Genomic DNA, 57,671 nt, shown 5'->3' with positions numbered 1-57,671 from the left:
GACGGCACGCTCGTCTACACCTGCTACCTGTACCAGAAGGCGTTCAAGGAGACGCAGATGGGCTTCGCGTCCGCGATGGCCTGGATGCTGCTGCTCGCGGTCGCACTGGTCACCGCGGTGCTGTTCTGGTCGCAGAAGAAGTGGGTGCACTACGAGGAGGGCGCCAAGTGAGCACCGCCAACGCCACCGTTCCTACGGCGGGTTCGCGCCGCAGGACCGGCTCCGTCATCTGGCACGTCTCCGCCATCGCGGTCCTGGCCGTCGTCCTCTACCCGGTGCTGTGGGTGATCGGGGCCTCGTTCAAGCCCGGCGAAGACATCATCGGATCGCTGGACCTGTTCCCGGCCGATCCGATCCTGTCCAACTTCTCCGGGCTCGCGGACGGGATGGCCAACATCCCCACCTCCACCTTCTTCCTCAACTCGCTGATGTATGCGGGCCTCGCGGTGGCCGGCGTGGTCGTCTCGAGCTCGCTCACCGCGTACGCGTTCGCGAAGATCCAGTTCAGGGGACGGAACGTGCTGTTCTCCCTGATGATCGGGACCCTGCTGCTCCCGTATCACGTGCTGCTGATCCCGCAGTACGTGATGTTCCAGAAGCTCCAGCTCACGGACACGTATGTGCCGCTGCTGGCCGGCAAGTTCCTCGCCACGGAGGCCTTCTTCGTCTTCCTGATGGTGCAGTTCATGCGCGGCCTGCCGCGCGAGCTGGACGAGGCGGCCCGCCTGGACGGGTGCGGCCACCTGCGGATCTACTGGTCCGTCGTGCTGCCGCTGACCCGGCCCGCGATCATCACCACGGCGATCTTCACCTTCATCAACGCCTGGAACGACTTCATGGGTCCGCTGATCTACCTCAACAACCCGGACCGGGCCACGGTGTCGCTCGCCCTCATGATGTTCCGCGACCAGCAGGGCATCTCCGACTACGGCGGCATGATCGCCATGGCGATGGCCGCGCTCGTGCCGGTGCTCGCCTTCTTCCTCGCCTTCCAGCGCTACCTGATCGACGGCATGGCGACCTCCGGACTGAAGGGCTGAGACGGCCATGGCGTTCCGTACGGATGCGGCCCGGACCACCGCTCGTCAGGCCCGCAAGGCCCACAAGGCCCGGCAGAAGGCCCGTAAGGCGTCCCAGGAGTCCGTCCTCGCCGAGAGGTTCGGTCTGTTCGCCGAGTGCCTGCTCACCGGGGTGTGGATCACGGTGGCCGCGCTGCCGCTGGTGACCTACCCGGCCGCGTTCGCCGCCGGGGCGCGGCACCTGCGGCGGCGGATCGCCCACGAAGGCGGTGGCCTGCGGGAGTTCGCGGGCGACTTCCGGCACGCGGTGCGCCGCGGCTGGCTCGCCGGCCTCGCCGGGTGGGCCGCGGCGGCCGTGGTCTGGGTGGACGTCCAGGCCGTACGCGCGGGGCTGCCCGGCGGCCGCCTGGTGGCCGCCGTCGGGATCTTCGCCCTGATCGGTCTGGTCGTCGCGGGGCTGCGCGCCGCGGCCGTCTGGGAGGCCGGAGCGTCCTGGCGGACCCTCCTCGCGGCCGCCGGGCGCCGCACCGTACTGGACCCTGCCGGATCCTTCCTGCTCGTCGGCGGACTGGTCGTGGTGGCCGTGTCCGCCTGGGTCACGCCGCCGCTGGCGGTCCCCGTGCTGGGGGCCGTCGCGGCGGCGGCCGTCGCCGTCGAGAAGCGGTACATGCGCGACTGACCCGCCCACCCCGTGTCCCACTGACCCGCCCACCCGGTGGCCGCGTCGCCGCGGCCGGCCACCGGAGCCTTCGCAGGCCGGCGCCCCAGGCGCCGCGCCGCTCTCTGTCATGCCCCTGACCTCCGCTTCCTGACCTACCCGCACGTCGAACGGAAAGGAAAGGCCATGTCTCCCATCCCCCGCAGGTCCGTCCTCAAGGCGGCCGCCGTCGCCGGTGCCGCCGCCCAGTTCAGCTGGGCGTTGGGCACGCAGGACGCGTCCGCCGCGACGAGAGCCGAGGCCGCGGCTGCGGCCGCGGAACCGGATCCGGTGACGCTCAACTGGCTCGAGGACGGCGGCCTCGGCGCCGCCCCCGGCTCCACCGTCGGCGTGCCCTGGCCGAAGGGCGCGTACGACAAGGACCAGACCTTCGCGCTGGCGACCGAGGACGGCAAGGAGGTGCCCGTCCAGAGCTGGCCGCTCGCGTACTGGCCCGACGGCTCGCTGAAATGGACCGCACACGCCATCGGCCCCCAGACGGTCGCCGACACGTTCACGCTCACCGCCGGGGCGCCCGCCGAGCCCGAGAAGAAGATCACGGTCGACAAGAGCGGCGGCACCATCGACATATCGACCGGTGTCATCACCGCCAAGATCGGCAAGAGCGGCTCCACCCTGGTCAAATCCGTCACCCGCGGCTCGACCGAGATCGCCAAGAACGGGCGCCTCGTCCTGCTCCGCCAGGGCGAGCTCGAGGACGGCGACCAGGGCACGCAGAAGTACGAGCGGTTCGACAGCGCCATCTCCGAGGTCAAGGTCGAACAGGACGGACCGGTCCGTGCCGTCGTCCGCATCGATGGCAAGCACCGCCGCGGCGACCGCGCCTGGCTGCCCTTCTCCATCCGGCTTTACTTCTACGCGGGCGCCGAGTCGTTCCGCATGGTGCACACCATCACCTTCGACGGCTCCCAGGAGCCCGGAAAGGCCAGCGGCGACTTCATCCGCGGCCTCGGCGTGCGCTTCACGGTGCCGATGCGCGACGAGGCGTACGACCGGCACATCCGTATCGGCGGCGACGAAACCGGACTGCTGCGCGAGGCCGTCAAGGGCATCACCGGCCTGCGCCGCGACCCGGGTGCTGCCGTGCAGGCAGCACAGTTCGAGGGCAAGAAGCTCCCGGACCCCGCCACCTGGGACCAGCGGGTCACCAGCCGCCTGCACCTCATCCCCACCTGGGGTGACTACACCCTCTCGCAGCTCTCCGCCGACGGCTTCACGCTGCGCAAGCGCACCAAGAAGGGCCACGGCTGGATCGCCGCGGGCGGCGGCCGCAGGGCCAGCGGCTTCGGATACGTCGGCGGAGCGAGCGGCGGACTCTCCTTCGGCCTGCGGGAGTTCTGGGAGAAGTTCCCCGCCCAGCTCGACATCCGGGACGCGCACACCGACGAGGCCGAGGTCACGCTCTGGCTCTGGTCGCCCGAGGCGCAGCCCATGGACCTGCGCTTCTACCACGACGGCCTCGGCCAGGACACCTACGCCGAGCAGCTCGAGGGCCTCAACATCACGTACGAGGACTACGAGCCGGGCTTCGGCACCCCCTACGGCATCGCCCGCACCAGCGAACTCCTCTTCTGGGCCAACGACTCCACACCCAGCCCCGAGACCCTCGCCCAGCAGGTCGACGCCGTCCGCACCCCGCCGCAGCTGACCGCGCCGCCCAAGCAGCTCATCAAGGCCAAGGTCTTCGGCGGCCTCTTCTCCGAGCCCGACCGCTCCACGCCCGCCAAGGCGAAGATCGAGGACCACCTGGACTTCCTGTTCACCTACTACAAGGACCAGGTGGACATGCGCCGGTGGTACGGCTTCTGGGACTACGGCGACATCATGCACTCGTACGACCCGGCCCGGCACCAGTGGCGTTACGACGTCGGCGGCTACGCCTGGGACAACTCCGAGCTCTCGCCCGACCTGTGGCTCTGGTTCGCGTACCTGCGCAGCGGCCGCGCCGACATCTTCCGCTTCGCGGAGGCCATGACCCGGCACACCGGCGAGGTCGACGTCTACCACCTGGGGGAGTGGGCAGGCCTCGGCACCCGCCACGGCGTGCAGCACTACGCCGACAGCGCCAAGCAGCAGCGCATCGCCAACACCACCTACCGGCGCTACTACTACTTCCTCACGGGCGACGAGCGGGTCGGTGACCTCATGCACGCCAACGTCGACTCCGACGAGACGTTCCTCGTCCTCGACCCGATCCGCAAGATCCGCACCGAGCCGTACACGCCCGACCGGCACGCGCTGTCGATCGGCTTCGGCACCGACTGGAGCGGTCTGGTGTCGGCCTGGCTCACCGAGTGGGAGCGCATGGGCCCCAAGTGGGAGAAGGCCAAGGCGCGTGTGCTCTCCACGATGGAGACCATCGCGGCCCAGCCCAACGGCTTCGTGCAGGGCAGCGGTCTTTACGACCTCGATACCGGCAAGTTCGCGATCGCTGACAAGCCCGTCGTCGGCGTCTCGCACCTGTCGGCCGTCTTCGGCCTGAACGAGTTGTGCGCCGAGCTGATCGACCTGGTCGACATGCCCAAGTTCAACGAGGCGTATTTCGACTACTGCCGCTACTTCAACGCCACCAAGGCCGAACAGGCGGCCCGCTACGGCTCCAACTTCGGCTCGCTGCTGCTCTTCCAGGGCCACTCGCGCCTGGACGCCTACGCGGCCGTCCAGACCGGCGACGAGAAGCTCGCCAAGCGGGCATGGGACAAGTTCTACAACTCCGACGGGTACAAGGAATCGGCCCCGTGGAAGACGGAGAAGGTGAGCGGACCGGTCACCCTGGTGCCCGGCAGCGAGGCCAACTGGGTCTACACCAACGACACGGCGCTGTACGGCCTCGCCGCCATCGAGAACCTGGCTCTCCTCGGCGACAGGATGCCGTAGCCGGCGGCTAGTTCATCTTGTCCAGCACCTCCCGCACCCGCCGGGCGTCCCGGATCCGCTGCTCGTACGTCGCACCGACGGCGAGCAGCAGGAGCCCGGCGAGTGCGGGAGGCACCCAGCGGGGCAGCGCGCCCGCTATCTGGACGAGGTACGGGGCGAGTTCGTGCAGCGCGTCCAGGGTGAGCACGACTCCGCCGATGAGGAGCGGCGCCTGGAGGTGGTGCCGGGCGCCCAGCAGGGTGACCAGGAGCGCCGCCGCGCCGAGCAGCAGCGGACGCAGCCAGTGCGGATCGCCCCAGGCCGCGACGAGGCTCGGCACGAGCGTGGCGGCGAGCCCTGGGCCGTACGCCGTCCATGACGAGGCGCCCGGGTCACGGCGCCTGCGCAGGGCGCCGACGAGCAGCGCCGGGACGGTCACCGGCAGCGTGTACGCCTCCGGCGTTTCCACGTCCCAGGAGGCCAGCCGCACCCAGGTCGCCAGGACGAACAGGGCGGCTGCCGCATAGCCGACGGGGCGGCGATCGGACCGGACGGCGGTGCCCGCGGCGATCACGCCGCACAGGGCGAGCACCAGGGCGAGCATCGGCGGGTCGGCGACGGTCAGAGCGACGGCGAGAAGTCCGGCGACGGCTCCGGTCACCTCCACCGGCACGGTCGCCGGCGAGCCGGAGGAGCCGCCGAACCGCACGGCGAGCAGGGCCGCGGCCACGGGCACCGCCAGGACGAGCAGCGCCGTGTGCTCAGGCCGCCAGCCCGCTGAGGCGCCGATCGCGCAGGTCAGCGCAGAGGCGTACGCAAGCGCGGCCGGGGCCGTGACAGGAGCCAGACGCGCGAACCACGAGGCCGCCGCGAACAGCACGGTCAGGGCGACGAGCACCACCAGCGTCGCGGTCTCGGAGGCGAGGGACAGGAAGGCGAGGGAGAGCGAGGTCGCCAGCGAGAGGACGACGGCGGTCACGCGCGCGTGCGGGGACAGGCGGGCAGTCGCCGCTGCCACAAGGGCGGCCACCGTCGTGATGCCCTGGGCCGACAAGCCGATCTCATAGGAGAGTTCGAAGACCGCAGGGAGGACGAGCGCGGTCGCCCAGGTCAGAACCAGCACACCGGTCAGGGCCCGCGGACGCCAGATCGCGTTCCGGACGACCGCCGCCAGCACACCGGCGATGACGGCCAGGACGACAGCGGCCGCCGCCGCGTACGGCGGCCACGGGACGTCGGCCGTCACCGCGGCGCGGGCGTCCGACGGCACGCCGGTCCAGGGCCGCACCGCCCAGCCGACAGGACCGAGCAGCGCGACCCCGACGACCGGCAGGGCCCAGAGCAGCGCCAGCCCCTGGACCGCGCCGGAGGCCCACGCGAGGCCGCGGCCCACCGGCTCGGGAAGCCGCCCGCGTACCGCCGCCAACAGCGCGACACCACCCGCCAGATAACCGATGACCGTCCAGTCGCCGGGCAGGACCGCACGCAGGACCCCGCCGAGCGCCGCGACCAGCAGGAGACCGCCGGTCAGTGCCGTACCCGTGGCCGTGCCTGGTTTCGGCAAACGCCACGCGGCACCCAGCGCGATCACCGCCCCGAGGGTCAGCAGGACCCCTGCACGGGCGGCGGCGCCAGGGCCGACCGCGTCCCAGGAGAGCCAGCCGGCCGCCAGTACGCCCCCGCCGCCCATGCCGTACGCGCCGACGGCGGCGACCACCCGCACGGACCTGGCGGCGCTCCGGAGGGCCACCATCGTGTCGAACCCGGCCGTCACCAGGAGCGCGGCCGTGATCCAGTACGGACCCGCGGCGACCGCGATCGCCCAGAGAAGCAGCGGGAGCTGGGCAGCGGCCAGAGCGGCGGGCAGGGGCAGGCGGAGCGGGAGGCGCCGGACCTGCTCCGGCGCAGGGTGGTCCAAGGCGGGGGAGGCGACGCCGGGCAGCAGACCGAGCCCCCGGCCGTACGCCGCCCACACCCCGGCCAGCACGCCCGACGCGGCCGCCGCGTACCCCGTGCCGTCCACGTCCGTGAGCGCGGCCGCGTGCAGGGCGTAGGCGTCGAGCACCGTCAGCGCGAGTCCGAGCCCGGCCACCGACTCGGCCGTCGAGCGCAGCCCGCGCCGCAGCAGCGGCACCGGCGCGGCGAGTGCGGCCAGCGTGACCGAGCCGAGCACCAGGGCCCGCCCGGCGATCCCGAGGTGTCCCCAGCTGACCAGCGTGAAGGCCGTCGCGGCGACGGTGAGCAGGACGCCGCCGAGCAGGAGGAGCACGTTCTGGACGCGCGGCGCGGAGGCCTCGGGACGGGGTGCGACAGGTACCGGCGGGACCGGCTGCGCCTGCAGCGCGGCGACCAGCCAGGCGCGCCGCGCCAGCAACTGGGCCCGGCGGGCATCGAGTTGCCGCAGCTCGGCGTCGAGGAGCCGCAGCTCGTCGGCCGGGGGCGGGATGTGTGTCATGCCCCGGAGTGTGGTCCCCGTCACGTCGTACGGCATGAGTGCGCGTACTCAGAACGTACTCAGCTCGCACACAGGGAGGCTCCGCACGGGCACACTCGGTACATGGACTGGTGCCACTACCGCTTTCGCAGCGTCTGGAACCTTCCGGCACAGCCGCACCGGGTGTACGCGGTGCTGGAGCGGGCCGAGGAGTATCCGCGCTGGTGGCCGCAGGTACGGGAGGTGACTCCCCTCGGCAGCCGGCTTGGTGTGGCCCGCTTCCGTTCCCTCCTGCCGTACGACCTCGTCGTCACCGCCCATGAGCGGCGGCGGGATCCGGCAGCCGGGGTGCTGGAGGTCGGCATGACCGGCGATCTGGAGGGCTGGGCTCGCTGGACGGTCGCCTCGGCGCCCGGCGGCAGCGGCACGCGCGCGTGGTACGACCAGGAGGTCGAGGTCCGCAAGCCGGTCATGCGGCGGCTCGCCGTGCCCGCGCGTGGTCTGTTCCGTGCCAACCACGCCCTGATGATGCGCGGCGGGCGCCGCGGACTGACCGCCCTGCTGAGTTCGGTCTGACGGGGCGCCCTGCTGAACGCGGTTTGAACGACACCCACCGGGCCCTGTATGGTTCAGTGCGTTCCCGGGCGATTAGCTCAGTGGGAGAGCGCTTCGTTCACACCGAAGAGGTCACTGGTTCGAACCCAGTATCGCCCACCCGGAGAGGCCGGTCCGCCAGCAGGCGGGCCGGTTTTCTGTTGTGCCCAGCGTCCTGTCGTGCTCAGGCCGCCGCCGGCAACTCCGGCCGCAGCGGCCACGCCGGGTCCACCGCCTCCTGTGTGCCGCTCCGGGCGAACCAGGCCTGCAGCCCACGCGCCTGTGCCGCATGCCATACCGCCTGCAGCGTGTGGAGCTCGGCCGCCGACAGCCGCTCGAGGCGGGCCGCGAACCGCCGGCCTATCGCCCGTACGACGTCCAGGGCGGCCTGCGCGTCGGCCGCCGCGTCATGGGCGCCGTCCAGCACCACGCCGTAGTGCTCGCACAGATCGGTCAGCGTGCGACGGCCCTTGCGGTAGCGGTCCAGGTGCTTGTCCAGAACCCGCGGATCGAGCACGCACAGCGGGGAGCTCTCCAGGTAGTGGGAGAGAGAGGAGGCCCGATGCCGCCTCAACTCCCTGTCCAGCAGCGTCAGATCGAACGGCGCGTTCATCACCACGAGCGGGCGGCCCGCCGCCACATGCTCCGCGAGCGTCCTGGCCACCTCCTCCATCACCGGGGCCGGCCAGCGGCCGTTGCGGTGCAGGTGATCCTCCGTCAGTCCGTGCACCGCCGTGGCTGCTTCGGGCACCGGAACGCCCGGATTCACCAGCCAGCGGGTCACACGCGCGCGAAGCCCCGCGGCGTCCTGCACGACGACGGCGGCGGACACGATCCGGTCGGTCTCCACGTCCACGCCGGTGGTCTCGGTGTCGAAGGCAACCAGGGGCCCCTCGTACCAGCACGTCATACGCACACAACTCCTCGTTCACCCTTCGGCAGTTGACGTGCGTCCCCTGCCCCGACCTGGTGATACCCGGCCGTTTGCGGCGTACGCAGGGGGGAGACAACACAGATACGGGTCAGGGAACTTCAGTGGCTCGAACAGGGATTCAACGGGGATTCACCACAGCGGAAGGCTTGTTGGAGATGGCGCTCGCGCAGCCCGAAAGGGGCGGGCTGCTGCCCGAGCGGATTGCTCCGCCGCGCGGCTCGCTCGCCACCACCGCCTGTATGGAGACGCTGCAGGTGGGCTATCTGCATGCCGTCGCGGCCGCCGCGGGCTGCTCGCTGTCCCAGCCCTTTCCGGACAACGGCATCGACTGGCACGTCAGTCACAGCGCCCCCGGGCACACGGTCGACGACGAGGTCACCATCAAGGTGCAGCTCAAGGCCACGTACCAGATCCCGCCGAACCCGCCAGGGCCTGCCTTCTCGTTCACGCTCGACAACGCGCACCTGGCGAAGCTCGCCCGCACCCCGGTCTCGGTGCACAAGATCCTCGTCGTGATGATCGTGCCCAGGTCCCAGGACGACTGGCTGCGCGCCGGACACGACCGGCTCGACCTGCGCCACTGCTGCTACTGGATCAACCTCGCCGGGCACCCCGTCACCGGCCGCCGCAGGACCACCGTGCGCATACCGACCTCGCGCATCTTCGACGACCGGGCGCTCTGCGAGATCATGACGCGGGTCGGGACGGGAGGAAAACCGTGACGCACCGTCCGATCGACGAGCCACTTCGCCCCGTAGGCGCCATGCGGGCGCACCCCGCCGACGCCGCGGCGCTCGGCGCGCAGCCGCCCGAGCCCGACCAGGTCGACCCCGCCGTGCTCAGCGCGCTGCTCCACCGCCACGGCTGGCAGCGCCGCGGCGGCGCCGCGGGGCGGTACGCGCGCTGGACCCCGCCGGGCCCGGGCAGCAGCCGTACGAGCCTGCTCGTGCCGGAGAGCCGCGCCTTCCCGGACAGCGAGGACCTGCTCGGCGAGGCTCTTGTCGCGCTGAGCCGCAGCGGCACGCCCGCCGCCCGCGAGGTGCTCGTCGGGCTCGCTGTGCCCAGCGACGAGATCCGCTGGTGGCGCGATGTGCCCACCGGGCCGGCGGGCGCCGCGGCCTGGCCGGCGGAGGAGCAGCTGAGGACCGCCGCACGGCAGGTGCTCCTCGCCGCGGCACTCGCGGTGCGCGGGCGCGCCGGGTACCACGGGGCCCGCCACCGGCGGCCAGCTGCGGCGTCGCTCGAGAGCGTCCTGGTGGGGGCCGCGCCGGGCGGGCGCCAGCTCACCGCGTTCGTTCCCCTCACACCGGGGCGCCCCCTGGCCGTACGGCTCCATCAGGCGCTCTACGCGGCCCGCGAGGCCATCGACTACCGGCGGGCCACCGGCGGCATGGACGCCTTCGACGGAGCCGTCGAGGCGGGCGTCAGCCATGAGCTGACGGAGGCGCTGGTCGCCCTGGTCCGCGGCTCGCAGGGCGCCCGCATCGCCGTGGAGTGGGCCCCGGCCGCCGGGGTCCCCGAAGGGTGCGCGACGCCCGCAGAGCCGGTCGAGTTCTCGCCCGGCGACCTGTCCGTACTGCGTGAGGCGAGCGCGCGCTACATGCGCGTGGAGCCGTCGGTTCCGGTGCGTCTCACCGGCACCGTGGTGCGTATGCGCAGGTCAGGGCCGCGCGGCGAGGGCACGGTGCGGCTGCGTGTCATTGCGGGCGCGGAGGTGCCGCACGTACGCCTGACGCTGGACGAGGAGGCGTACCGGATAGCCGGACACGCGCATCTCGTCGGGCTGCCGATCCGGGTGCACGGGAGGCTGGAGAGCCGTGGCGGCTTCCGCAGGCTGACCGGGGCGTCCGGGGTGGCACCCGTGCAGGTGGACGACGCCGAGCGGGACCGGCTGATGAAGTCCCTCCAGGAGAACCTCGACTTCCTCGAGGAGGCGTGTGGCGCCGACGACTGACCTCTGCCGGGCGGTGCTCAGGCTGTCGGACGGTGGGCGTAGAGGTCCCGCAGGAGGGCGATCTCCGCGCCGTGGTGCAGCATCTCGCGGTTGATGTGCAGGACGAGTGTGGCCATGGGCTCCTCCGCGTACGGGCCCTCGGCCGGGCCGCACGGGCGGGCGAGGCCGCTCTCGCCCAGGCCGCGCACCCCGGCCGTCCACTCCGCGTACGCGGCGTCCAGCCGGTCGAGGGCCTCCGAGGCCGTGCCGGGATAGTCGTACGTCGTGTAGTCCACGGGCGCCGCCCCGAAATGCGAGGCGTTACGGGCTCCCAGGACGCCCACCAGAATGTGTCCCAGGCGCCAGGCGATCGTCGTCACTGGCGCGGGCTGCGGCTCGGGGTACGCGTAGTCGATGGCGAAGTCACCGGAGCCGGCCGCCATCGGAGCGGTGCTCGTGCCGCGCCTGCGCACGCTCCAGCAGTCGGGCACCGGCTCCCAGAAGTACTCGTCGTCGGTCAGCCCCACCAGGCGAAGGCGCAGCTGGTGGCCCCAGTGCCAGTCGAGCTGGTCGAAGAGGAGCTTGTTCCAGTCGAGTGCCATGCGGCTCACACTAGGACGCCGGGCGCGTGGCGGCCCGCTGACCGCCCGTGTCCGGGAAACCGTTTCGCGACCGGGCCCGGCGAGTCGGTACGATCCGTTAGTGCGTCGCTTATCTGGTGGCGTGCGCAATCCACCTTCAGGCAGGAGAGACCGGTGTCAGACGTCCGTGTGATCATCCATCGCGATTCCGAGCGGGAAGAGCGCGTGGTGACGACGGGCACTACGGCCGCCGACCTCTTCGCCGGTGAGCGCACCATCGTCGCGGCCCGCGTGGACGGGCAGCTGAAGGACCTCGCGTACGAGATCAAGGACGGCGAGAAGGTCGAGCCCGTCGAGATCTCCTCCGAGGACGGGCTGAACATCCTGCGGCACTCGACCGCGCACGTCATGGCGCAGGCCGTGCAGGAGCTCTTCCCCGAGGCCAAGCTGGGCATCGGCCCGCCGGTCAGGGACGGCTTCTACTACGACTTCGACGTCGAGCGGCCGTTCACCCCCGAGGATCTCAAGGCCATCGAGAAGAAGATGCAGGAGATCCAGAAGCGCGGCCAGCGCTTCTCGCGGCGCGTCGTCACCGACGAGGCCGCACGCGAGGAGCTCGCCGACGAGCCGTACAAGCTGGAGCTCATCGGCCTCAAGGGCTCCGCGTCCTCGGACGACGGCGCGAACGTCGAGGTCGGCGCGGGCGAGCTGACCATCTACGACAACCTCGACGCCAAGACCGGCGAGCTGTGCTGGAAGGACCTCTGCCGGGGTCCGCACCTGCCCACCACCCGGAACATCCCGGCGTTCAAGCTGATGCGGAACGCGGCGGCGTACTGGCGCGGCAGCGAGAAGAACCCCATGCTGCAGCGCATCTACGGCACCGCCTGGCCGTCCAAGGACGAGCTCAAGGCGCACCTGGAGTTCCTCGCCGAGGCGGAGAAGCGCGACCACCGCAAGCTCGGCGCCGAGCTGGACCTGTTCTCCATCCCGGACCAGATCGGCTCCGGTCTCGCGGTCTTCCACCCCAAGGGCGGCATCATCCGCCGGGTCATGGAGGACTACTCGCGGCGACGCCACGAGGAAGAGGGCTACGAGTTCGTCTACACCCCGCACGCCACCAAGGGGAAGCTCTTCGAGACCTCGGGCCACCTGGACTGGTACGCCGACGGCATGTACCCGCCCATGCAGCTCGACGAGGGCGTGGACTACTACCTCAAGCCCATGAACTGCCCGATGCACAACCTGATCTTCGACGCGCGCGGCCGCTCGTACCGTGAACTGCCGCTGCGCCTGTTCGAGTTCGGGACCGTGTACCGGTACGAGAAGTCGGGCGTGGTACACGGCCTCACCCGCGCCCGCGGCTTCACCCAGGACGACGCGCACATCTACTGCACCAAGGAGCAGATGGCGGACGAGCTCGACTCGACGCTGACCTTCGTACTGAACCTGCTGCGCGACTACGGTCTGACCGACTTCTACCTCGAGCTGTCCACCAAGGACCCGGAGAAGTTCGTCGGCTCCGACGAGGTCTGGGAGGAGGCCACCGAGACGCTGCGCAAGGTGGCCGAGAAGCAGGGCCTCCCGCTGGTCCCGGACCCGGGCGGCGCGGCCTTCTACGGCCCGAAGATCTCCGTCCAGGCCAAGGACGCCATCGGCCGCACCTGGCAGATGTCCACCGTGCAGCTGGACTTCAACCTGCCGGAGCGCTTCAACCTCGAGTACACCGGCCCGGACGGTTCCAAGCAGCGGCCGGTGATGATCCACCGCGCGCTGTTCGGCTCGATCGAGCGTTTCTTCGCGGTACTCCTCGAGCACTACGCGGGTGCGTTCCCGGCGTGGCTGGCTCCAGTGCAGGCCGTCGGCATCCCCGTCGGTGACACCCACGTGCCGTACCTGCAGGAGTTCGCGGCCGAGGCCAAGAAGCGCGGCCTGCGGATGGAGGTCGACGCCTCGTCCGACCGGATGCAGAAGAAGATCAGGAACCAGCAGAAGCAGAAGGTCCCCTTCATGATCATCGTCGGTGACGACGACATGCAGGCCGGGACGGTCTCCTTCCGCTACCGCGACGGTTCGCAGGAGAACGGCATTCCGCGCGAGGAGGCGCTCGACAAGATCGTTGACGTGGTGGAGCGCCGGATCCAGGTCTGAGGCACCGACCGTTCACGTGGGTTCAGGGCCCCGGGGACTTCCCCGGGGCCCTTTCTCCGTGCACGCGGTCTCCCTGCGCGTGCGCCCGAGTGCCTCTCGCCTGGCCCGCGCGTGCCTCGTCCTCTCGCTTGAACACCTGGATGAGCCAGGACGAGAACGAGCCGGTTGCGGCGGCGAGCAGGGCCAGGCCGCAACACATCAGTCCGACGGCGACCAGGCGCCCCATCGGTGTCACCGGCACCACGTCGCCGTAACCGACGGTCGCGAGCGTGGAGCACGTCCACCAGACGGCCTCCCCGAACGTCCGGATGCTGGCGCCTTCCGCCGTGTGTTCGGCGTGGTAGACGGCGAGGGCCCCGGAGAAGCCGAGCAGGACCACCGACATGCTCGCGTAGGCCATCACGCGCGCGTACACGGCCAGCCGCGGTTCATGTCGCCGGCGCTGCATCGCCTCGTAGAGCCGTACGAAGCGCAGGGGCCGGAGCAGAGGCAGCAGGAGCACGATCGTGTCCAGCCAGTGTTTCCGTACGAACCGGATTCCTTGGCCGCTCGTGCGCCACAGCACCGCGTAGTCCACGACGAACAGGCCCCAGGAGGCGATGGCCACCGTGAGACAGGCGTCGCGCCAGTGGTCGGGCAGGGAGTCGCCGAGCACCCACACCGCGTACGCGGCGAGATACACGAGCGATGCCACACCGAGCGGGATCTCCGTCCGGCTCTCCCAGCGTGCCTGCCTGCTGCCGGGGTGTGACGAGCGGCTGTGGTGGTCCATCCGGCCAGCTTGGCCGGGTGCCGTACGGGGCCGCCCCGGCGACACGTTCCGAACGGGCGAAGCCATATGCTGCACAGCATGACGAGTGAGCCGGAGCAGCAGATCGGAGTGGGGACGCAGGACGCGTTCCAGCGTTTGTGGACCCCCCACCGGATGGCGTACATCCAGGGCGAGAACAAGCCGACCGGTCCGGGGGCGGACGACGGCTGCCCCTTCTGCTCGATCCCGGGCAAGTCCGACGAGGACGGGCTCGTCGTCGCACGCGGCGAGCATGTGTACGCGGTGCTCAATCTGTACCCGTACAACGGCGGCCACCTCATGGTCGTGCCCTACCGCCACGTGGCCGACTACACGGATCTGACCCGGCCGGAGACCGCCGAGCTCGCCGAGCTCACCAAGCAGGCCATGACGGCGCTGCGCAACGCCTCCGGTGCGCACGGCTTCAACATCGGCATGAACCAGGGCACGGTGGCGGGCGCTGGCATCGCGGCCCACCTGCATCAGCACATCGTGCCGCGGTGGGGCGGGGACACGAACTTCATGCCGGTCGTCGGCCACACCAAGGTGCTGCCGCAGCTGCTGGCCGACACCCGCAAGATGATCGCGGACGCCTGGCCCACGGCGTAGCCGCGGCCGGACGCATCGGCCGAGAACCCTCTACGCCTCGTACAGGTCCGCAGTCGTCGGCTTCGCGTCCTGGACCAGGTTGCTCAGGAACAGCGAGCGGGTGCCGAACTGCTCCGTGTCGACGCCGTTCTCGGCAAGCACCTTGATCGCCGCGGCGTGCACCACGCGCAGTACAGGCGTGGCGGTGCGCAGTGCGTCGTCGGCCATGAAGCGGTGCCGCCAGGGCTTGGCCGCCCAGGCGTGCCGCAGGCCGAACGGCTCGGGGAGCTTGATCTTGCCGCCCAGGAAGTCGAGCAGCGGCGGATACCAGGTGAAGGGGGCGCGCACCGCGAGGCGCACCACCTCATGGGGCTCGACCAGGGGCAGCTTCTTCTCGTAGGTCTCCCAGAACCTGACCGGCTTGTGGACCTCCTCCACCTTGGCCTTGGGCTTCGTGGTGAAGAGGGAGTGCACAGGCCCCAGCGCATGCCCGGTGACCTCGATGCGCAACGTCTCGTGCAGCACCGTCACGGTGATCAGCATGGTGATCACCAACTGGCCGTCCCAGAGCGTGAACTGCACACCCAGATAGTGGCGGTCACCGCTGCCGAACTGCTGCTCGTTGCAGATGCGCTGGACCTCGTGCTGCCTGATCTGGAAGGCCTCCACGTCCGTGCCGGTCGGCCGGGACACCTCGTCGGCGTTCTCACCGATGGGCGAGACGATCCAGTGCCGTATGGAGGGGGTGGGGAAGCCGCCGGTGTGCAGCGGGCCGCGTTCCAGCATCCGCAGCTGGTCGTGGATGGACCGGATGACGTCCCAGCTGCGGAAGGGGTGGATCTCCGTGCCCTTCTCGCGCGGCACAAGCTCCTCGGCGAGCTGCCAGCTGCCCCAGCGGGTGCCCATGCCCAGGATGCCCTTGGGCCCGGCGTAGAAGACGGTGTTGGACTGCTGCTCGGCGGTCAGCCGGGCCAGGCCCTGGCGGAGCCGCTCGGCCGCGGTCTCACCGGGGCTGCCCGGCACCGCCTCGGGGATCTTCGCGCCGACGCCCCCGCCGGCCAGCAGGCTGCCCCAGCGCTCGCGCATGTCCTTGGCGGTCCGCTCGCAGATCTGCCTCGCCCAGAACCAGCCGGCCACGGGTGCGACCATCGCCGCGCGCGTGTACCAGGCCCAGAAGCCGTCGAACGGCAGCCGGAGTAGGAAGACCACGGCCAGCACGCCCACGGCAGCCAGGACGGCGGTCGCCAGTACGGAGGCGCGCTTGTCCTCGGTCTTGGCGACCATGCTTCTGATCTGGAAGACCAGCAGCCACACCGCGAGGCCCGGCAGGAAGAGCAGCCCGCACAGCACCATCACGGCCGTGAGCCAGCTGTCGCGCTCGCGGCGGAGGCGGTTCGCGGCCAGGCAGTGCTCCACGACCGCCTGAGGTTCGGTTCCGAAGGACTGGATGAGCGGCTTGCGGGCGCCGCCCAGCATCCGGACCTGGACGGCACGCGCGAAGGCCTCGCCGAGGTTCGGCTTGAAGAGGTTCCACCAAAGGCCCTTCTTCAGCTCGCACTTGTGCCATTCGCTGTTGGCCTTGAGGATCTCCTCGACGTCGTTGTCCCGGTACGCGGCCGAGGCGAGGGCCATCGTCGCCGCCGTCTGGCCCGCGGAGCCCGACAGCGGAACCTGGGCCCCGGGCCTGAAATCGAATACGTCGTCCGCCACTGCCGCCCCCATCGCCGCCGCGCCTTCGATGCTGCGGCCCTTCCCGACTTCCTTGCCCCGCACACCTGTTGATCGGCTCATCGGCTTGATCGCCCATCAGCTTGATCAGGTCATCAGCGTATCGGGGAGCACCGACATCCGTCAGTGGGCCTACGGGGGCGCACACGCAGCACGTCAGGTGCGGTCGCACACCCAGCACGTCACCAGCGGCATGTGCAGGCGGGCAGGCCGAAGGCCGCCCGCCCAGAAGGGGATTGGGCGGATGGCCCCGGCGACCGGGCCGCCCGGCCGGGCCTCGGCGTGAGACCCGGACGGGACGTTTCAGCGATCGACTGCTGGAACTAGGCGGCCTCGCGGGCCTGTTCGCGGACCTTGTCGGCGATCCCCGGCGGCATCGGCTCGTGCCGTGCGTAGCGGCGGCTGAACCGCGCGGTGCCGTGCGAGATCGACCGCAAGTCCACCGCATAGCGGTCGATCTCGATCTCGGGAACCTCGGCCCGTACGAGCGTGCGCCCGCCGGGCGCCTGCTCGGTGCCGACCACCCGGCCGCGCCGCCCCGACAGATCGCTCATCACCGGGCCGACGTAGTCGTCGCCGACGAGTACCTGGACCTCGGCGACCGGCTCCAGCAGATGGATCCTGACGTCCGATGCGGCCTCCCGCAGCGCGAGGGCGCCCGCCGTCTGGAACGCGGCGTCGGAGGAGTCCACCGAGTGCGCCTTGCCGTCGAGCAGCGTGACCCGTACGTCGATGAGCGGATAGCCGGCGGCGACGCCCTTCGCGGCCTGGGCGCGCACGCCCTTCTCGACGGACGGGATGAACTGCCGCGGCACCGCGCCGCCGACGACCTTGTCCACGAACTCGATGCCCGAGCCGCCTGGCAGCGGCTCCACCTCGATCTCGCAGATCGCGTACTGACCGTGACCGCCCGACTGCTTCACATGGCGGCCGCGCCCGGCGGACTTGCCCGCGAACGTCTCCCGTAGGGAGACCTTGTGCGGTACGACGTCGACCTGCACGCCGTAGCGCCCGCGCAGCCGCTCCAGGACGACGTCCGCATGCGCCTCGCCCAGGCACCACAGCACCACCTGGTGGGTGTCCTGGTTCTGCTCCAGGCGCAGCGTCGGATCCTCCGCGACCAGCCGGGCGAGGCCCTGGGAGAGCTTGTCCTCGTCCGCCTTGCTGTGTGCCTGGATGGCCACCGGCAGCAGCGGATCGGGCATGTCCCACGGCTCCATCAGCAGCGGTTTGTCCTTGGCCGACAGGGTGTCGCCGGTCTCGGCGCGGCTGAGCTTCGCCACGCAAGCGAGATCGCCCGCGATGGCCTGCGAGAGGGTCCGCTGTTGCTTGCCGAAGGGGGCCGACAGAGCGCCGACGCGCTCGTCGACGTCGTGGTCCTCGTGCCCCCGGTCGGCCAGGCCATGCCCCGAGACGTGCACGGTCTCGTCGGGGCGCAGGGTGCCCGAGAAGACGCGTACCAGCGACACCCGGCCGACGTAGGGATCGGACGCGGTCTTGACGACCTCCGCCACCAGCGGTCCCTCCGGATCACAGGTCACCTGCGGCCCGGGTTTGCCCTCCGGCGTCGTGACAGTCGGGCACTCGTGCTCCAGGGGCGTGGGGAAACCGCGGGTGATCAGATCCAGGAGCTCCACCGTGCCCAGACCCTGCCGGGCGCCCCCCGCAGCGGGTGCGGCGGCCAGTACGGGATGGAAGCTGCCGCGGGCGACAGCGCGCTCCAGATCCTCGATCAGCGTCTTGACGTCGATCTCCTCGCCGCCGAGATAGCGGTCCATGAGGGTCTCGTCCTCGCTCTCGGCGATGATCCCCTCGATCAGCCGGTTGCGTGCCTCCTCGATCAGCGGGAGTTGGTCAGGGACCGGTTCCGACTCCTTCCGCTCCCCGGACGCGTAGTCGAACAGCCGCTGGGTCAGCAGCCCGATCAGGCCCGTCACGGGCGCGTGCCCGTCCGGTCCCGGCTCGCCTCGCAGCGGCAGGTAGAGCGGCAGTACGGCGTCGGGGTCGTCCCCGCCGAACGTCTCCGCACAGATCCGCGTCATCTCCTCGAAGTCGGCCCGCGCCGCCTCCAGGTGCGTGATCACGATCGCTCGCGGCATGCCGACCGCCGCGCACTCCTCCCACACCATGCGGGTCGAGCCGTCGACGCCGTCTGCCGCCGAGACGACGAAGAGGGCCGCGTCCGCTGCTCGCAGACCGGCCCGCAACTCCCCGACGAAATCGGCGTAGCCGGGGGTGTCCAAAATGTTGATCTTGTAGCCGTCCCATTCGACGGGAACCAGCGAGAGCTGCACCGAGCGCTGCTGGCGGTGCTCGATCTCGTCGTAGTCCGAGACGGTGCCGCCGTCCTCCACGCGGCCCGCCCGGTTCACCGCCCCCGCGGTCAGCGCGAGGGCCTCCACCAGAGTCGTCTTGCCCGATCCGCTGTGGCCGACCAGAACCACATTCCGTACGGACGAGGGGTGGTCGGCCGTCGCTGCCCTGCCGGCGGCTCCGGGGTGTGCATTCGCCTTGTCGCCCATTCTCCTGCCTCCCGGTTTCGTGCACGGTGAGGTCTGTCAGGGCGTGGACCTGCGGCTTTCCTTCCTCCAGCCATGGGCCGGGGGCACCCCAGCGGTGGCGGCTCCGGCGACGCCCCGATGTTTTCGAGCTTTGCACTCCCGTAACGGTGCGTCCATACGTCGTACGAGATCACCCGGCCCTAGGCCTTGTCGTCAGACTCCCGGGCCCGCCCTTCGGGCGGACGGCGGGAGTCTGACGACAGGGCCTAGACGCCCGCCACTCGCGGCCACGCGCGCGTGGCTACGATGGGCCAGCCGGTGGCCAGCAGGGGCCACGCGGCTCACCGACCGTCGGGAAGGCCATGCTGAACAAGTACGCGCGTGCATTCTTCACGCGTGTCCTCACACCGTTCGCCGCGTTTCTCATCCGCCGAGGGGTGAGCCCCGACACGGTCACACTCATCGGGACGGCCGGTGTGGTGGCGGGTGCGCTGGTCTTCTACCCCCGGGGTGAGTTCTTCTGGGGCACCGTCGTCATCACGCTGTTCGTGTTCTCGGACCTGGTCGACGGCAACATGGCGCGCCAGCTGGGCCGCTCCAGCCGCTGGGGGGCCTTCCTCGACTCGACGCTCGACCGTGTCGCCGACGGTGCGATCTTCGGTGGCTTCGCGCTCTGGTACGCGGGCACCGGCAACGACAACGTCCTCTGCGCGGTCGCCATCTTCTGCCTGGCCAGCGGCCAGGTCGTGTCGTACACGAAGGCGCGTGGAGAATCGATCGGCCTGCCGGTCGCGGTCAACGGTCTCGTCGAGCGTGCCGAGCGACTGGTGATCTCGCTGGTCGCGGCGGGCCTGGCCGGTCTGCACGCCTTCGGCGTGCCCGGCATCCAGGTGCTGCTGCCGATCGCCCTGTGGATCGTGGCCGTGGGCAGCCTCGTCACGCTCATCCAGCGCGTGGTCACCGTCCGCAGGGAGTCCGCGGAGGCCGAGGCCGCCGCGTCGTCCCAGGACTCACAGGAGAGCGGGGCCGCCTCATGAGCCCTGTCCAGGAGCGGCTGACGGACGCCCTGTACGGACTGGGCTGGGCCACCGTCAAGCAACTCCCCGAGCCCGTCGCCGTGCGGCTCGGCCGGACCATCGCCGACATCGCGTGGAAGCGCCGCGGCAAGGGCGTGCAGCGCCTCGAGGCCAACCTCGCGCGCGTGGTGCCCGACGCGGGCCCCGAGCGCCTCGCCGAGCTCTCCAAGGCGGGCATGCGCTCGTACCTGCGCTACTGGATGGAGTCCTTCCGGCTCCCGGCGTGGAGCAAGGAGCGCGTGAACGCCGCCGTCGAGGTGAAGGACATCCACTACGTGACGGACGGCCTTGCCGAGGGCCGGGGCGTCATCGTCGCCCTGCCGCACCTGGCCAACTGGGATCTCGCCGGGGCCTGGGTGACGACGCACCTCGGTGTGCCCTTCACGACGGTCGCGGAGCGGCTGAAGCCGGAGACGCTGTACGACCGGTTCGTCGCCTACCGCGAGAGCCTCGGCATGGAGGTGCTGCCGCACACCGGCGGCTCGGCCTTCGGGACGCTGGCGCGGCGGCTGCGCGCCGGCGGCATGGTGTGCCTCGTCGCGGACCGGGACCTGTCGGAGTCGGGCGTCGAGGTGCGGTTCTTCGGCGACACGGCCCGGATGCCCGCGGGACCGGCCATGCTCGCCCAGCAGACCGGCGCCCTTCTGCTGCCGGTCACCCTCTGGTACGACGACTCGCCCGTCATGAAGGGATGCGTCCATCCGCCCATTCCGGTGCCGGAATCAGGTACCCGGGCCGAGAAGACGTCTGTCATGACACAGGCGCTGGCAGACGCCTTCGCCACGGGGATCGCCGAGCATCCGGAGGACTGGCACATGCTGCAGCGCTTGTGGCTGGCGGACCTGGAGCCCAGGAACGGGCCGGGGGCTTCCGAGCAGCCGGGGCAGCCGTCCGGCTCCGCGGACGCGGGGGAGCGGGCGTGAGGATCGGCATCGTCTGCCCGTACTCCTGGGACGTGCCGGGCGGCGTCCAGTTCCACATCCGCGACCTGGCCGAGCACCTCATCCGCCTCGGGCACGAGGTGTCCGTCCTCGCCCCCGCGGACGATGACACCCCGCTCCCGGGGTACGTCGTGTCGGCGGGCCGGGCGGTCCCTGTGCCGTACAACGGCTCGGTCGCGCGGCTCAACTTCGGCTTCCTGTCCGCGGCGCGGGTGCGGCGCTGGCTGCACGACGGCACCTTCGACGTCATCCACATCCACGAGCCGACGTCGCCCTCGCTGGGGCTGCTCACCTGCTGGGCCGCGCAAGGCCCCATCGTCGCCACCTTCCACACGTCCAACCCCCGGTCCCGGGCGATGATCGCCGCGTATCCGATCCTGCAGCCCGCGCTGGAGAAGATCAGCGCGCGGATCGCGGTGAGCGAGTACGCACGCCGGACCCTCGTCGAACACCTCGGCGGCGACGCGGTGGTCATCCCCAACGGCGTGGACGTCGACTTCTTCGCCGACGCCGCGCCCAAGGCCGAGTGGCAGGGGCAGACCATCGGCTTCATCGGCCGCATCGACGAGCCCCGGAAGGGGCTTCCGGTGCTGATGAAGGCCCTGCCCAAGATCCTGGCGGAGCGGCCGGAGGCCCGGCTGCTGGTCGCCGGGCGCGGCGACGAGGAGGAGGCCGTCGAGACACTGCCCGCGCAGATGCGCGACCGCGTCGAGTTCCTCGGCATGGTGAGCGACGAGGACAAGGCCAGGCTGCTGCGCAGCGTCGACGTGTACGTGGCGCCCAACACCGGCGGCGAGAGCTTCGGGATCATCCTGGTCGAGGCGATGTCCGCGGGCGCGCCCGTCCTCGCCTCCGACCTCGACGCGTTCGCCCAGGTGCTGGACCGGGGCAAGGCGGGTGAGCTCTTCACCAACGAGGACGCCGACGCGCTGGCCGCATCGGCCGTGCGCCTCCTCGGCGACGCCGAGCGCCGCGCGGAGCTCCGCGACCGCGGCAGCGCGCACGTGCGCCGCTTCGACTGGTCGACGGTCGGCGCGGACATCCTCGCGGTCTACGAGACGGTCGCGGACGGCGCCGCGTCGGTGGCCGCCGACGAACGCACGGGGCTGCGGGCGCGGTTCGGGCTGGCGCGGGACTGAGGGCGCCGTGGCGGGGGCAGGCACGCGCGCGTAGCCCTTCGCACGGTGTACGCGCGCGGTGCTCCTGGCACGGTGCATGGGGGCGTGCTCCTGGCACGGTGCACGCGCGCGTGCGGGCCGCTCTGCGGGTGCGTGCGGGGTGCGATGGATGCGGGCGCGGACCCGTGCCAGGCGGGGCGGCAGCGCGCCGGTCCGGGCAGCGCGTGCGGTATGCCGCGCACGTGCGGTGCCGCTCTGCGGATGCGGGGCGGTGCGATGGGCACGGTGCGGACGTGTGCCGGGCGGGCGGCAGCGCGCCGGTCCGGGCAGCGCGTGCGGTGCGCCAGGTGCACCGCGCGGCCGCGTGTGGTCAGGGCCCCCCGCCGCCCGTGCCGGGTGGCCTGGCCGCCCCGGTAGCCTTGCCGCCCGTGACCTCCACTCTGATCTGGATCGTCGTCGCCCTCGTCGTGATCGGCCTGTACCTGAGCTGGACGGCGGGCCGCCTCGACAGGCTGCACGCCCGCATCGACGCGGCGCGGGCCGCGCTCGACGCCCAGCTGCTGCGCCGTGCGTCGGTGGCGCAGGAACTGGCCACCTCGGGTGTGCTCGACCCGGCCGCCTCCATCGTGCTCTACGAGGCGGCGCACGCGGCCCGGCAGGCGGAGGAGGAGCAGCGCGAGGTCGCCGAGAGCGAGCTCAGCCAGGCGCTGCGGGCGATTTTCGGGGAGCCTGAGCAGGTCGAGGCGGTACGGGAGGCGCCCGGCGGCGAGGAAGCAGCCCGAGAACTCGCCCAGGCCGTACGCCGGGTCCCGATGGCGCGGCGGTTCCACAACGACTCCGTACGGGCGGCCCGGGCCCTGCGCAGGCATCGCAAGGTGCGATGGTTCCGGCTCGCGGGCCACGCACCGTTCCCGATGGCCTTCGAGATGGACGACGAGCCACCGGCGGCACTGGCGGACCGCGCGGCTGCCTAGGCGGGTAAGTCCGAAGTCCCGCCCGGTCCAGGACCGCGCGGCCCCCAGCGGTGCGCCCGGCGCACACTGGTAAGGGAAAAATGAGCCACCGCGTCACCATTGGCCCTTGATGTGGCCTGCATCGCGACGGTTTCCTCAACGATTGCAGAAACTCTCTTCACCGAGTCACCGAGTGAGGTCACCCGTGTCCAGCACGCTCCCCAGCACCCCCCAGCCCGGCTCCGACACCACCCCGGCCACCGGCACCGCGCGCGTGAAGCGCGGTATGGCCGAGCAGCTCAAGGGCGGCGTGATCATGGACGTCGTCACCCCCGAGCAGGCGAAGATCGCCGAGGACGCGGGTGCCGTCGCAGTGATGGCCCTGGAGCGCGTCCCCGCCGACATCCGCAAGGACGGCGGCGTGGCCCGCATGTCCGACCCGGACATGATCGAGGGCATCATCGACGCCGTCTCGATCCCGGTCATGGCCAAGTCCCGCATCGGCCACTTCGTCGAGGCCCAGGTCCTGCAGTCCCTCGGCGTGGACTACATCGACGAGTCCGAGGTCCTCACGCCGGCCGACGAGGTCAACCACTCCGACAAGTGGGCCTTCACCACCCCCTTCGTCTGCGGTGCGACCAACCTGGGCGAGGCCCTGCGCCGTATCGCCGAGGGCGCGGCCATGATCCGCTCCAAGGGCGAGGCCGGCACCGGCAACGTCGTCGAGGCCGTCCGCCACCTGCGCCAGATCAAGAACGAGATCGCCCGCCTCCGCGGCTACGACAACCACGAGCTGTACGCCGCCGCCAAGGAGCTGCGCGCCCCGTACGAGCTGGTCAAGGAGGTCGCCGAGCTCGGCAAGCTGCCCGTCGTGTTGTTCTCCGCAGGTGGTGTCGCCACCCCGGCCGACGCCGCGCTGATGCGCCAGCTCGGCGCCGAGGGCGTCTTCGTCGGCTCCGGCATCTTCAAGTCGGGCGACCCGGCCAAGCGCGCCGCCGCCATCGTGAAGGCCACCACCTTCTACGACGACCCGAAGATCATCGCCGACGCCTCCCGCAACCTGGGCGAGGCCATGGTCGGCATCAACTGCGATACCCTCCCCGAGGCCGAGCGCTACGCGAACCGCGGCTGGTAACCAGATGAGCGACGCACTTGTCATCGGCGTCCTGGCGCTCCAGGGCGACGTACGGGAGCACCTGATCGCCCTGGCCGCGGCGGACGCCGTGGCCAGGCCGGTCCGGCGCCCCGAGGAGCTCGCCGAGGTCGACGGCCTGATCGTCCCCGGTGGCGAGTCGACCACCATCTCCAAGCTGGCCGTCCTGTTCGGCGTGATGGAGCCCCTCCGCGCGCGCGTGCAGGCCGGAATGCCCGTCTACGGCACCTGCGCCGGCATGATCATGCTCGCCGACAAGATCCTCGACCCGCGCTCCGGCCAGGAGACCATCGGCGGCATCGACATGATCGTGCGGCGCAACGCCTTCGGGCGGCAGAACGAGTCCTTCGAGGCCGCGGTCGACATCGCAGGCGTCGAGGGCGGCCCCGTGGAGGGCGTCTTCATCCGCGCTCCCTGGGTGGAGTCGGTCGGTGCCCGTGCCGAGGTGCTCGCCGAGCACGAGGGCCACATCGTCGCCGTACGCCAGGGCAACGCGCTCGCCACGTCGTTCCACCCGGAACTGACCGGCGACCACCGCGTGCACGCCCTCTTTGTGGACATGGTGCGCGAGAACCGGGACGCGGCCGGAGCCTTGTAGGATCTCTGGAGTTCGTTTGCAGAGATGGGTTACGCGAAGGAGACAGGCAGATGTCCGGCCACTCTAAATGGGCCACGACGAAGCACAAGAAGGCCGTGATCGACGCCAAGCGCGGCAAGCTCTTCGCGAAGCTCATCAAGAACATCGAGGTCGCGGCCCGCATGGGCGGTGCCGACCCGGACGGTAACCCGACGCTCTTCGACGCCATCCAGAAGGCCAAGAAGCAGTCGGTTCCGAACAAGAACATCGACTCCGCGGTCAAGCGCGGCGCCGGTCTCGAGGCCGGTGGCGCCGACTACGAGACGATCATGTACGAGGGCTACGGCCCCAACGGTGTCGCGGTGCTCATCGAGTGCCTCACCGACAACCGCAACCGCGCCGCCTCGGACGTCCGCGTCGCCATGACCCGCAACGGCGGTTCCATGGCCGACCCGGGCTCCGTCTCGTACCTGTTCAACCGCAAGGGCGTCGTGATCGTCCCCAAGGGCGACCTCACCGAGGACGACGTCCTGGGTGCCGTGCTGGACGCGGGCGCCGAGGAGGTCAACGACCTCGGCGAGAACTTCGAGGTGATCAGCGAGGCCACCGACCTGGTCGCCGTGCGCAGCGCGCTGCAGGACGCCGGCATCGACTACGACTCGGCCGAGGCCAACTTCGTCCCGACCATGCAGGTCGAGCTGGACGAGGAGGGCGCCAAGAAGATCTTCAAGCTGATCGACGCGCTCGAGGACAGCGACGACGTGCAGAACGTCTTCGCCAACTTCGACGTCTCCGACGACATCATGGAGAAGGTCGAGGCCTGACATCGGTCCAGGCCTGACGGACCGTGACTTCGGTGGGCCGGTGAGGGAGGACCCCTCACCGGCCCACCGTCGTTGTCGGTGGCACCGGATAGCCTGAGGGCGTCATGGCCAAGATCGATCCGAGGGCGGCGGTGGTTCGGCCGCGGAGGGGGGACACGCGATGCGCGTACTCGGCGTGGACCCGGGGCTGACCCGGTGCGGCGTGGGCGTCGTCGAGGGCGTCGCGGGCCGCCCGCTGACGATGCGGGGGGTCGGCGTGGTGCGTACGCCCGCGGACGCCGACATCGGCCACCGCCTGGTCGCCATCGAGCAGGGCATAGAGCAGTGGCTTGACGAGCACCAGCCTGAATACGTCGCGGTGGAGCGCGTGTTCAGCCAGCACAACGTGCGTACGGTCATGGGCACCGCCCAGGCCAGCGCGGTCGCCATGCTCTGCGCGTCCCGCCGGGGACTACCCGTCGCGCTGCACACGCCGAGCGAGGTCAAGGCCGCCGTCACCGGCACAGGACGCGCCGACAAGGCGCAGGTCGGCGCCATGGTCACCCGCCTTCTGCGGCTCGCGGCGCCGCCGAAACCCGCCGACGCCGCGGACGCCCTCGCCCTCGCCATCTGCCACATCTGGCGCGCGCCCGCGATGAACCGCCTCCAGCAGGCGCACGAGGCGGCCCGCCGGGCCGACACCCTCGGAGAACGCACACTCGCACGGAAGGTCACCCGATGATCGCCTTCGTCAGCGGCCCCGTCGCCGCCCTCGCCCCCGACGCCGCGGTGGTCGAGGTCGGCGGCATCGGAATGGCCGTCCAGTGCACGCCGAACACGCTCTCGACGCTGCGCGTCGGCCAGCCGGCGAAGCTCGCCACGTCCCTCGTCGTACGGGAGGACTCGCTCACGCTCTACGGCTTCGCGGACGACGACGAGCGGCAGACCTTCGAGCTCCTGCAGACGGCCAGCGGTGTCGGACCGCGTCTCGCGCAGGCGATGCTTGCCGTGCACACGCCCGACGCGCTGCGCCGGGCCGTCGCGACCGGCGACGAGAAGGCGCTCACCGCCGTCCCGGGCATCGGCAAGAAGGGCGCCCAGAAGCTCCTGCTGGAGCTGAAGGACCGCCTCGGCGAGCCCATCGGCACCGGCGCGGGGGCCGCCGCCCCGGTCTCCGCCGGCTGGCGCGACCAGCTGCACGCGGCGCTCGTGGGCCTCGGCTACGCCACGCGTGAGGCCGACGAGGCGGTCGTGGCGGTCACACCGCAGGCCGAGGCGGCCGGGGGAACCCCGCAGGTCGGCCAGTTGCTGAAGGCGGCTCTGCAGACGCTGAACCGAGCCCGATGAGCCGGGCGGACACCGCGACCTCCGCCCTGGTGGGGCCGCCGCGTCACCGACACCGGGCCGCCGGGGCTGAGCGCCCATGTCCAGGCGGCCGAGCACCGCGTCGGAGCGGGCACCTCGGCGGCACGTGCGTTCCCGCCCGCCCAAAGTCCCTGTACGCCCCCACCACCCGCACAACCGGCGGCACCCCCGCCACCAACCAATGAGGCGATCACCCGTGAACTGGGACGACACGTCATCCGTCACCGACGACACTCAGGCCGGCCGACTGGTTGGCGCCGCGGCCGACGGTGAGGACCAGGCCGTCGAGGCGGCGTTGCGGCCGAAGTCGCTGGACGAGTTCGTCGGCCAGGAACGGGTCCGGGAGCAGCTGGACCTGGTGCTGAAGGCGGCGCGGCAGCGCGGTGCCACAGCGGACCACGTGCTGCTCTCCGGCGCGCCCGGCCTCGGCAAGACCACGCTGTCCATGATCATCGCGGCAGAGATGGGCGCCCCGATCCGTATCACCAGCGGCCCGGCCATCCAGCACGCGGGCGACCTCGCCGCGATCCTCTCCTCCCTCCAGGAGGGCGAGGTGCTCTTCCTCGACGAGATCCACCGCATGTCCCGGCCCGCCGAGGAGATGCTCTACATGGCGATGGAGGACTTCCGCGTCGACGTCATCGTCGGCAAGGGCCCCGGCGCCACCGCCATCCCGCTCGAGCTGCCGCCGTTCACCCTGGTCGGCGCCACCACGCGCGCGGGCCTGCTGCCGCCCCCGCTGCGCGACCGGTTCGGCTTCACGGCGCACATGGAGTTCTACGAGCCCGTGGAGCTGGAGCGCGTCATCCACCGCTCCGCGAGCCTGCTGAACGTCGAGATCGGGGCGGACGGCGCCGCCGAGATCGCGGGCCGCTCGCGCGGCACGCCCCGTATCGCCAACCGGCTGCTGCGCCGCGTCCGCGACTACGCCCAGGTCAAGGCCGACGGCGTGATCAGCCGCGACATCGCCGCCGCGGCCCTCGCCGTCTACGAGGTCGACGCCCGGGGCCTCGACCGTCTTGACCGGGCCGTTCTGCAGGCTTTGCTCAAGCTTTTCGGAGGCGGACCCGTCGGCCTGTCCACCCTCGCCGTGGCCGTGGGGGAGGAGCGCGAGACAGTCGAAGAAGTGGCCGAACCGTTCCTCGTTCGGGAGGGACTGCTGGCGCGGACTCCGCGCGGCAGGGTGGCGACGCCCGCCGCATGGGCCCACCTCGGCCTCACCCCGCCGCGCCAGGCGACCGGCGGAAACGGACAACAGGACCTGTTCGGGGCGTGACGGCGAGGGACTGTGCGGGTCAGGAACTACGCTGCGATGCTGAGCGTTGTTCCATCCGTGCGGACTCGCCTAGACTCCGCCGATGCCGCCTCTGCGGGCGGCAGGTCCACCCCCATCCATCAGGCCGCCCCACCAGCGCGGTCGTGCGAAGGAAATTTCCGTCCCGTGAATATCGTGACCCTCCTCCCGTTCATCGTGCTCATCGGGGCCATGTTCCTGATGACCCGCTCTGCCAAGAAGAAGCAGCAGCAGGCTCAGCAGATGCGCGACCAGATGCAGCCCGGAACCGGCGTCCGCACCATCGGCGGCATGTACGCCACGGTGAAGGAGGTCAACCACGACACCGTCCTCCTTGAGGCCGCCCCCGGTGTCCACCTCGTCTTCGCGAAGAACGCGATCGGCGCCGTCCTCGAGGACGACGAGTACAACCGCATCGTCCACGGCACCGGCGACGACCTGAAGGTCGACACCCCGGTCGTCCCCGACGACGCTTCCTCCCTCACCGAGACCGACGAGCCCGCCGACGCTTCCGACGACTCGCGCATCGACCTCGGCAAGAAGGACGCGGCCGCCGACGAGGCCGAGCCGAAGAAGACCGACGGCGAGTCCGACACGAAGTAGCCACGACCGGGGACCGCGGAGCGCCCGCCTGCGCACCGCGGTCCCCGGGGCGTGCGGATTCGGCACGTCTCGCACGTCTCGACACCATGTCATGGCCGTATGCGCGTAGATTCACGCGCAGGACGGTTGGAGAGGAAGAACGAGAAGGTGGCAGCACCGAAGAAGGGCCGGAGAACGAGCGCGCAGAGCAGGCCGGGCCGCTCGCTGGTCCTGATCCTGATCGCCATCGCGGCGCTCACCGGGGGAATGTTCCTTTCCGGGCACACCACTCCGCGTCTCGGCATCGACCTCGCCGGCGGCACCAGCATCACGCTCAAGGCGAAGAGTGAGCCGGGTCAGGAGAACGCGGTCAACCAGACCAACATGAACACGGCCGTGGGCATCATCGAGCGCCGTGTCAACGGTCTCGGCGTCTCCGAGGCCGAGGTGCAGACCCAGGGCAACGACAACATCATCGTCAACATCCCCCGGGGCACCAACGAGAAGCAGGCGCGCGAGCAGGTGGGCACCACCGCCCAGCTCTACTTCCGCCCGGTCATCGCGACCGAGGTCAGCGCAGGCGACGCGACGGCCAGCCCGTCGCCCAGCGCGTCCGGCAGCGCGTCCCCGTCGGCTGATGCGGACAAGGCGACCTCGTCGGACTCCTCCGCCAGCCCCTCGTCCTCCGCGACCCCCTCGGCCTCCGCCACCTCCCAGGGGCGCGCGGTCACCGACGCCCTCAAGGCGGACTCCACTGCCTCGCCGAGCGCGAGCGCCTCACCGTCCGGCAGCGCATCCGCCGCGGCCGACGCCTCCGCCTCGGCCAGCGCCTCGCCGGCGGCGACCGGCACCCCGGACCCTTCCAGCGACCTGCAGCAGCAGTACGCCAAGCTCGACTGCACCGACCCCGAGCAGCGCGCCAAGGCCGGTGACGGCGTCAAGCCGTCCGAGTCGACCGTCGCCTGCGGCCAGAACTCGCAGGGCCAGTGGCAGAAGTACATCCTCGGCCCCGCCGAGGTCGAGGGCACCGACGTAGACGACGCCAACGCCGTCTACGACACGCAGAACGCCGCGGGCTGGAAAGTCACGATGGAGTTCACGGACGCGGGTGCCAAGAAGTTCGCGGACATCACGGGCAAGCTCGCGCAGAACCAGTCCCCGCAGAACCAGTTCGCCATCGTTCTCGACAACGAGGTCGTCTCCGACCCGTACGTCAGCCAGGCACTGACCGGCGGCAACGCCGAGATCTCCGGCAACTTCAACCAGGAGTCCGCGCAGAACCTGGCCAACATGCTCTCGTACGGTGCGCTGCCGCTGTCCTTCGAGGAGCAGAGCGTCACCACCGTCACCGCGGCCCTCGGCGGCGAGCAGCTGCAGGCGGGTCTGATCGCCGGTGCCATCGGCCTCGCGCTGGTCGTGATCTACCTGGTGGTCTACTACCGGGGCCTGTCGCTCATCGCCATCTTCTCGCTGCTCGTCTCGGCCGCCCTGACGTACACGATCATGGCGCTGCTCGGCCCGACCATCGGCTTCGCGCTCAACCTGCCGGCGGTCTGCGGTGCGATCGTGGCGATCGGTATCACGGCGGACTCGTTCATCGTGTACTTCGAGCGCATCAGGGACGAGGTCCGTGAGGGCCGTACGCTGCGGCCCGCCGTCGAGCGGGCCTGGCCGCGCGCCCGGCGCACGATCCTGGTCTCCGACTTCGTGTCGTTCCTGGCCGCCGCGGTCCTCTTCATCGTCACCGTGGGCAAGGTGCAGGGCTTCGCGTTCACGCTCGGCCTGACCACCCTGCTCGACGTGGTCGTCGTGTTCCTCTTCACGAAGCCGCTGATGACGATCCTCGCCCGCAGCACGTTCTTCTCGAGCGGCCACTCGTGGTCCGGCCTGGACCCGAAGCGGCTCGGCGCCAAGCCCCCGCTGCGCCGCACCCGCCGCGTATCCGCCCCCGTCGACCCGAAGGAGGCCTGAGATGTCGCGACTCGGCACTCTCGGCGCCAGGCTCCACCGCGGCGAGGTCGGCTACGACTTCGTTCCCAAGCGCATGATCTGGTACGGCGTCTCGCTCCTGATCACCGTCGCGGCCATCCTCGGCCTCACGGTGAAGGGGCTGAACATGGGCATCGAGTTCCAGGGCGGCGCAGTCTTCACCACCCCGAAGACCAGCATCTCCGCCTCTCAGGCCGAGCAGAGGGCGGAGGAGGCCGCAGGGCACGACGCCATCGTCCAGGAGCTCGGCACCGGCGGTCTGCGCATCCAGATCAGCGGTGTGGACACGGCCAAGTCCGACGAGATCAAGGCGGAGCTCTCCAAGGACCTGGGCGTCAAGGCGGACGACATCAACGCCGACCTGGTGGGCCCCAGCTGGGGTGAGCAGATCGCCAACAAGGCCTGGACCGGCCTCGGGATCTTCATGGTCCTCGTGGTGATCTATCTGGCGATCGCCTTCGAGTGGCGCATGGCCGTGGCCGCACTGGTGGCCCTGATCCACGACATCACCATCACGGTCGGGATCTACGCCCTGGTCGGCTTCGAGGTGACCCCGGGCACCGTGATCGGTCTGCTGACGATCCTCGGTTACTCGCTCTACGACACGGTGGTCGTCTTCGACTCCCTGAAGGAGAGCTCGAAGGACATCACCAAGCAGACGCGCTGGACGTACAGCGAGGTCGCCAACCGCTCGATCAACGCCACGCTGGTGCGCTCCATCAACACCACGGTGGTCGCCCTGCTGCCCGTCGCGGGCCTGCTGTTCATCGGCGGCGGCGTCCTCGGCGCGGGCATGCTCAACGACATCTCGCTGTCGCTGTTCGTCGGTCTCGCCGCCGGTGCGTACTCGTCGATCTTCATCGCCACGCCGCTCGTCGCCGAGCTCAAGGAGCGCGAGCCGGGGATGAAGGCCCTCAAGAAGCGCGTGCTGGCCAAGCGCGCCGCTGCCGCCGAGAAGGGCGAGACGGCGGAAGCCGCGGCGCCCGGGGCCGCGGAGCCCGGGGACGCCGAGCCGGAGGACGCGGCCCACGCCGTCGTCGGCCCCCGCACCCAGCCCGTGTCCCGCACCCGCGGCCGCGGCCGACCCTCGGGGAAGCGCCGATGACCGACCTCAAGGAGCTGCTGCTCAGCCGCATCCGCGATGTGGCGGACTACCCGAAGCCGGGCGTGATGTTCAAGGACATCACGCCGCTCCTGGCCGACCCGGAGGCGTTCACCGCGCTCACCGACACGCTGGCTGACTTCTGCGTGCAGAACGGCGCCACGAAGGTCGTCGGCCTGGAGGCCCGCGGGTTCATCCTGGCCGCCCCGGCCGCGGTCCGCGCCGGCATCGGCTTCATCCCGGTACGCAAGGCGGGCAAGCTCCCCGGCGCGACGCTCCGCCAGGCGTACGACCTGGAGTACGGCTCGGCCGAGATCGAGGTGCACGCCGAGGACCTGGCCGCGGGCGACCGCGTCATGGTCATCGACGACGTCCTCGCCACCGGAGGCACCGCCGAGGCGTCGCTGCAGCTCATCCGCCGCGCCGGAGCCGAGGTCGCCGGCGTGCTCATGCTGATGGAGCTCGGCTTCCTCGGCGGCCGCGCACGCCTGGAGCCCGCTCTGGACGGTGCGCCGCTGGAGTCGCTACTCATCGTCTGAACACCTGAGCGACCTGGTCGTCACAGGGAGAGGCGGGTCCCGGAGGAATCCGGGACCCGCCTCTTACGTTTCACAGGTACGAGGCCGTCTCACCGGCCGAGGACGAACCGGAGGCCGGGGATCGATACCATGGGCTTCCGGGGCCTGACCGGGGGACCCGGATCGCGCACGAGGAGCCCTCTTGCCAGACGAGGCCCAGCCACTCTCCCCCAGCGCCGAACGCCTGGGGGCATCCCCAGCCGCCAAGGCCGACCAGAAGCAGCCGGGCCAGGCCACGGCGGCCTCAGCCGTGCCCCGGAAGGACGCCGACGCCGCGCAGGGCCGGGCGTCGGCGGAGCAAGCGAGGCCCGCTGCCGCCCAGGACCCGCGGGGCGCCCAGAACGGCAGGGCGGCCGAACAGGCGCGCCCCACCACCCCCCCGGCACCACTCGAACAGCCACGCCCCAAACCCGCGGCCGAGCGCCCTGCCCCGGCGCCGACTCCGCCGCCCGCGACGCGGCCTGCCGGCCCGCCCGCGCGGTCCGGCTCCTCCAACCGCGTACGCGCCCGTCTCGCCCGCCTCGGCGTCCAGCGCTCCAACCCGTACAACCCGGTCCTGGAGCCGCTGCTGCGCATAGTCCGCAGCAACGACCCCAAGATCGAGACGTCGACGCTCCGCCAGATCGAGCGCGCCTACCAGGTCGCCGAGCGCTGGCACCGCGGCCAGAAGCGCAAGAGCGGCGACCCGTACATCACGCACCCGCTCGCGGTCACGACCATCCTCGCCGAGCTCGGCATGGATCCGGCGACGCTGATGGCCGGCCTGCTGCACGACACGGTCGAGGACACCGAGTACGGCCTGGACCAGCTCCGCCGCGACTTCGGCGACCAGGTCGCCCTGCTCGTCGACGGCGTCACCAAGCTGGACAAGGTCAAGTTCGGCGAGGCCGCGCAGGCGGAGACCGTGCGCAAGATGGTCGTCGCCATGGCCAAGGACCCGCGCGTCCTGGTCATCAAGCTCGCCGACCGCCTGCACAACATGCGCACCATGCGCTACCTCAAGCGCGAGAAGCAGGAGAAGAAGGCCCGCGAGACCCTGGAGATCTACGCCCCGCTGGCGCACCGGCTGGGCATGAACACCATCAAGTGGGAGCTCGAGGACCTCGCCTTCGCGATCCTCTACCCGAAGATGTACGACGAGATCGTCCGTCTCGTCGCAGAGCGCGCGCCCAAGCGCGACGAGTACCTCGCCATCGTGACCGACGAGGTCCAGGCCGACCTGCGCGCCGCCCGCATCAAGGCGACGGTCACCGGCCGGCCGAAGCACTACTACAGCGTCTACCAGAAGATGATCGTCCGCGGCCGTGACTTCGCGGAGATCTACGACCTGGTGGGCATCCGTGTCCTGGTCGACACGGTCCGCGACTGCTACGCGGCGCTCGGCACGGTGCACGCGCGATGGAACCCGGTCCCCGGCCGGTTCAAGGACTACATCGCGATGCCGAAGTTCAACATGTACCAGTCGCTGCACACGACGGTCATCGGCCCCAACGGCAAGCCGGTCGAGCTGCAGATCCGTACGTTCGACATGCACCGCCGCGCCGAGTACGGCATCGCGGCGCACTGGAAGTACAAGCAGGAGGCCGTCGCCGGCGCCTCCAAGGTGCGCACCGACGTACCGAAGAAGGCCGGCAAGGACGACCACATCAACGACATGGCGTGGCTGCGCCAGCTGCTCGACTGGCAGAAGGAAACCGAGGACCCGAGCGAGTTCCTCGAGTCCCTGCGCTTCGACCTGTCGCGCAACGAGGTCTTCGTCTTCACGCCGAAGGGCGACGTCATAGCGCTGCCCGCGGGCGCGACGCCCGTCGACTTCGCGTACGCCGTGCACACCGAGGTGGGCCACCGCACCATCGGCGCCCGCGTCAACGGACGCCTCGTACCGCTCGAATCGACCCTGGACAACGGCGACCTGGTGGAGGTCTTTACCTCCAAGGCCGACGGCGCCGGACCCTCCCGCGACTGGCTGGGCTTCGTCAAGTCGCCACGGGCCAGGAACAAGATCCGCGCCTGGTTCTCCAAGGAGCGCCGCGACGAGGCGATCGAGCAGGGCAAGGACGCCATCGCGCGGGCCATGCGCAAGCAGAACCTGCCGATCCAGCGCATCCTCACCGGCGACTCGCTGGTCACGCTCGCGCACGAGATGCGCTACCCGGACATCTCGTCCCTGTACGCGGCGATCGGCGAGGGCCATGTGGCCGCGCAGAACGTCGTGCAGAAGCTCGTCCAGGCGCTCGGCGGCGAGGAGGCCGCCACCGAGGACATCGCCGAGACCGCACCCCCGACCCGCGGGCGCGGCCGCAAGCGCCGCTCCAGCGCGGACCCGGGCGTCGTGGTCAAGGGCGTCGACGACGTGTGGGTCAAGCTGGCCCGCTGCTGTACGCCGGTGCCCGGCGACCCGATCATCGGCTTCGTCACGCGGGGCAGCGGCGTATCGGTTCACCGCAGCGACTGCGTCAACATCGAGTCGCTGTCCAGGGAACCCGAGCGGATCCTCGACGTCGAGTGGGCGCCCACCCAGTCCTCGGTGTTCCTGGTGGCCATCCAGGTCGAGGCGCTGGACCGCTCGCGGCTGCTCTCGGACGTCACGCGCGTCCTGTCCGACCAGCACGTGAACATCCTGTCTGCGGCCGTCCAGACGTCCCGCGACCGCGTCGCGACCTCCCGTTTCACCTTCGAGATGGGCGACCCCAAGCACCTCGGACACGTCCTGAAGGCGGTCAGGGGAGTGGAGGGCGTCTACGACGTGTACCGGGTGACGTCGGCGCGCCGGCCGTAACGCGGGTCCACGCATCCGCGCAGCAGGGCATACGAAAGGGGCTCCCGTACGAGGTGTACGGGAGCCCCTTTCGCGTATCAGGCGGGACTAAGCAGGTCGGGCGAAGTCCGCTACGGTTCGGCAGCGCCCCTGAAAGGGGCGCGGGGCTGTATCGATATGCGGCTCCGCCGCGCGGGCGCGACCAGCCACGAGGGCGCCGCAGACGATCGACGGCACATCGCGGCACTCCAAGCGGAGCGCTGGAGCGCTCAGCCGCCGAACTCCTGCAGGCCCTTCAGCGCCTGGTCGAGGAGCGCCTGACGGCCGTCGAGCTCCTTCTGGAGCTTGTCGGCCTTGGCGTCATTGCCCGCGGCGCGCGCCGCATCGATCTGCCCGCGCAGCTTGTCCACGGCCGCCTGGAGCTGGCCGGTGAGCCCCTCGGCACGCGCGCGTGCCTCCGGGTTCGTCCGCCGCCACTCGGCTTCCTCGGACTCCTGGATGGCCCGCTCGACCGCGTGCATCCGGCCCTCGACCCTCGCCCGGGCATCGCGCGGCACATGGCCGATGGCCTCCCAGCGCTCGTTGATGGAGCGGAAGGCCGCACGGGCCGCCTTCAGATCCGTCACCGGCAGGAGCTTCTCGGCCTCCTCGGCCAGCTCCTCCTTGAGCTTGAGGTTCTCGGCCTGCTCGGCGTCCCGCTCGGCGAAGACCGAGCTGCGGGCCGCGAAGAAGACGTCCTGGGCACCGCGGAAGCGGTTCCACAGATCGTCCTCGTGCTCGCGCTGGGCGCGGCCCGCGGCCTTCCACTCCGTCATCAGGTCGCGGTAGCGCGCGGCCGTCGGACCCCAGTCCGTCGACCCGGACAGCGCCTCGGCCTCCGCGACCAGCCTCTCCTTGGTCTTGCGGGCCTCCTCGCGCTGCGCGTCAAGCGCCGCGAAGTGCGCCTTGCGCCGCTTGGAGAACGCCGAGCGCGCGTGCGAGAAGCGGTGCCACAGCTCGTCGTCGGACTTCCGGTCGAGCCGGGGCAGGCCCTTCCAGGTGTCCACCAGGGCGCGCAGCCGCTCACCGGCCGCCCGCCACTGCTCGCTCTGCGCCAGCTCCTCGGCCTCGGCGACCAGCGCCTCCTTGGCGTGCCGGGCCTCGTCGGACTGCTTCGCCTTCTGCGCCTTGCGCTCCTCACGGCGCGCTTCGACCGCCTCGACGAGCTTGTCCAGCCGGGCCCGCAGCGCGTCCAGATCGCCGACCGCGTGGTGCGCGTCCACCTGCTCGCGCAGGTGGTCGATCGCGGTCTGGGCGTCCTTCGCGGACAGGTCGGTGGTCTTCACCCGACGCTCGAGGAGGCCGATCTCGACAACCAGGCCCTCGTACTTGCGCTTGAAATAGGCCAGGGCCTCGTCGGGGGAGCCGGCCTGCCAAGAACCGACGACCTTCTCGCCGTCGGCCGTACGCACGTACACGGTCCCCGTCTCGTCGACGCGGCCCCACGGGTCGCTGCTCACAGCGCCTCCTCCACATGATGCTCGCGGCGGGCTCCGCGGCCCCCGGGCATCGTCCACAGTTTCGTCACGGCCAACATAGGCGACCGGCGGGGCGGCTGTCCGCATCCCGCGCGACCGAAATTAACCACTCCGGCCTCAGGATTTGGTCACAGTCGCCTTGTTGATCACGACTGTTGCGTTCGGAGCGCCGTCGCCCTGCCCGGTGCTCTCGCCGGCCGCGGCGATCTTCTTCAGCACCTTCATTCCGGATTCGGAAATCGTCCCGAACGGTGTGTAGTCGGGCGGCAGCTGACTGTCCTGGTAGACGAGGAAGAACTGGCTGCCGCCGGTGTCGCGGCCCTGCTTCGTCGAGGCGTTGTACTGGTTGGCCATCGCGACCGTGCCCGCCGGGTACACGTTGCCCTTCAGGCTTTTGTCCTTCAGGTTCTCGTCCGGGATCGTGTAGCCGGGGCCGCCCATGCCGGTGCCCTGCGGGTCGCCGCACTGGAGCACGTAGATGCCCATCGTGGTGAGCCGGTGGCACTTGGTGTGGTCCAAGTAGCCCTTGTTCACCAGGAAGTTGAAGGAGTTGACCGTGTGCGGGGCCGCGGCGGCCTTGAGGTCGATGTCGATGTCACCGCAGGTCGTCTGCAGCTTCATCGTGTACTTGGCCGACGTGTCGATGGTCATCGCCGGCTCCTTCTTGTAGCTCAGCGACTTCACCTTGCCCGCGGCGGCCTTCTCGCACGGGTCCGGGGCCTTGCTCGGGGAGGCGCTGGGGGTCGCCTCGGCGGCCGCCGTCTCCTTCGAGTCGTCGTTCTTGAACACCCCGGTCGCGTACGACACGACGCTGCCCACCAGGATCACGCCGAGCACCGATGCGATCACCGCGTTACGCGTGCGGGCCTTGCGCCGTGCGGACCTGCGTCGTTCCTGCTGCCGCAAGAACTTCTCCCGGGCGAGCTGCCGCCGCCGCTGTTCCTGGCTGACCACCGGTGTTCTCTCCTCGTGCGTCTCAATACGTCGGGTGGGGCGCCTGCGCCCTGTGGGCGCACGCGTCATGAGTCAATGGCCTTGCGTTGTGTCCCGTACCGTATATGGGTTCGCTGTGGAATCGGCAGCGCCGGTAGGCTCTGATCTGCTGCATCCCCCGCCGGAGAGTTCCGGATCATCCACCGGAGCGGTACGGGAGGGTGCGGCGGCCCTCCCGCCGGACGAGATGAACGAAGGACGATCGTGCTCATTGCCGGGTTTCCCGCCGGAGCCTGGGGCACCAACTGCTACCTGGTCGCCCCCGCCGCAGGCGAGGAGTGCGTGATCATCGACCCGGGCCACCAGGCCACCCAGGGGGTCGAGGACGCACTGAAGAAGCATCGGCTCAAGCCCGTGGCGGTCATCCTCACCCACGGCCATATCGACCATGTCGCCTCGGTCGTCCCGGTCTGCGGAGCGCATGACGTACCGGCCTGGATCCACCCCGGCGACCGGTTCATGATGAGCGATCCCGAGAAGGCGCTCGGCCGTTCCATCGGGATGCCGCTCCTGGGCGAGCTGACCGTGGGAGAGCCCGACGACGTGCGGGAGCTCTCCGACGGCGCGGAGCTCAAGCTGGCGGGCCTGGAGTTCTCCGTCGCGCACGCGCCCGGCCATACCAAGGGGTCGGTGACCTTCCGGATGCCCGAGACCGCCGAGATCCCGTCGGTCTTCTTCTCGGGCGATCTGCTCTTCGCCGGCTCCATCGGACGCACCGACCTGCCCGGTGGCTCCATGGACGAGATGCTCGCGTCGCTGGCCCGCGTGTGCCTGCCGCTCGAGGACTCGACCGTGGTGCTCTCCGGCCACGGCCCCCAGACCACCATCGGCCAGGAGCGCGCCACCAACCCGTATCTGCGGCAGGTGGCCGCCGGCCAGGGTGCCACCCCCGAGGCGGCACCCCGACGAGGAATGTGACGAGACTTCTTCAGTGAGCACCTTCAAGGCCCCCAAGGGCACGTACGACCTGATCCCGCCGGACAGCGCGACCTACCTCGCCGTGCGCGAGGCCATCGCCGCGCCCCTGAAGAACTCCGGCTACGGCTACATCGAGACGCCCGGCTTCGAGAACGTCGAGCTGTTCGCCCGCGGTGTCGGCGAGTCCACCGACATCGTCACCAAGGAGATGTACGCCTTCACGACCAAGGGCGGCGACGAGCTGGCGCTGCGCCCCGAGGGCACCGCGTCCGTGCTGCGCGCAGCTCTGGAGGCGAACCTCCACAAGGCGGGCAACCTGCCGGTCAAGCTCTGGTACTCCGGCTCGTACTACCGCTACGAGCGCCCGCAGAAGGGCCGCTACCGCCACTTCTCTCAGGTCGGAGCCGAGGCGATCGGCGCCGAGGACCCCGCGCTCGACGCGGAACTGATCATCCTCGCCGACCAGGCGTACCGCTCGCTGGGCCTCAGCAACTTCCGCATCCTGCTGAACAGCCTCGGCGACAAGGAGTGCCGTCCCGTCTACCGCGCAGCGCTCCAGGAGTTCCTGCGCGGCCTCGACCTGGACGAGGACACCCGGCGCCGCATCGACATCAACCCGCTGCGGGTCCTCGACGACAAGCGCGACGAGGTGCAGAAGCAGCTCGTGGGTGCGCCGCTCCTCGGCGACTACCTGTGCGACGCCTGCAAGGCGTACCACACGGAGGTCCGCGACCTGATCACGGCCGCGGGCGTCGCGTTCGAGGACGACCCGAAGCTGGTCCGCGGCCTGGACTACTACACCCGCACCACGTTCGAGTTCGTGCACGACGGCCTCGGCTCGCAGTCCGCCGTGGGCGGCGGCGGCCGTTACGACGGCCTGTCCGAGATGATCGGCGGTCCGTCGCTGCCGTCGGTCGGCTGGGCGCTCGGCGTGGACCGCACCGTGCTGGCGCTGCAGGCGGAGGGCATCGAGCTCGACATCCCGGCCGGCACCAGCGTGTACGCGGTGCCGCTCGGCGAGCAGGCGCGGCGGGTGCTGTTCTCCAAGGTCACGGAGCTGCGCACGGCGGGCATCGCGACGGACTTCGCCTACGGCGGGCGGGGGCTCAAGGGCGCCATGAAGGCGGCCAACCGCAGCGGCGCGCGGTACGCGGTGGTGGCCGGTGAACGCGATCTCGCCGAGGGTGTCGTGCAGCTCAAGGACATGGAGTCCGGCGAGCAGGAACCGGTGGCTCTCGACGCGCTCGTCGAGAAGCTGACCTCGCGACTGGGCTGACGCGACGCCGACAGTAAGACCGCTTGACGTGACGGCGGCCGGGGCAGGACGCCTCCCGGCCGCCGTCGCGCTTGCCCTGCTGCAAAAAATTGTGCGGAACGCCATAAATCATCCGGAACCGGGCCGCCGCTGGCGCCGTCTTAGATGTCACGACCGGGAGTCAGCCGCCCAGGCGAACGTTCCGGGCCCCTCGGTCGTTCTCGAATGTGTCCACCGAACGGTGGATGCACGCGCGCGTGCGGCACAATGACCGGTGCCCGCAGGCATCACTCGAGCGATGGAACGGCGTGATGAGCAAGACGATGACAGCAAGGGACGGCGTCTCCTCCTCCGATGCCGCCGGCCAGGACCGGCCCGAGGGCCCACGGACGGTCGGCGGGAGCCGCGCGTTCGCGCTGCTGCTGGTGATCACGGGTGCGGCGGGACTGCTGGCCGCCTGGGTCATCACCATCGACAAGTTCAAGCTGCTCGAGGCCAAGGTCGAGGGCAAGACCTTCACGCCGGGCTGCAGCCTGAACCCCGTCGTGTCCTGCGGCAACGTGATGGAGAGCAAGCAGGCCGCGGCCTTCGGGTTCCCCAACCCGATGCTGGGCCTCGTCGCGTACGGCATCGTGATCTGCGTCGGCATGAGCCTGCTGGGCCGGGCCCGCTTCCCCCGCTGGTACTGGCTGACCTTCAACGCCGGGACGCTCTTCGGCGTCGGCTTCTGCACCTGGCTGCAGTACCAGTCGCTGTACAACATCAACGCGCTGTGCCTGTGGTGCTGCCTCGCCTGGGTCGCCACGATCGTCATGTTCTGGTACGTGACGTCGTTCAACATCCGCAACGGCCTGCTGCCCGCACCGGGATGGCTGCGCGGCTTCTTCGACGAGTTCACCTGGGTCCTGCCGGTGCTGCACATCGGGATCATCGGGATGCTGATCCTGACCCGCTGGTGGGACTTCTGGACCAGCTGATTCGCGTACGGCGAACCCTCCGTGTCCTTGCGCCGCAAGGGCACGGAGGGACTGTCAGTGGGGTGACATAGGGTTCAGTCCGTGGAGCCCGACCTGTTCACCGCCGCCGCAGAAGCGCGCCAGGAGAAGGACCCGGCGAGCAGCCCCCTGGCCGTCCGGATGCGTCCGCGCACGCTCGACGAAGTCGTGGGGCAGCAGCATCTGCTCAAGCCCGGCTCGCCCCTGCGCCGGCTCGTCGGCGAGGGCGGAGGAGGCCCGGCCGGCCCCTCCTCGGTGATCCTCTGGGGCCCGCCCGGCACCGGCAAGACGACCCTCGCGTATGTCGTCTCCAAGGCCACGAACAAGCGCTTCGTCGAACTCTCCGCGATCACCGCGGGAGTGAAGGAGGTGCGTGCGGTCATCGACGGCGCCCGTCGCGCCACGGGCGGCTTCGGCAAGGAGACCGTCCTCTTCCTCGACGAGATCCACCGCTTCAGCAAGGCCCAGCAGGACTCGCTGCTGCCCGCCGTGGAGAACCGCTGGGTGACCCTGATCGCGGCGACCACCGAGAACCCGTACTTCTCGGTGATCTCCCCGCTGCTGTCGCGCTCCCTGCTCCTCACGCTCGAACCGCTCACGGACGACGACATCCGGGGCCTGCTGCGCCGCGCGCTGGCCGACGAGCGCGGTCTCGGCGAAGCCGTGAGCCTTCCCGAGGACTCCGAGGCGCATCTGCTGCGCATCGCCGGCGGTGACGCGCGGCGAGCGCTCACCGCCCTGGAGGCGGGCGCCGGGTCCGCCCTCGCCAAGGGCGAGAGCGAGATCACGCTCCAGACCCTCGAGGACTCGGTCGACCGCGCGGCCGTGAGATACGACAAGGACGGCGACCAGCACTACGACGTGGCGAGCGCCCTGATCAAGTCCATCCGCGGCTCGGACGTCGACGCGGCGCTGCACTACTTGGCGCGGATGATCGAGGCGGGGGAGGACCCCCGGTTCATCGCGCGCCGCCTGATGATCTCCGCCAGCGAGGACATCGGCCTCGCCGACCCGACCGCCCTGCCGACGGCGGTCGCCGCCGCCCAGGCCGTCGCCATGATCGGCTTCCCTGAGGCCGCGCTGACCTTGAGCCATGCGACCATCGCGCTCGCCCTCGCCCCCAAGTCGAACGCGGCGACGCTTGCGATAGGCGCCGCCCTGGAGGACGTACGCAAGGGCCTCGCAGGCCCCGTCCCGCCGCACCTGCGCGACGGCCACTACAAGGGCGCGGCCAAGCTCGGCCACGCGCAGGGCTATGTGTACCCGCACGATGTGCCGGGCGGCATCGCCCACCAGCAGTACGCTCCGGACGCCATCGACGGCAAGCAGTACTACAGACCCACGCGGTACGGCGCGGAGGCACGGTACGCGGACGTGGTCGAGCGCGTCCGCGAGCGCCTCAGGGGCGACCCGCCCCGCTCAGTCCCCGATGCGGCCAAGGAGGCCGGGGGAGCGGACGGCTGAGCGGCAGGGACGGCTGTCCGCAGCACTCCCCGCGACCTAGTAGACTTCGCAGAAGCGCTGCGTCCCGTGTCCGGTACCTCAGCAATGGGGTTCGGCACCACCAGAGCGGGACATGCAGCCGGAGCCCCCAATGCCCCCGGGCGGGAGTTCCAGGAGCGTCGCGCACCGTCGAACGGTGTCGCGGGCAGCCCACCACCCCGGTGATACGGCGGTCGGTGGGCCACTCGCGTGCTGCACGTATGTGCCCAGACCAGGGAGCGGCTGCCCGCCGAGACCGCCGCGATCACCACGATCGCGGCAGGCCCCGAAGGGTTTCCCCGGCTGCGGATGCGACCTCCCCTAACCCTGGTGAAGCCGATTCACATAGATAGAGAGGTTTGGTTCGTGGCGAACCAGTCCCGTCCCAAGGTCAAGAAGTCGCGTGCACTCGGTATCGCGCTGACCCCGAAGGCCGTCAAGTACTTCGAGGCCCGCCCCTACCCGCCGGGTGAGCACGGCCGTGGCCGCAAGCAGAACTCGGACTACAAGGTCCGTCTGCTCGAGAAGCAGCGTCTGCGCGCGCAGTACGACGTTTCCGAGCGTCAGCTGGTCCGCGCCTACGAGCGCGCCAGCAAGGTCCAGGGCAAGACCGGCGAGGCCCTGATCATCGAGCTCGAGCGCCGTCTCGACGCCCTGGTGCTCCGCTCCGGCATCGCCCGCACCATCTACCAGGCCCGCCAGATGGTCGTCCACGGCCACATCGAGGTCAACGGCAAGAAGGTCGACAAGCCGTCCTTCCGCGTCCGCCCCGACGACGTCGTGATGGTCCGCGAGCGCTCCCGCGAGAAGCACCCCTTCCAGGTCGCCCGTGAGGGCGGCTACGCCCCCGACGGTGAGACCCCGCGCTACCTGCAGGTCAACCTGAAGGCCCTGGCGTTCCGCCTGGACCGGGAGCCGAACCGCAAGGAGATCCCGGTGATCTGCGACGAGCAGCTCGTCGTCGAGTACTACGCCCGCTGATCAGCCCCGCCTGATCCGGTCGTAGACACCGCGATTCAGCCCGCCGCATCCCCGCCCTGCTGGGTGGGGGAAGCGGCGGGCTTTCGCATGTCCGGGGCGCCGTCTGACGTCTCGGCGTCCGGCATCGGCTCACGCTGGTGCGGCAGCAGCCCCCGCGGGTCGGCGCGGTGCCCGCTCAGCACACGGGCCACCGCGGCATCCGTACCGAGCCGTCCTCCGGCGCCCCGGAACTCCTCGTACCGCGTGTCCCCGAGCTGCTCGCGCACCAGCTCCTCGCACAGCTGGTGTGGCGCGTTGAAGTGACTCGAGCCGAACAGCGGCAGCCCGACCGAAGGCCAGATCCGGCCCGCCACGCCCTGCAGCACAGCGGCCTCGACGGGATCCCCCTCCGCCACCGTGACCAGCGCGAGCAACTCGATCGTCAGCACCGTGCCCAGCAGATCCTGGAAGCCGTAGTGGATGGCGAGCGACTGCTCCAACAGCTCCCGCGCCCGGTCCAGACGGCCGTCCGCCCAGGCCGCGTACGCGAGGACGAACAGTGCGTACGCCCGGGTCCAGCGCTCGCCGTGGTCCTCGCACACCAGCCGCACGTCCTCGCAGAGCTCGACGGCGCCCGGCAGATTCCCCTGGAAGGCCATCGCCATCGCCAGCTCGACCTGGCACATCAGTACATAGCTGTTGAGCTCGCCGATCTCGTGGTACCGGTCGAGGGCCTCGCGCAGCAGCTGCTCCGCGCGCGGCATGTCGTCCGTCACCAGCGCCAGACAGCCGGTCCGGTGCATCGCACAGGCGGCCGCCGTCGCATGACGCTCGGCCCCTTCCCGGCATTCGTGCAGCGCGGCCAGGGCCGACGCCATGTCGCCCTGCAGGATCGCCACATAGGCGAGCACCCACAGGGCTTTCAGCCGCGACTCCATGTGGCCGGCGCCCAGCTCCAGGCTCCGCTCCAGCCAGTGCCGGCCCTCGGCCAGCCGTCCGCAGCCCACCCAGCAGAACCACAGAGTGCTCGCCAGATGCTGGCCCACATGCGCCTCGCCCGGCTCCGACAGGCAGTGGTCCAGCGCGATCCGCAGGTTCGGCAGATCCGCCTCGACGCGCGCCGCGACCTCCGGCTGCCGCGGCGAGAACCAGTCGAGCTCGCACCAGGTGGCCAGGCCCATGTACCAGTCGCGGTGCCGGCGCCGCAGCCGGGGGCCGTCGCCCATCGCCTCCAGCCAGTCGGCGCCGTACGCCCTGACCGTGTCCAGCATCCGGTAGCGCACTCCGGCCGGGGTCTCCTCGCGGGCCACCAGGGACTGCGCGAGCAGCCTCCCCAGTACGTCGAGCACCGCTTCCTCCGGCAGCCCGTGGCCACCGCAGACGTACTCGGCCGCCTCGAGATCGAAGTGCCCCGAGAACACCGAGAGCCGCGCCCACAGCAGCCGCTCGTCCGGCGTGCACAGCTCATGGCTCCAGCCGATGGCGGTACGCATGGTCTGGTGGCGCGGCAGAGCACCGCTGCCGTCGCCGGTCAGCAGTCCGAACCGGTCGTCGAGCCGGGACAGCAGCTGCGCCAGAGACAGCGCCCGCAGCCTGCCCGCCGCGAGCTCGACGGCGAGCGGAATCCCGTCCAGGCGCCGGCACACCTCCAGGACGTCGGGGAGGCTGCCGGCATCGAGGGTGAAGTCCGGCAGAATGGTCGCGGCACGGTCCGCGAACAGCTCGGCGGCCTCCTCGACCGCCATCGGGCAGAGAGGAAACAGCCGTTCGCCCTCGATCCCCAGCGGCCTGCGCCCCACGGCCAGCACCCGCAGACCGGGCGCCCGGCCCAGCAGGTCCCGCACCAGCGAACCGCTCGCGTCGACGAGGTGCTCGAACCCGTCCAGCACGAGCAGGAGCCGGCGCTCGGCGAGATGCTCGAAGAGCACCTGGCGCGGTGGCCGGGACGTGTGGTCCGTCAGCTCCAGAGCCTCCGCGACCGCGTACTCGACGAGCTCCGCCTCCTGCAGCGAGGCAAGCTCCACCATCCACACGCCGTCGCGCGGCCCGGCAAGGGACGCGGCCCGCGCCGCGAGCCGCGACTTGCCGACCCCCCCGACCCCGGTCACGGTGACCAGCCGCTCCGCCTCCAGCACGCCCCTCAGCTCCTCGAGTTCGGCCGCGCGGCCGACGAAACTGCTGAGTTCGACGGTGAGATTGCCGGATCTGGATGATCTTGGGTCGGAGTCGCCCGGACCGGGGCCAAAGCGCTCTAAGTGCCGCATGCGGACGCAGCGTACTCACGCATGTGCTATCCGTACAATCGCTTCACGCAACTCCCGCATCCCGGGACCGGGTGCGGCCGGGCCTCAGGCGGTAATGCGGTGCGGAGCGGCACCACCGGCGCGATAGGCTCGGGGGACGACTTTTGGATGTTCACGCACGACGAACAGAGAGCGGTGCACAGTGTCCGGTGGAGAGGTTGCCGGGATCCTGGTGGCCGTCTTCTGGGCGATCCTGGTCTCCTTCCTCGCCGTGGCGCTGGCGAGGCTGGCCCAGACGCTCAGAGCGACCACCAAGCTCGTGGCGGATGTGACCGAGCAGGCCGTCCCGCTGCTGGCCGACGCCTCCGCGGCCGTGCGCTCCGCACAGACCCAGATCGACCGGGTCGACGCCATCGCGTCGGACGTCCAGGAAGTCACGTCGAACGCGTCGGCGCTCTCCACGACCGTCGCGTCCACCTTCGGCGGCCCCCTGGTCAAGGTCGCGGCGTTCGGCTACGGCGTGCGGCGGGCCATCGGCCGCAGGACGGCCCCCGCCGATACGCAGATGACCGCCGAGCGCTCCCGGCGTACCGTGATCGTGGGCCGCACCGTCCCGTCCGCGCGCGCTGCAAAGCGGGCGAAGCGGAAGAAGGACTGACGCAGCGATGTTCCGCCGTACGTTCTGGTTCACCGCAGGCGCGGCCGCCGGCGTGTGGGCCACCACCAAGGTCAACCGCAAGCTGAAGCAGCTGACCCCCGAGAGCCTCGCCGCGCAGGCCGCGAACAAGGCGATCGAGGCGGGCCACAAGCTCAAGGACTTCGCCCTCGACGTCCGTGACGGCATGGCCCAGCGGGAGGCCGAACTCGACGAGGCCCTCGGGCTGAACGCCGAGACCGACGCCGGACTCCCGGCCCCGCGGCGCCTCGCCGCCATCGAAAACAGCAACAACCCGAAGTACGCCGACAGGCCGGCGTACTCGTACAACCGGAATGAGGACCACTGATGGAGTCGGCTGAAATCCGCCGCCGCTGGTTGCGCTTCTTCGAAGAGCGTGGGCACACCGTCGTGCCGTCGGCGTCGCTGATCGCGGACGACCCGACCCTGCTGCTCGTCAACGCGGGCATGGTCCCCTTCAAGCCGTACTTCCTCGGCGAGGTCGCCCCGCCCGCCCCGCGCGCCACCAGCGTGCAGAAGTGCGTGCGCACGCCGGACATCGAAGAGGTCGGCAAGACCACCCGGCACGGCACGTTCTTCCAGATGTGCGGCAACTTCTCCTTCGGCGACTACTTCAAGGAAGGCGCCATCAAGCTCGCCTGGGAGCTGCTCACCGCGCCCCAGGACAAGGGCGGTTACGGCCTGGAGCCGGAGAAACTCTGGATCACCGTTTACCAGGACGACGACGAGGCCGAGGCGATCTGGCGCGACCAGATCGGCGTCCCCGCCGAGCGCATCCAGCGCCTGGGCAAGAAGGACAACTTCTGGTCCATGGGCGTCCCCGGCCCGTGCGGCCCGTGCTCCGAGATCAACTACGACCGCGGCCCCGAGTTCGGCGTCGAGGGCGGCCCCGCCGTCAACGACGAGCGGTACGTGGAGATCTGGAACCTGGTCTTCATGCAGTACGAGCGCGGCGAGGGCACCTCCAAGGAGGACTTCGAGATCCTCGGCGACCTGCCCAGCAAGAACATCGACACGGGTCTCGGCCTTGAGCGCCTCGCCATGATCCTGCAGGGCGTCCAGAACATGTACGAGATCGACACCTCGCGTGTCGTGATCGACAAGGCCACCGAGCTCACCGGCGTCCGCTACGGCGAGGCCCACACCAGCGACGTCTCGCTGCGCGTCGTCACCGACCACATCCGTACGTCCGTCATGCTCATCGGCGACGGCGTCACCCCCGGCAACGAGGGCCGCGGCTACGTCCTGCGCCGCATCATGCGCCGCGCCATCCGTAACATGCGCCTGCTCGGCGCCACCGGCCCGGTCGTCGGCGATCTCATCGACGTCGTCATCAACACGATGGGCCAGCAGTACCCGGAGCTCGTCCAGGACCGCAAGCGCATCGAGAGCGTCGCACTGGCCGAGGAGGAGCGCTTCCTCAAGACGCTGAAGGCCGGCACCAACGTCCTCGACACCGCCGTGACCGAGGCCAAGGCCGCCGGCTCCGCCGTGCTCCCCGGCGACAAGGCGTTCCTGCTCCACGACACCTGGGGCTTCCCGATCGACCTCACCCTCGAGATGGCCGCCGAGCAGGGCCTGAGCGTGGACGAGGACGGCTTCCGCCGTCTGATGAAGGAGCAGCGGGAGCGCGCCAAGGCCGACGCCCAGGCCAAGAAGACCGGCCACGCCGACCTCGGCGCCTACCGCGAGATCGCCGACGCCTCCGGCGAGACCGACTTCATCGGCTACAGCGACACCGAGGGCGAGTCCAGGGTCGTCGGCATCCTCGTCGACGGCGTCTCCTCGCCCGCCGCCACCGAGGGCGACGAGGTCGAGATCGTCCTCGACCGCACACCGTTCTACGCCGAGGGCGGCGGCCAGATCGGCGACACCGGCCGCATCAAGATCGACACCGGTGCCGTCATCGAGGTCCGCGACTGCCAGAAGCCCGTCCCGGGCGTGTACGTCCACAAGGGCGTCGTCCAGGTCGGCGAGGTGACCGTCGGCGCCACGGCCCACGCCACCATCGACGCCCGCCGCCGCAAGGCCATCGCCCGCGCCCACTCCGCCACGCACCTGACCCACCAGGCGCTGCGCGACGCCCTCGGCCCGACGGCCGCCCAGGCCGGTTCCGAGAACCAGCCCGGCCGCTTCCGCTTCGACTTCGGCTCCCCCTCCGCCGTACCCACGGCCGTGATGACCGACGTCGAGCAGAAGATCAACGAGGTGCTCGCCCGCGACCTGGACGTCCAGGCCGAGGTCATGAGTATCGACGAGGCCAAGAAGCAGGGTGCCATCGCCGAGTTCGGCGAGAAGTACGGCGAGCGCGTGCGCGTCGTGACCATCGGCGACTTCTCCAAGGAGCTGTGCGGCGGTACGCACGTCCACAACACCGCCCAGCTGGGTCTGGTGAAGCTGCTCGGCGAGTCGTCGATCGGCTCGGGCGTACGCCGTATCGAGGCTCTCGTCGGCGTGGACGCCTACAACTTCCTCGCCCGCGAGCACACGGTCGTCGCCCAGCTCCAGGAGCTGGTCAAGGGCCGCCCCGAGGAGCTCCCCGAGAAGATCGCCGCCATGCTCGGCAAGCTGAAGGACGCCGAGAAGGAGATCGAGAAGTTCCGCGCGGAGAAGGTCCTCCAGGCCGCCGCCGGTCTCGCCCAGGGCGCCCAGGACGTCCGCGGTGTCGCTCTGGTGACCGGCCAGGTCCCGGACGGCACCACCGCCGACGACCTGCGCAAGCTGGTCCTCGATGTGCGCGGCCGCATCCAGGGCGACCGTCCGGCCGTCGTGGCCCTGTTCACCACGGTGAACGGCAAGCCGCTGACGGTCATCGCCACCAACGAGGCCGCCCGCGAGCGCGGCCTCAAGGCCGGCGAGCTGGTCCGTACGGCCGCCAAGACCCTCGGCGGCGGTGGCGGCGGCAAGCCGGACGTCGCCCAGGGCGGCGGCCAGAACCCGGCCGCCATCGGCGAGGCCGTCGCCGCAGTCGAACGCCTCGTCGCCGAGACGGCGTGACGACGGCTATGCGCCGCGGCCGTCGTCTCGCGATCGACGTCGGGGACGCCCGCATCGGGGTCGCCTCGTGCGACCCCGACGGGATCCTTGCGACGCCGGTGGAGACCGTGCCGGGACGCGACGTCCCGGCCGCCCACCGGCGGCTGCGCCAGCTCGTCGAGGAGTACGAGCCGATCGAGGTCGTCGTGGGCCTGCCCCGCTCCCTCCACGGGGGCGAAGGCCCGGCCGCGGCCAAGATCCGGGGCTTCGCCCAGGATCTGGCCCGCGGGATCGCGCCCGTCCCGGTCAGACTCGTCGATGAGAGGATGACCACAGTGACGGCCAGTCAGGGCCTTCGGGCCTCAGGCGTGAAGTCCAAAAAGGGTCGCTCTGTCATCGACCAGGCGGCGGCGGTCATCATCCTCCAGAACGCACTGGAGACCGAACGGGCGTCAGGCCAAGCCCCGGGCGAGGGCGTCGAAGTGGTGATCTGATAGCGATACGGTAACGTTCCGCGCGATGCGTCAGCGCTCGAACAGCTGCCGCACAGCAGAGAGGCGGGACGGGAGCCGTGCCACAAGCGCCGAGCAGCCGTCGCCTCGCGGCTCTAGGGGATCGATGACTGAGTATGGCCGGGGCGCAGGCTCCGAACCGTGGCATCCGGAGGACCCGTTGTACGGGGACGGCGGATGGGGAGGGCAGCAGGCAGGCGCCGGCCAGTCCCCCTACGGCGGCCAGCCGGGGCATTATCCGCAGCAGCCGCAGCAATCCCAGCAGTACGGCGAATGGGGCACCGGTCAGCAGCCTGCCTACGGCCAGCCGCAGCAGCAGTCGCCCGGTTATGACCCCCAGCAGCAGGGCGGGTACGGCGGGCAGCAGACCGGCGGCTACGACGGACAGCAGTACGACGGTGGCTGGGACACGGGCCAGCACGCCCCCATGCCGTACGGTGCCGACGCGGTCGACCCGTACGGCGGTCAGGGCGGGGCGTACGGCGGTGAACAGCAGGACTACTACCGCACGTCCGACGCGTACCCGCCGCCCGAGCCGCCCGCCCGGCGACGCCCCGCGCCCGAACCCGAGACCGACTGGGACCCGGGCCCGGACCAGGGCGAGCACGCCTTCTTCGCGGGCGGCGACGATGACGACGACCGGGACGACGAGGGGTCCGGCCGCAGGGGACGAGGCGACCGGCGCGGCCGCGGCAGCGGGACGAAGAAGCGCCGCAGCGGCTGTGCGTGCCTGCTCGTGGTGCTGGTCTTCGGCGGCGGTATCGGCGGCGTCGGTTACTTCGGCTACCAGTTCTACCAGGACCGTTTCGGCCCGGCCCCGGACTACGCGGGTAACGGGACCAGCGAGAAGGTGACCGTCGAGATCCCCAAGGGCGCCGGCGGCTACGAGATCGGTCAGGTGCTGAAGCGAGCAGGCATCGTCAAGAGCGTCGACGCATTTGTGGCGGCCCAGACCGAGAATCCTGACGGCAACACCATCCAGGCGGGCGTTTACACGCTCAACGCCAAGATGTCGGCGGCGGCCGCGGTCGAACTCATGCTGAACCCGAAGAGCCGCAACAACCTGATCATTCCCGAAGGCCGGCGGAATTCCTGGGTCTACGCGGAGATCGACAAACGGCTGGAACTCAGGAAGGGCACCACGGCGGGCGTCGCCAAGAAGGAATGGAAGAGCCTGGGACTTCCGGACTGGGCGAACAACAACAAGGACATCAAGGATCCCCTCGAGGGATTCCTCTACCCGTCCGCGTATCCGGTCGCCAAGGGCATGAAGCCCGAGTTCGTGCTGAAGGCCATGGTCCAGCAGGCCACCGAGAAGTACGAGGAACTCGGCCTCAAGGAGAAGGCCGACGACCTGAACCTCAAGAACCCGCTGCAGGTCCTGACGGTGGCGAGCCTGGTCCAGGCCGAGGGGAAGACGCACGATGACTACCGGAAGATGGCCGAGGTCGTCTACAACCGCCTGAAGCCGACCAACACGGAGACGTACCAGCTGCTCCAGTTCGACTCGACCTTCAATTACCTGAAGGGCGAGAGCAACATTCACATCAGCGAGTCCGAGATCAACAGCAATCAGGACCCGTACAACACGTACACCCAGAAGGGTCTCCCGCCGGGGCCGATCGACAACCCGGGCGAGGATGCGCTGGAGGCGGCGCTGAACCCGACGGACGACGGCTGGCTGTATTTCGTCGCCACCGATGGCATGAGCAAGACCGAGTTCGCCAAGACGCACGCCGAATTCCTGAAGTTGAAGGAAAAGTTCGATGCCAGCACGAAGCAGTGAGCAGGCCCGGCGCGCGGCTGTCCTCGGCTCGCCGATCGCCCACTCCCTCTCCCCGGTGCTGCACCGCGCGGCGTACGAGGCACTGGGTCTGCGTGACTGGACGTACGACCGGTTCGAGGTGGACGAGGCGGCGCTGCCCGGGTTCATCGAGAAGCTGGGGCCGGAGTGGGCCGGGCTGTCGCTGACGATGCCGCTCAAGCGCGCGGTGATTCCGCTGCTCGACGAGATCAGTGACACCGCGGCCTCGGTCGAGGCGGTGAACACGGTGGTGTTCACCGAGGACGGCCGGCGCCTCGGCGACAACACCGATATCCCGGGCATGGTCGAGGCCCTCCGCGAGCACGGGATCGACCGTGTCGAGTCTGCGGCGATCCTCGGCGCGGGCGCCACCGCCTCGTCCGCGCTGGCCGCGCTGTCGCGGATCTGCGAGGGCGAGGTCGTCGTCTACGTCCGCAGCGAGGCGCGCGCGGCCGAGATGCAGCAGTGGGGAGAACGCCTGGACGTGCAGGTCCGCACAGTGGACTGGGCCGACGCAGCACAGGCCCTGCGCGCCCCGCTGGTGATCGCCACGACCCCGGCGGGCACCACGGACGCCCTCGCGGCCGCCGTCCCCGAGCGCCCGGCGACGCTCTTCGACGTGCTGTACGAGCCGTGGCCCACCAACCTCGCGGCCCGCTGGTCGGCATACGGGGGAGCGGTCGTCAGCGGCCTCGACCTGCTGGTGCACCAGGCGGTGCTCCAGGTCGAGCAGATGACCGGGCATGCGCCGGCGCCGCTCGCGGCGATGCGGGCCGCGGGCGAACGGGGCCTCGCGCGCGTGACCGTCCGGGCCGATAGGGCGCAGTGAATTCTTCCCGAGTGAAAGTGCGAGGACACCCGCTTGGTGTTGCCCATGGCGTTCGGTAATTCGGAATTCTCTATTCCGCGTGATCTTGACGCGAAGGAACGGTAATGTGCGGCGCCTCGTAGTGATCACGAAGGAGAAAAAGTGATACGAAGGCGCCTTCTTTCGGTCGGAGCTGCCCTCGGAATAGCGGGCTTTGTCGGGCTGGCCGGGGCGACACCGGCAGCCGCGGCCGCGTCGACTCCCGAGGCGGTGTGCGGCTCTGGCTACTCCGTGCTGGAGTCCAGGACACTCGGTGTTGACAGGAGCACGGGCAAGCCTGCGGCGCGAGTGTCTCTCCTCTACAACGCTTCCAGCGGCTACAACTGCGTTGTGACCATGCATATCAATGGATATGTCGGTCTCGGAGCCACGACTGAGGCTGGAATTCTCGTGGCAGGCGGAACCTGGAAGCGGGATAAGGGGGATTACAGCTACTACGCCGGACCCGTCTACGCGTACGCGCCCAACAAGTGCGTGAAGTACACAGGTGGCATCGAGTACACCTACAGCGGGGTTTACTGGGACAGCTACACGAGCGATTTCGGCCACTGCGGCTGACGCGTCGGTGGGCTCCCGGCTGCCGTGTCCGGTAGCCGGGAGGCGCTACTCAGCCGGCGACCGGCGACCTGACACGGTAAGCGTCCGATAGCTGGACCGGCAGCCGGGTCCGGGGCCGGGACGTGGGAGGATCGGGGGTGGCGGGCCAGGGCCGCGCACCCGGTCGCGCCGCCGCCGTACGCGAGGACGCGCGTACGCAAAGGCAGTACGCAGTACCAGGGCGCGAGCATGAGGAGCACCGTTGAGCAGGTTGCGCTGGCTGACCGCGGGGGAGTCCCACGGACCCGCACTCGTCGCGACGCTGGAGGGACTTCCCGCCGGCGTGCCGATCACCACGGAGATGGTGGCGGACCACCTGGCCCGGCGGCGCCTCGGCTATGGGCGCGGCGCCCGCATGAAGTTCGAGCGCGACGAGGTCACCTTCCTCGGCGGTGTCCGCCACGGGCTCACCCTCGGCTCTCCGGTCGCGATCATGGTCGGCAACACCGAGTGGCCCAAGTGGGAGCAGGTCATGGCGGCCGATCCCGTGGACCCGGCCGAGCTCGCCGAGCTCGCCCGTAACGCGCCCCTGACCCGCCCGCGGCCCGGCCACGCGGACCTCGCGGGCATGCAGAAGTACGGCTTCGACGAGGCCCGGCCGATCCTGGAGCGCGCCTCCGCCCGCGAGACGGCGGCCCGGGTCGCGCTGGGCGCGGTCGCCCGGTCGTACCTGAAGGAGACCGCCGGCATCGAGATCGTCTCGCACGTCGTGGAGCTGGCCAGCGCCAAGGCCCCCTACGGCGTGTACCCCAAGCCCTCGGACGTCGAGAAGCTGGACGCTGACCCGGTGCGCTGCCTGGACGCGGACGCGTCGAAGGCGATGGTTGCCGAGATCGACCAGGCCCACAAGGACGGCGACACCCTCGGCGGTGTGGTGGAGGTCCTGGCGTACGGCGTGCCGGTGGGCCTCGGCTCGCACGTGCACTGGGACCGGCGGCTGGACGCGCGGCTCGCCGCGGCGCTCATGGGCATCCAGGCGATCAAGGGCGTCGAGGTCGGCGACGGCTTCGAGCTGGCGCGGGTGCCGGGTTCCAAGGCGCACGACGAGATCGTGGCCACCGAGGACGGCATCAAGCGCGCGTCGGGCCGCTCCGGCGGCACCGAGGGCGGCCTCTCCACGGGCGAGCTGCTGCGCGTCCGCGCCGCGATGAAGCCGATCGCCACCGTGCCGCGGGCGCTCGCCACCGTGGACGTGGTCACCGGTGAGGCCACCAAGGCGCATCACCAGCGCTCGGACGTGTGTGCCGTCCCGGCCGCCGGCATCGTGGCCGAGGCGATGGTCGCGCTGGTCCTGGCGGACGCGGTGGCGGAGAAGTTCGGCGGCGACAGCGTGGCCGAGACCCGCCGCAACGTCACCTCGTACCTCGAGAACCTGAAGATCCGGTGAGCGACGTGAACGGGCGGCCGGTCATCGTCCTGGTCGGCCCCATGGGGGTCGGCAAGTCCACCGTCGGCCAGTTGCTGGCCGAGCGGCTGGGCTGCGGCTACCGGGACACCGACGACGACATCGTGGCCGCCGAGGGCAGGTCGATCGCCGACATCTTCGTGGACGAGGGCGAGCAGCACTTCCGCGCGATCGAGAAGCGTGCGGTGCATGCGGCGATCGCCGAACACGACGGTGTGCTCGCACTCGGCGGGGGCGCGATCCTCGACGCCGACACGCGTGCGCTGCTCGCACCGCACCGCGTCGTGTACCTGTCGATGGACGTCGAGGAGGCCGTCAAGCGCACCGGCCTGAACGCCGCGCGCCCGCTGCTCGCCGTCAACCCGCGCCGCCAGTGGCGCGAGCTGATGGAGGCCCGCCGCCATCTGTACACCGAAGTCGCCGACGCCGTCGTGCCCACCGACGGCCGTACCCCCGAAGAGGTCGCCCAAGCGGTCCTCGACGCACTGGAGCTGAAGGAAGCATGACGGAGCAGGCAGTGACGCGTATCCAGGTCGGCGGCACGGCGGGCACCGAGCCGTACGAGGTGCTCGTCGGGCGGCAGCTCCTCGGCGAACTGGCCGGACTCGTCGGTAAGAAGGCGCAGCGCGTCGCGGTCATCCACCCCGAGGCGCTCGCCGAGACCGGCGAGGCGCTCCGCGCCGACCTGGCCGAGCAGGGCTACGAGGCCGTCGCCATCCAGGTGCCGAACGCCGAGGAGGCCAAGACCGCCGAGGTCGCCGCGTACTGCTGGAAGGCACTCGGGCAGTCCGGGTTCACGCGCACCGACGTCATCGTCGGTGTGGGCGGCGGCGCGACCACGGACCTCGCCGGGTTCGTGGCCGCGACCTGGCTGCGCGGGGTGCGCTGGATCGCCGTACCGACGACCGTGCTCGGCATGGTCGACGCGGCGGTCGGCGGCAAGACCGGCATCAACACCGCCGAAGGCAAGAACCTCGTCGGCGCGTTCCACCCGCCCGCGGGCGTGCTGTGCGACCTGGCGGCGCTCGACTCGCTCCCGGTCAACGACTATGTGTCCGGCCTCGCCGAGATCATCAAGGCCGGTTTCATCGCCGACCCGGTGATCCTCGACCTCATCGAGGAGGACCCGCAGGCCGCCCGCACCCCCTCCGGTCCGCACACCGCCGAGCTCATCGAACGCTCCATCAAGGTCAAGGCCGAGGTGGTCTCCGGCGACCTCAAGGAGTCGGGGCTGCGGGAGATCCTCAACTACGGGCACACGCTGGCGCACGCCATCGAGAAGAACGAGCGCTACAAGTGGCGGCACGGCGCGGCCGTCTCCGTCGGCATGCACTTCGCCGCCGAACTCGGGCGGCTGGCAGGCAGGTTGGACGACGCCACCGCCGACCGGCACCGCACCATCCTGGAATCGGTGGGGCTGCCGCTCAACTACCGCTACGACCAGTGGCCCAAGCTCCTCGAGACGATGAAGGTCGACAAGAAGTCGCGTGGGAACGTGCTGCGCTTCATCGTCCTCGACGGCCTCGCCAAGCCCACCGTTCTGGAGGGGCCCGACCCGGCGGTGCTGCTCGCCGCGTACGGCGAAGTCGCGGGCTGAGCAGGCGGGTTGCCCGCCTGGTGCCTCCCCGCGTAGTGCGCCTGGGCACTCCGCGGCGTCCCCGGCCGTTCACACAACGACGGCCGGGGAAGGTACCGTTCGGTAGCGAGTGGGCCCGCAAACCCCGCTCGCCCCGCACCAGTTGCCTGTACGAGACGGAGTGGCACCGGATGCAGCATGCAGTGGGGGCTCCGCTGCCGCCGCCCTACCGGCCGGGGCAGGGACCCGCCGACAGTCGGCCGCCGGCGACACAGCAGCCGGAGCCGTCGGCTGCGGACCCCGTCCCCGCGGGCCCACCGGCCACCGCGCAGGGCTTCGCCGCCCCGCCGAACGGTCCGGCGGCCCAGCAGCCGCCGCATGCCCAGCCGGTGCAGGACCCGGACGGGCCGCCGGGCTCTCAGCTCCAGCAGGGCCTGCAGCCGCAGGCATCACCACCGCCGCAGGTTTCACCTCCCCAGCAGCCGCCGCAAGCCCCGGGCTCGCCTTCCGCGCCTGCCGTGCGCGCGACCAGCCCTGTCGCGACCCACGCATCCGGCTCCCAGGGCCCTGCCGCCCCGCACCCGAACACGCCCAGCCCGGCGCACGGGCCCGGATCCCCGGGCCTTCCGGCCACGCCGTCGCCATCCTCGCCGGGGGCTCACGGGTCTCAGGGCCCGACCCCGCCGCCGACCGGGCCAGCCGCGCCGCACGCCCCCATCCCCCAGGGCACGGCCGCGCACCCGCAGGGGGCCGCGATGCCGCAGGCCCGGGGCCAACGCCAACCGCACGCAGCCGCGCCGCCCCACCATGTGCCCCCGCACCACACCCCGATGCCCCCCACCGCGGACACCACGGGGCATGTCCAGCTGCCGCCCGGCGGACCCGTGGCCATGCCGAGCGCGCCGCCCGCCCGGGGCGCCGCCGACCCCACCTCCACCACGCTCGCCGTGCTGCTCATCGGCCCCGCCGGCGCGGGCAAGACGAGCGTCGCCCGCTACTGGGCGGACCAGCGCCGCGTCCCCACCGCGCACATCAGCCTCGACGACGTACGCGAATGGGTCCGCTCCGGCTTCGCGAACCCCCAGTCCGGCTGGAACGACAACTCCGAAGCCCAGTACCGCCTGGCCCGCCGCACCTGCGGCTTCGCCGCACGCAACTTCCTCGCCAACGGCATCTCGTGCATCCTCGACGACGCCGTCTTCCCCGACCGGCCGGTCGTCGGCCTCGGCGGCTGGAAGCGGCACGTCGGTCCCGGGCTGCTCCCGGTGGTACTGCTGCCGGGCCTGGACGTCGTCCTGGAGCGCAACGCCGAGCGCAGCGGCAACCGGCGCCTCACCGATGAGGAGGTCGCCCGCATCCACGGCCGGATGGCCGGGTGGTACGGCTCGGGCCTGCCGATCATCGACAACTCCCATCTCGACGTCCCGGCGACGGCCCGCGTACTGGACGACGTCCTCGCCCGCTCTATAGCGAGCCCGCCGGCTTGGTGAACCCCTCCCCTACCGGGGGGGGCTGGACCACGATGAACGGCACCGTACGTCGTGGGTTGTGCCCACCCTCCCCCAGCTACCGCTGGGAGGTGCCCCCAGCCCTGCGGAACGATTGCCCACAACGGTGAGGGCGTGCGCCGCCCACAACGGTATGCCCGCAGGCGCGATGCGGCGTAAGGGGACGTGGCGGGATGTGCGCCCGCAGCGGCTGGCGCAAAATCCGGGCTCGCCCGACGACGTACGGCTAGGCGCCAGACCGAGGACGTACATCCCGGCGCGGCCCCGACC

At 70.7% G+C, this 57,671-nt stretch carries 49 protein-coding genes and 1 tRNA gene (1 of these 50 running past the window's edge); 41 read left to right on the top strand and 9 right to left on the bottom strand.

From position 1 onward, the window contains the following. From STSP_RS12070 to STSP_RS12055, 4 genes are all read left to right on the top strand, one after another. Positions 1–171, top strand: partial view of a carbohydrate ABC transporter permease gene (locus tag STSP_RS12070; protein ID WP_067275894.1) — the end only. 786 nt of this gene lie to the left of the window's left edge; the window shows 171 of its 957 coding nt (coding positions 787–957); the start codon falls outside the window, past its left edge; the stop codon is at positions 169–171. Continuing rightward, a complete protein-coding gene (locus STSP_RS12065) occupies positions 168–1,040 on the top strand; it encodes a carbohydrate ABC transporter permease (RefSeq protein WP_067275892.1) in 873 nt (290 codons plus the stop codon). The genes STSP_RS12070 and STSP_RS12065 overlap by 4 nt, the downstream gene beginning before the upstream one ends. A 7-nt stretch (positions 1,041–1,047) precedes the next feature. Continuing rightward, positions 1,048–1,698, top strand: a complete 651-nt coding sequence (locus STSP_RS12060) for a hypothetical protein (protein WP_067275890.1) — start codon at positions 1,048–1,050, stop codon at positions 1,696–1,698. A 165-nt stretch (positions 1,699–1,863) separates the two neighbouring features. After that, positions 1,864–4,614, top strand: coding sequence for an exo-rhamnogalacturonan lyase family protein (locus STSP_RS12055; protein WP_067275888.1), 2,751 nt, complete (start codon positions 1,864–1,866; stop codon positions 4,612–4,614). A gap of 7 nt (positions 4,615–4,621) precedes the next feature. Here STSP_RS12055 and STSP_RS12050 read toward each other — a convergent pair whose 3' ends face one another. Further along, a complete protein-coding gene (locus STSP_RS12050) occupies positions 4,622–7,084 on the bottom strand; it encodes an SCO7613 C-terminal domain-containing membrane protein (protein ID WP_067275886.1) in 2,463 nt (820 codons plus the stop codon). 66 nt (positions 7,085–7,150) lie between these two features. On the opposite strand from STSP_RS12050, the gene STSP_RS12045 reads away from it, so the two are divergent. Together STSP_RS12045 and STSP_RS12040 are read left to right on the top strand one after the other, a co-directional pair. After that, complete coding sequence (locus STSP_RS12045; RefSeq protein ID WP_067275884.1) at positions 7,151–7,603, top strand: SRPBCC family protein; 453 nt, start codon at positions 7,151–7,153, stop codon at positions 7,601–7,603. 66 nt (positions 7,604–7,669) lie between these two features. Further along, a tRNA-Val gene (locus STSP_RS12040) sits at positions 7,670–7,741 on the top strand. A gap of 64 nt (positions 7,742–7,805) precedes the next feature. Here STSP_RS12040 and STSP_RS12035 read toward each other — a convergent pair. Beyond that, complete coding sequence (locus STSP_RS12035; protein ID WP_067275881.1) at positions 7,806–8,531, bottom strand: 3'-5' exonuclease; 726 nt, start codon at positions 8,529–8,531, stop codon at positions 7,806–7,808. 179 nt (positions 8,532–8,710) lie between these two features. On the opposite strand from STSP_RS12035, the gene STSP_RS12030 reads away from it, so the two are divergent. Both STSP_RS12030 and STSP_RS12025 read left to right on the top strand, forming a co-directional pair. Continuing rightward, the gene (locus STSP_RS12030) at positions 8,711–9,277 is read left to right on the top strand and encodes a DUF4365 domain-containing protein (protein WP_067275879.1); all 567 of its coding nucleotides are present in this window, start codon (positions 8,711–8,713) and stop codon (positions 9,275–9,277) included. After that, positions 9,274–10,509, top strand: a complete 1,236-nt coding sequence (locus STSP_RS12025; RefSeq protein WP_067275876.1) for a hypothetical protein — start codon at positions 9,274–9,276, stop codon at positions 10,507–10,509. The genes STSP_RS12030 and STSP_RS12025 overlap by 4 nt, the downstream gene beginning before the upstream one ends. A gap of 17 nt (positions 10,510–10,526) precedes the next feature. Here STSP_RS12025 and STSP_RS12020 read toward each other — a convergent pair whose 3' ends face one another. Then, positions 10,527–11,090, bottom strand: coding sequence for a DinB family protein (locus tag STSP_RS12020; protein WP_067275873.1), 564 nt, complete (start codon positions 11,088–11,090; stop codon positions 10,527–10,529). A 153-nt stretch (positions 11,091–11,243) separates the two neighbouring features. Between STSP_RS12020 and thrS the strand changes: the two genes are divergently transcribed. Continuing rightward, positions 11,244–13,220 carry a threonine--tRNA ligase gene (gene thrS, locus STSP_RS12015; RefSeq protein ID WP_067275871.1) on the top strand — a complete coding sequence of 659 codons (1,977 nt, stop codon included), beginning with the start codon at positions 11,244–11,246 and terminating at the stop codon, positions 13,218–13,220. Positions 13,221–13,242: 22 nt separating this feature from the next. Here thrS and STSP_RS12010 read toward each other — a convergent pair whose 3' ends face one another. Then, positions 13,243–13,992 (bottom strand): potassium channel family protein, encoded by a 750-nt coding sequence (locus STSP_RS12010; RefSeq protein WP_232789605.1) that lies wholly within the window; start codon positions 13,990–13,992, stop codon positions 13,243–13,245. 66 nt (positions 13,993–14,058) lie between these two features. On the opposite strand from STSP_RS12010, the gene STSP_RS12005 reads away from it, so the two are divergent. After that, positions 14,059–14,619, top strand: coding sequence for an HIT family protein (locus STSP_RS12005; RefSeq protein WP_067275870.1), 561 nt, complete (start codon positions 14,059–14,061; stop codon positions 14,617–14,619). Positions 14,620–14,649: 30 nt separating this feature from the next. On the opposite strand, the gene STSP_RS12000 is transcribed toward STSP_RS12005, so the two are convergent. Both STSP_RS12000 and STSP_RS11995 read right to left on the bottom strand, forming a co-directional pair. Beyond that, complete coding sequence (locus STSP_RS12000; protein WP_067275923.1) at positions 14,650–16,320, bottom strand: hypothetical protein; 1,671 nt, start codon at positions 16,318–16,320, stop codon at positions 14,650–14,652. A gap of 329 nt (positions 16,321–16,649) precedes the next feature. Further along, entirely contained in the window at positions 16,650–18,848 is a 2,199-nt protein-coding gene (locus STSP_RS11995; RefSeq protein WP_067275867.1) for an elongation factor G-like protein EF-G2, read from the bottom strand. A 341-nt stretch (positions 18,849–19,189) separates the two neighbouring features. Here STSP_RS11995 and pgsA point away from each other — a divergent pair, with 341 nt between their 5' ends. From pgsA to STSP_RS11920, 15 genes are all read left to right on the top strand, one after another. Then, positions 19,190–19,864, top strand: a complete 675-nt coding sequence (gene pgsA / locus STSP_RS11990) for a phosphatidylinositol phosphate synthase (protein ID WP_067275864.1) — start codon at positions 19,190–19,192, stop codon at positions 19,862–19,864. Beyond that, positions 19,861–20,826 (top strand): phosphatidylinositol mannoside acyltransferase, encoded by a 966-nt coding sequence (locus STSP_RS11985; protein WP_067275861.1) that lies wholly within the window; start codon positions 19,861–19,863, stop codon positions 20,824–20,826. The genes pgsA and STSP_RS11985 overlap by 4 nt, the downstream gene beginning before the upstream one ends. Then, positions 20,823–21,983 (top strand): glycosyltransferase family 4 protein, encoded by a 1,161-nt coding sequence (locus STSP_RS11980; protein WP_067275858.1) that lies wholly within the window; start codon positions 20,823–20,825, stop codon positions 21,981–21,983. Before STSP_RS11985 ends, STSP_RS11980 begins: the two co-directional genes overlap by 4 nt. Positions 21,984–22,390: 407 nt before the next feature. Then, on the top strand, positions 22,391–22,936 hold the full coding sequence (locus tag STSP_RS11975) for a hypothetical protein (protein WP_067275856.1): 546 nt from the start codon (positions 22,391–22,393) through the stop codon (positions 22,934–22,936). A gap of 184 nt (positions 22,937–23,120) precedes the next feature. Next, positions 23,121–24,050, top strand: coding sequence for a pyridoxal 5'-phosphate synthase lyase subunit PdxS (gene pdxS, locus STSP_RS11970; RefSeq protein ID WP_067275853.1), 930 nt, complete (start codon positions 23,121–23,123; stop codon positions 24,048–24,050). A 4-nt stretch (positions 24,051–24,054) separates the two neighbouring features. Continuing rightward, the gene (pdxT, locus tag STSP_RS11965) at positions 24,055–24,666 is read left to right on the top strand and encodes a pyridoxal 5'-phosphate synthase glutaminase subunit PdxT (RefSeq protein ID WP_067275851.1); all 612 of its coding nucleotides are present in this window, start codon (positions 24,055–24,057) and stop codon (positions 24,664–24,666) included. A gap of 50 nt (positions 24,667–24,716) precedes the next feature. Then, positions 24,717–25,469 (top strand): YebC/PmpR family DNA-binding transcriptional regulator, encoded by a 753-nt coding sequence (locus STSP_RS11960; protein ID WP_067275849.1) that lies wholly within the window; start codon positions 24,717–24,719, stop codon positions 25,467–25,469. Positions 25,470–25,629: 160 nt separating this feature from the next. After that, positions 25,630–26,190, top strand: a complete 561-nt coding sequence (gene ruvC, locus STSP_RS11955; protein WP_067275848.1) for a crossover junction endodeoxyribonuclease RuvC — start codon at positions 25,630–25,632, stop codon at positions 26,188–26,190. After that, positions 26,187–26,795, top strand: coding sequence for a Holliday junction branch migration protein RuvA (ruvA, locus tag STSP_RS11950; RefSeq protein ID WP_067275846.1), 609 nt, complete (start codon positions 26,187–26,189; stop codon positions 26,793–26,795). Before ruvC ends, ruvA begins: the two co-directional genes overlap by 4 nt. Before the next feature lie 214 nt (positions 26,796–27,009). After that, complete coding sequence (ruvB, locus tag STSP_RS11945; RefSeq protein WP_067275844.1) at positions 27,010–28,089, top strand: Holliday junction branch migration DNA helicase RuvB; 1,080 nt, start codon at positions 27,010–27,012, stop codon at positions 28,087–28,089. A gap of 165 nt (positions 28,090–28,254) precedes the next feature. Then, complete coding sequence (gene yajC, locus STSP_RS11940; protein ID WP_067275841.1) at positions 28,255–28,710, top strand: preprotein translocase subunit YajC; 456 nt, start codon at positions 28,255–28,257, stop codon at positions 28,708–28,710. Between the two features lie 147 nt (positions 28,711–28,857). Then, entirely contained in the window at positions 28,858–30,660 is a 1,803-nt protein-coding gene (gene secD, locus STSP_RS11935) for a protein translocase subunit SecD (RefSeq protein WP_067275921.1), read from the top strand. A 1-nt stretch (position 30,661) separates the two neighbouring features. Beyond that, positions 30,662–31,783, top strand: coding sequence for a protein translocase subunit SecF (gene secF / locus STSP_RS11930; protein WP_067275838.1), 1,122 nt, complete (start codon positions 30,662–30,664; stop codon positions 31,781–31,783). After that, complete coding sequence (locus STSP_RS11925; RefSeq protein WP_067275835.1) at positions 31,780–32,319, top strand: adenine phosphoribosyltransferase; 540 nt, start codon at positions 31,780–31,782, stop codon at positions 32,317–32,319. Before secF ends, STSP_RS11925 begins: the two co-directional genes overlap by 4 nt. A gap of 181 nt (positions 32,320–32,500) precedes the next feature. Continuing rightward, entirely contained in the window at positions 32,501–35,137 is a 2,637-nt protein-coding gene (locus tag STSP_RS11920; protein WP_067275834.1) for a RelA/SpoT family protein, read from the top strand. 248 nt (positions 35,138–35,385) lie between these two features. On the opposite strand, the gene STSP_RS11915 is transcribed toward STSP_RS11920, so the two are convergent. Together STSP_RS11915 and STSP_RS11910 are read right to left on the bottom strand one after the other, a co-directional pair. Beyond that, on the bottom strand, positions 35,386–36,615 hold the full coding sequence (locus tag STSP_RS11915) for a DUF349 domain-containing protein (RefSeq protein WP_067275832.1): 1,230 nt from the start codon (positions 36,613–36,615) through the stop codon (positions 35,386–35,388). A 135-nt stretch (positions 36,616–36,750) separates the two neighbouring features. Next, positions 36,751–37,587, bottom strand: a complete 837-nt coding sequence (locus STSP_RS11910; protein WP_067275829.1) for a peptidylprolyl isomerase — start codon at positions 37,585–37,587, stop codon at positions 36,751–36,753. Positions 37,588–37,830: 243 nt separating this feature from the next. Between STSP_RS11910 and STSP_RS11905 the strand changes: the two genes are divergently transcribed. The 5 genes from STSP_RS11905 to rpsD all read left to right on the top strand — a co-directional run bounded on the left by STSP_RS11905 (position 37,831) and on the right by rpsD (position 43,257). Continuing rightward, positions 37,831–38,544 (top strand): MBL fold metallo-hydrolase, encoded by a 714-nt coding sequence (locus tag STSP_RS11905; protein ID WP_067275827.1) that lies wholly within the window; start codon positions 37,831–37,833, stop codon positions 38,542–38,544. A gap of 13 nt (positions 38,545–38,557) precedes the next feature. After that, on the top strand, positions 38,558–39,820 hold the full coding sequence (gene hisS / locus STSP_RS11900) for a histidine--tRNA ligase (protein ID WP_067275825.1): 1,263 nt from the start codon (positions 38,558–38,560) through the stop codon (positions 39,818–39,820). Between the two features lie 290 nt (positions 39,821–40,110). Further along, entirely contained in the window at positions 40,111–40,776 is a 666-nt protein-coding gene (locus tag STSP_RS11895; RefSeq protein ID WP_067275823.1) for a vitamin K epoxide reductase family protein, read from the top strand. A gap of 81 nt (positions 40,777–40,857) precedes the next feature. Next, the gene (locus tag STSP_RS11890) at positions 40,858–42,258 is read left to right on the top strand and encodes a replication-associated recombination protein A (protein WP_067275822.1); all 1,401 of its coding nucleotides are present in this window, start codon (positions 40,858–40,860) and stop codon (positions 42,256–42,258) included. A gap of 384 nt (positions 42,259–42,642) precedes the next feature. Further along, positions 42,643–43,257, top strand: a complete 615-nt coding sequence (gene rpsD / locus STSP_RS11885) for a 30S ribosomal protein S4 (protein WP_067275820.1) — start codon at positions 42,643–42,645, stop codon at positions 43,255–43,257. 35 nt (positions 43,258–43,292) lie between these two features. Here the strand turns inward: rpsD and STSP_RS11880 are convergent, their stop codons facing one another. Further along, positions 43,293–45,500, bottom strand: a complete 2,208-nt coding sequence (locus STSP_RS11880; protein ID WP_107441269.1) for an ATP-binding protein — start codon at positions 45,498–45,500, stop codon at positions 43,293–43,295. Positions 45,501–45,681: 181 nt separating this feature from the next. Between STSP_RS11880 and STSP_RS11875 the strand changes: the two genes are divergently transcribed. The 11 genes from STSP_RS11875 to STSP_RS11825 all read left to right on the top strand — a co-directional run bounded on the left by STSP_RS11875 (position 45,682) and on the right by STSP_RS11825 (position 57,383). Next, a complete protein-coding gene (locus STSP_RS11875) occupies positions 45,682–46,137 on the top strand; it encodes a DUF948 domain-containing protein (protein WP_067275818.1) in 456 nt (151 codons plus the stop codon). Between the two features lie 7 nt (positions 46,138–46,144). Beyond that, positions 46,145–46,483: a DUF6167 family protein gene (locus STSP_RS11870; RefSeq protein ID WP_067275815.1), complete on the top strand. Its 339-nt coding sequence runs from the start codon at positions 46,145–46,147 to the stop codon at positions 46,481–46,483. Next, entirely contained in the window at positions 46,483–49,152 is a 2,670-nt protein-coding gene (alaS, locus tag STSP_RS11865; RefSeq protein WP_067275813.1) for an alanine--tRNA ligase, read from the top strand. Before STSP_RS11870 ends, alaS begins: the two co-directional genes overlap by 1 nt. A gap of 8 nt (positions 49,153–49,160) precedes the next feature. Next, positions 49,161–49,625: a Holliday junction resolvase RuvX gene (gene ruvX / locus STSP_RS11860; protein ID WP_067275811.1), complete on the top strand. Its 465-nt coding sequence runs from the start codon at positions 49,161–49,163 to the stop codon at positions 49,623–49,625. A 124-nt stretch (positions 49,626–49,749) separates the two neighbouring features. Beyond that, positions 49,750–51,429, top strand: coding sequence for an endolytic transglycosylase MltG (gene mltG / locus STSP_RS11855; protein ID WP_078067101.1), 1,680 nt, complete (start codon positions 49,750–49,752; stop codon positions 51,427–51,429). After that, positions 51,410–52,276: a shikimate dehydrogenase gene (locus STSP_RS11850; protein WP_067275806.1), complete on the top strand. Its 867-nt coding sequence runs from the start codon at positions 51,410–51,412 to the stop codon at positions 52,274–52,276. The genes mltG and STSP_RS11850 overlap by 20 nt, the downstream gene beginning before the upstream one ends. A 141-nt stretch (positions 52,277–52,417) precedes the next feature. After that, the gene (locus tag STSP_RS11845) at positions 52,418–52,873 is read left to right on the top strand and encodes an acetyltransferase (RefSeq protein WP_198547323.1); all 456 of its coding nucleotides are present in this window, start codon (positions 52,418–52,420) and stop codon (positions 52,871–52,873) included. A 241-nt stretch (positions 52,874–53,114) separates the two neighbouring features. Next, positions 53,115–54,299: a chorismate synthase gene (gene aroC / locus STSP_RS11840; RefSeq protein WP_067275803.1), complete on the top strand. Its 1,185-nt coding sequence runs from the start codon at positions 53,115–53,117 to the stop codon at positions 54,297–54,299. Between the two features lie 41 nt (positions 54,300–54,340). Then, positions 54,341–54,823 carry a shikimate kinase gene (locus STSP_RS11835; protein WP_232789607.1) on the top strand — a complete coding sequence of 161 codons (483 nt, stop codon included), beginning with the start codon at positions 54,341–54,343 and terminating at the stop codon, positions 54,821–54,823. Beyond that, positions 54,820–55,914, top strand: a complete 1,095-nt coding sequence (aroB, locus tag STSP_RS11830) for a 3-dehydroquinate synthase (protein WP_067275800.1) — start codon at positions 54,820–54,822, stop codon at positions 55,912–55,914. Before STSP_RS11835 ends, aroB begins: the two co-directional genes overlap by 4 nt. A gap of 497 nt (positions 55,915–56,411) precedes the next feature. After that, positions 56,412–57,383 (top strand): AAA family ATPase, encoded by a 972-nt coding sequence (locus STSP_RS11825; protein ID WP_078067104.1) that lies wholly within the window; start codon positions 56,412–56,414, stop codon positions 57,381–57,383. The last annotated feature ends 288 nt before the right edge of the window (positions 57,384–57,671 follow it).

This window comes from Streptomyces jeddahensis, from assembly GCF_001642995.1.
Lineage (GTDB): Bacteria > Actinomycetota > Actinomycetes > Streptomycetales > Streptomycetaceae > Streptomyces > Streptomyces jeddahensis.
This window is presented reverse-complemented; position numbering and strand designations above follow the sequence as displayed.

Bases quoted from the DNA above. Each gene is read 5' to 3' on its own strand.
- STSP_RS11960 (WP_067275849.1), top strand. From the start codon at position 24,717: ATGTCCGGCCACTCTAAATGGGCCACGACGAAGCACAAGAAGGCCGTG.
- STSP_RS12050 (WP_067275886.1), bottom strand. From the start codon at position 7,084: ATGCCGTACGACGTGACGGGGACCACACTCCGGGGCATGACACACATC.
- STSP_RS11835 (WP_232789607.1), top strand. From the start codon at position 54,341: ATGGGGGTCGGCAAGTCCACCGTCGGCCAGTTGCTGGCCGAGCGGCTG.
- ruvC (WP_067275848.1), top strand. From the start codon at position 25,630: ATGCGCGTACTCGGCGTGGACCCGGGGCTGACCCGGTGCGGCGTGGGC.
- STSP_RS11870 (WP_067275815.1), top strand. From the start codon at position 46,145: ATGTTCCGCCGTACGTTCTGGTTCACCGCAGGCGCGGCCGCCGGCGTG.
- STSP_RS12055 (WP_067275888.1), top strand. From the start codon at position 1,864: ATGTCTCCCATCCCCCGCAGGTCCGTCCTCAAGGCGGCCGCCGTCGCC.
- STSP_RS11850 (WP_067275806.1), top strand. From the start codon at position 51,410: ATGCCAGCACGAAGCAGTGAGCAGGCCCGGCGCGCGGCTGTCCTCGGC.
- pgsA (WP_067275864.1), top strand. From the start codon at position 19,190: ATGCTGAACAAGTACGCGCGTGCATTCTTCACGCGTGTCCTCACACCG.
- STSP_RS11880 (WP_107441269.1), bottom strand. From the start codon at position 45,500: ATGCGGCACTTAGAGCGCTTTGGCCCCGGTCCGGGCGACTCCGACCCA.
- STSP_RS12035 (WP_067275881.1), bottom strand. From the start codon at position 8,531: ATGACGTGCTGGTACGAGGGGCCCCTGGTTGCCTTCGACACCGAGACC.
- STSP_RS12005 (WP_067275870.1), top strand. From the start codon at position 14,059: ATGCTGCACAGCATGACGAGTGAGCCGGAGCAGCAGATCGGAGTGGGG.
- secF (WP_067275838.1), top strand. From the start codon at position 30,662: ATGTCGCGACTCGGCACTCTCGGCGCCAGGCTCCACCGCGGCGAGGTC.
- ruvX (WP_067275811.1), top strand. From the start codon at position 49,161: ATGCGCCGCGGCCGTCGTCTCGCGATCGACGTCGGGGACGCCCGCATC.
- mltG (WP_078067101.1), top strand. From the start codon at position 49,750: ATGACTGAGTATGGCCGGGGCGCAGGCTCCGAACCGTGGCATCCGGAG.
- STSP_RS12060 (WP_067275890.1), top strand. From the start codon at position 1,048: ATGGCGTTCCGTACGGATGCGGCCCGGACCACCGCTCGTCAGGCCCGC.
- alaS (WP_067275813.1), top strand. From the start codon at position 46,483: ATGGAGTCGGCTGAAATCCGCCGCCGCTGGTTGCGCTTCTTCGAAGAG.
- ruvA (WP_067275846.1), top strand. From the start codon at position 26,187: ATGATCGCCTTCGTCAGCGGCCCCGTCGCCGCCCTCGCCCCCGACGCC.
- STSP_RS12020 (WP_067275873.1), bottom strand. From the start codon at position 11,090: ATGGCACTCGACTGGAACAAGCTCCTCTTCGACCAGCTCGACTGGCAC.
- aroB (WP_067275800.1), top strand. From the start codon at position 54,820: ATGACGGAGCAGGCAGTGACGCGTATCCAGGTCGGCGGCACGGCGGGC.
- STSP_RS11985 (WP_067275861.1), top strand. From the start codon at position 19,861: ATGAGCCCTGTCCAGGAGCGGCTGACGGACGCCCTGTACGGACTGGGC.
- STSP_RS12045 (WP_067275884.1), top strand. From the start codon at position 7,151: ATGGACTGGTGCCACTACCGCTTTCGCAGCGTCTGGAACCTTCCGGCA.
- STSP_RS12010 (WP_232789605.1), bottom strand. From the start codon at position 13,992: ATGGACCACCACAGCCGCTCGTCACACCCCGGCAGCAGGCAGGCACGC.
- STSP_RS11895 (WP_067275823.1), top strand. From the start codon at position 40,111: ATGAGCAAGACGATGACAGCAAGGGACGGCGTCTCCTCCTCCGATGCC.
- pdxT (WP_067275851.1), top strand. From the start codon at position 24,055: ATGAGCGACGCACTTGTCATCGGCGTCCTGGCGCTCCAGGGCGACGTA.
- STSP_RS12000 (WP_067275923.1), bottom strand. From the start codon at position 16,320: ATGGGGGCGGCAGTGGCGGACGACGTATTCGATTTCAGGCCCGGGGCC.
- STSP_RS11995 (WP_067275867.1), bottom strand. From the start codon at position 18,848: ATGGGCGACAAGGCGAATGCACACCCCGGAGCCGCCGGCAGGGCAGCG.
- STSP_RS12030 (WP_067275879.1), top strand. From the start codon at position 8,711: ATGGCGCTCGCGCAGCCCGAAAGGGGCGGGCTGCTGCCCGAGCGGATT.
- STSP_RS11925 (WP_067275835.1), top strand. From the start codon at position 31,780: ATGACCGACCTCAAGGAGCTGCTGCTCAGCCGCATCCGCGATGTGGCG.